General features: G+C 63.3%; 49 protein-coding genes and 1 pseudogene (2 of these 50 only partly in view). 36 read left to right on the forward strand and 14 right to left on the reverse strand.

Translation table 11 applies throughout. The features are described 5' to 3' along the window. Positions 1-685, reverse strand: the 5' portion of a protein-coding gene (prpB, locus tag IT40_RS03765; RefSeq protein ID WP_036750971.1) for a methylisocitrate lyase. 215 nt of this gene lie to the left of the window's left edge; only the first 685 of its 900 coding nucleotides appear in the window; it begins with the start codon at positions 683-685; its stop codon lies beyond the left edge, outside the window. 114 nt (positions 686-799) lie between these two features. Between prpB and IT40_RS03770 the strand changes: the two genes are divergently transcribed. The 9 genes from IT40_RS03770 (at position 800) to IT40_RS03810 (ending at position 10,133) form a co-directional block, all read left to right on the forward strand. Continuing rightward, on the forward strand, positions 800-1,939 hold the full coding sequence (locus IT40_RS03770; protein ID WP_036750814.1) for a CaiB/BaiF CoA transferase family protein: 1,140 nt from the start codon (positions 800-802) through the stop codon (positions 1,937-1,939). Then, positions 1,936-2,835, forward strand: coding sequence for a fumarylacetoacetate hydrolase family protein (locus IT40_RS03775; RefSeq protein ID WP_036750816.1), 900 nt, complete (start codon positions 1,936-1,938; stop codon positions 2,833-2,835). The genes IT40_RS03770 and IT40_RS03775 overlap by 4 nt, the downstream gene beginning before the upstream one ends. A 71-nt stretch (positions 2,836-2,906) precedes the next feature. Next, complete coding sequence (locus IT40_RS03780) at positions 2,907-4,118, forward strand: ABC transporter substrate-binding protein (protein WP_243700181.1); 1,212 nt, start codon at positions 2,907-2,909, stop codon at positions 4,116-4,118. 70 nt (positions 4,119-4,188) lie between these two features. Further along, positions 4,189-5,070, forward strand: a complete 882-nt coding sequence (locus IT40_RS03785; protein ID WP_036750827.1) for a branched-chain amino acid ABC transporter permease — start codon at positions 4,189-4,191, stop codon at positions 5,068-5,070. A gap of 14 nt (positions 5,071-5,084) precedes the next feature. Next, positions 5,085-6,074, forward strand: a complete 990-nt coding sequence (locus IT40_RS03790) for a branched-chain amino acid ABC transporter permease (protein WP_052095726.1) — start codon at positions 5,085-5,087, stop codon at positions 6,072-6,074. Further along, complete coding sequence (locus IT40_RS03795; RefSeq protein ID WP_084196829.1) at positions 6,071-6,880, forward strand: ABC transporter ATP-binding protein; 810 nt, start codon at positions 6,071-6,073, stop codon at positions 6,878-6,880. Before IT40_RS03790 ends, IT40_RS03795 begins: the two co-directional genes overlap by 4 nt. Further along, entirely contained in the window at positions 6,867-7,595 is a 729-nt protein-coding gene (locus IT40_RS03800) for an ABC transporter ATP-binding protein (RefSeq protein ID WP_036750831.1), read from the forward strand. The genes IT40_RS03795 and IT40_RS03800 overlap by 14 nt, the downstream gene beginning before the upstream one ends. A 13-nt stretch (positions 7,596-7,608) precedes the next feature. Then, positions 7,609-9,021, forward strand: coding sequence for an FAD-dependent oxidoreductase (locus IT40_RS03805; protein ID WP_036750833.1), 1,413 nt, complete (start codon positions 7,609-7,611; stop codon positions 9,019-9,021). A 20-nt stretch (positions 9,022-9,041) separates the two neighbouring features. Then, the gene (locus IT40_RS03810; RefSeq protein WP_243700180.1) at positions 9,042-10,133 is read left to right on the forward strand and encodes a zinc-binding dehydrogenase; all 1,092 of its coding nucleotides are present in this window, start codon (positions 9,042-9,044) and stop codon (positions 10,131-10,133) included. Here IT40_RS03810 and IT40_RS03815 read toward each other — a convergent pair. Next, positions 10,120-11,328, reverse strand: coding sequence for a Bcr/CflA family efflux MFS transporter (locus tag IT40_RS03815; RefSeq protein WP_036750840.1), 1,209 nt, complete (start codon positions 11,326-11,328; stop codon positions 10,120-10,122). The genes IT40_RS03810 and IT40_RS03815 overlap by 14 nt on opposite strands. Before the next feature lie 131 nt (positions 11,329-11,459). Here IT40_RS03815 and IT40_RS03820 point away from each other — a divergent pair, with 131 nt between their 5' ends. The 11 genes from IT40_RS03820 to IT40_RS26595 all read left to right on the forward strand — a co-directional run bounded on the left by IT40_RS03820 (position 11,460) and on the right by IT40_RS26595 (position 24,491). Next, on the forward strand, positions 11,460-12,344 hold the full coding sequence (locus tag IT40_RS03820) for an enoyl-CoA hydratase/isomerase family protein (RefSeq protein ID WP_208021319.1): 885 nt from the start codon (positions 11,460-11,462) through the stop codon (positions 12,342-12,344). 15 nt (positions 12,345-12,359) lie between these two features. Continuing rightward, positions 12,360-13,154, forward strand: a complete 795-nt coding sequence (locus IT40_RS03825) for an SDR family NAD(P)-dependent oxidoreductase (protein ID WP_036750842.1) — start codon at positions 12,360-12,362, stop codon at positions 13,152-13,154. A gap of 16 nt (positions 13,155-13,170) precedes the next feature. Next, positions 13,171-14,313 carry an acyl-CoA dehydrogenase family protein gene (locus tag IT40_RS03830; RefSeq protein ID WP_036750844.1) on the forward strand — a complete coding sequence of 381 codons (1,143 nt, stop codon included), beginning with the start codon at positions 13,171-13,173 and terminating at the stop codon, positions 14,311-14,313. 3 nt (positions 14,314-14,316) lie between these two features. Next, the gene (locus tag IT40_RS03835; RefSeq protein WP_036750847.1) at positions 14,317-15,429 is read left to right on the forward strand and encodes a PrpF domain-containing protein; all 1,113 of its coding nucleotides are present in this window, start codon (positions 14,317-14,319) and stop codon (positions 15,427-15,429) included. A gap of 89 nt (positions 15,430-15,518) precedes the next feature. Further along, positions 15,519-16,259 (forward strand): FadR/GntR family transcriptional regulator, encoded by a 741-nt coding sequence (locus tag IT40_RS03840; protein ID WP_036750853.1) that lies wholly within the window; start codon positions 15,519-15,521, stop codon positions 16,257-16,259. Positions 16,260-16,335: 76 nt separating this feature from the next. Beyond that, a complete protein-coding gene (locus IT40_RS03845) occupies positions 16,336-17,190 on the forward strand; it encodes an MBL fold metallo-hydrolase (RefSeq protein WP_084196834.1) in 855 nt (284 codons plus the stop codon). Positions 17,191-17,253: 63 nt separating this feature from the next. After that, positions 17,254-18,918, forward strand: coding sequence for an AMP-binding protein (locus IT40_RS03850; protein WP_243700179.1), 1,665 nt, complete (start codon positions 17,254-17,256; stop codon positions 18,916-18,918). 233 nt (positions 18,919-19,151) lie between these two features. Continuing rightward, complete coding sequence (locus tag IT40_RS03855; RefSeq protein WP_036750863.1) at positions 19,152-20,150, forward strand: ABC transporter substrate-binding protein; 999 nt, start codon at positions 19,152-19,154, stop codon at positions 20,148-20,150. A 91-nt stretch (positions 20,151-20,241) separates the two neighbouring features. Then, a complete protein-coding gene (locus tag IT40_RS03860; RefSeq protein ID WP_036750865.1) occupies positions 20,242-21,339 on the forward strand; it encodes an ABC transporter ATP-binding protein in 1,098 nt (365 codons plus the stop codon). An 18-nt stretch (positions 21,340-21,357) separates the two neighbouring features. After that, positions 21,358-23,151: an ABC transporter permease gene (locus IT40_RS03865; RefSeq protein WP_036750868.1), complete on the forward strand. Its 1,794-nt coding sequence runs from the start codon at positions 21,358-21,360 to the stop codon at positions 23,149-23,151. A 155-nt stretch (positions 23,152-23,306) separates the two neighbouring features. Then, a complete protein-coding gene (locus IT40_RS26595; protein ID WP_052095729.1) occupies positions 23,307-24,491 on the forward strand; it encodes a DcaP family trimeric outer membrane transporter in 1,185 nt (394 codons plus the stop codon). Here IT40_RS26595 and IT40_RS27300 read toward each other — a convergent pair. The 7 genes and pseudogenes from IT40_RS27300 to IT40_RS03905 form a co-directional block, all read right to left on the reverse strand. Continuing rightward, positions 24,413-24,733 (reverse strand): annotated as a pseudogene (locus tag IT40_RS27300) (ATP-binding protein); the annotation flags it as partial. The gene IT40_RS26595 and the pseudogene IT40_RS27300 overlap by 79 nt on opposite strands. 690 nt (positions 24,734-25,423) lie before the next feature. Further along, positions 25,424-28,432, reverse strand: coding sequence for a type I restriction endonuclease subunit R (locus IT40_RS03880; RefSeq protein WP_036750873.1), 3,009 nt, complete (start codon positions 28,430-28,432; stop codon positions 25,424-25,426). Continuing rightward, entirely contained in the window at positions 28,429-29,019 is a 591-nt protein-coding gene (locus tag IT40_RS03885) for a hypothetical protein (RefSeq protein ID WP_036750876.1), read from the reverse strand. Before IT40_RS03885 ends, IT40_RS03880 begins: the two co-directional genes overlap by 4 nt. Beyond that, positions 29,016-30,929, reverse strand: coding sequence for a restriction endonuclease subunit S (locus IT40_RS26600; RefSeq protein ID WP_208021318.1), 1,914 nt, complete (start codon positions 30,927-30,929; stop codon positions 29,016-29,018). Before IT40_RS26600 ends, IT40_RS03885 begins: the two co-directional genes overlap by 4 nt. Then, the gene (locus IT40_RS03895; protein ID WP_084196846.1) at positions 30,926-32,956 is read right to left on the reverse strand and encodes a type I restriction-modification system subunit M; all 2,031 of its coding nucleotides are present in this window, start codon (positions 32,954-32,956) and stop codon (positions 30,926-30,928) included. Before IT40_RS03895 ends, IT40_RS26600 begins: the two co-directional genes overlap by 4 nt. 180 nt (positions 32,957-33,136) lie before the next feature. Beyond that, positions 33,137-33,403, reverse strand: a complete 267-nt coding sequence (locus IT40_RS03900; RefSeq protein WP_036750880.1) for a conjugal transfer protein TraD — start codon at positions 33,401-33,403, stop codon at positions 33,137-33,139. Between the two features lies 1 nt (position 33,404). Then, the gene (locus tag IT40_RS03905; RefSeq protein ID WP_243700178.1) at positions 33,405-33,836 is read right to left on the reverse strand and encodes a conjugal transfer protein TraD; all 432 of its coding nucleotides are present in this window, start codon (positions 33,834-33,836) and stop codon (positions 33,405-33,407) included. Between the two features lie 76 nt (positions 33,837-33,912). Here IT40_RS03905 and traA point away from each other — a divergent pair, with 76 nt between their 5' ends. The 6 genes from traA (at position 33,913) to IT40_RS03935 (ending at position 40,009) form a co-directional block, all read left to right on the forward strand. Continuing rightward, positions 33,913-36,921, forward strand: coding sequence for a Ti-type conjugative transfer relaxase TraA (gene traA / locus IT40_RS03910; protein WP_036750893.1), 3,009 nt, complete (start codon positions 33,913-33,915; stop codon positions 36,919-36,921). Between the two features lie 130 nt (positions 36,922-37,051). Continuing rightward, a complete protein-coding gene (locus tag IT40_RS03915) occupies positions 37,052-37,267 on the forward strand; it encodes a helix-turn-helix transcriptional regulator (protein ID WP_036750895.1) in 216 nt (71 codons plus the stop codon). Continuing rightward, the gene (locus IT40_RS28315; protein WP_157034055.1) at positions 37,254-37,472 is read left to right on the forward strand and encodes a hypothetical protein; all 219 of its coding nucleotides are present in this window, start codon (positions 37,254-37,256) and stop codon (positions 37,470-37,472) included. The genes IT40_RS03915 and IT40_RS28315 overlap by 14 nt, the downstream gene beginning before the upstream one ends. A 110-nt stretch (positions 37,473-37,582) precedes the next feature. Then, positions 37,583-37,825 (forward strand): AbrB/MazE/SpoVT family DNA-binding domain-containing protein, encoded by a 243-nt coding sequence (locus IT40_RS03925; RefSeq protein WP_036750897.1) that lies wholly within the window; start codon positions 37,583-37,585, stop codon positions 37,823-37,825. Continuing rightward, the gene (gene mazF / locus IT40_RS03930) at positions 37,825-38,157 is read left to right on the forward strand and encodes an endoribonuclease MazF (protein ID WP_036750899.1); all 333 of its coding nucleotides are present in this window, start codon (positions 37,825-37,827) and stop codon (positions 38,155-38,157) included. The genes IT40_RS03925 and mazF overlap by 1 nt, the downstream gene beginning before the upstream one ends. A gap of 13 nt (positions 38,158-38,170) precedes the next feature. Next, entirely contained in the window at positions 38,171-40,009 is a 1,839-nt protein-coding gene (locus tag IT40_RS03935) for a recombinase family protein (RefSeq protein ID WP_084196840.1), read from the forward strand. Here the strand turns inward: IT40_RS03935 and IT40_RS28320 are convergent. From IT40_RS28320 to IT40_RS03955, 5 genes are all read right to left on the reverse strand, one after another. Further along, positions 39,939-40,436: a recombinase zinc beta ribbon domain-containing protein gene (locus IT40_RS28320; protein ID WP_147307282.1), complete on the reverse strand. Its 498-nt coding sequence runs from the start codon at positions 40,434-40,436 to the stop codon at positions 39,939-39,941. The two genes, IT40_RS03935 and IT40_RS28320, sit on opposite strands and share 71 nt — an antisense overlap. Positions 40,437-40,609: 173 nt before the next feature. Next, a complete protein-coding gene (locus IT40_RS03940) occupies positions 40,610-41,278 on the reverse strand; it encodes an ANTAR domain-containing response regulator (protein ID WP_166436096.1) in 669 nt (222 codons plus the stop codon). A gap of 74 nt (positions 41,279-41,352) precedes the next feature. Then, a complete protein-coding gene (locus IT40_RS27305; RefSeq protein ID WP_084196842.1) occupies positions 41,353-42,624 on the reverse strand; it encodes a transporter substrate-binding domain-containing protein in 1,272 nt (423 codons plus the stop codon). A 198-nt stretch (positions 42,625-42,822) separates the two neighbouring features. After that, positions 42,823-44,910: a hydantoinase B/oxoprolinase family protein gene (locus tag IT40_RS03950; protein WP_083539110.1), complete on the reverse strand. Its 2,088-nt coding sequence runs from the start codon at positions 44,908-44,910 to the stop codon at positions 42,823-42,825. Between the two features lie 35 nt (positions 44,911-44,945). After that, positions 44,946-47,018: a hydantoinase/oxoprolinase family protein gene (locus tag IT40_RS03955; RefSeq protein ID WP_338117895.1), complete on the reverse strand. Its 2,073-nt coding sequence runs from the start codon at positions 47,016-47,018 to the stop codon at positions 44,946-44,948. An 888-nt stretch (positions 47,019-47,906) separates the two neighbouring features. On the opposite strand from IT40_RS03955, the gene IT40_RS03960 reads away from it, so the two are divergent. From IT40_RS03960 to IT40_RS04005, 10 genes are all read left to right on the forward strand, one after another. Continuing rightward, positions 47,907-49,148, forward strand: coding sequence for an urea ABC transporter substrate-binding protein (locus tag IT40_RS03960; RefSeq protein ID WP_036750911.1), 1,242 nt, complete (start codon positions 47,907-47,909; stop codon positions 49,146-49,148). A gap of 69 nt (positions 49,149-49,217) precedes the next feature. Further along, on the forward strand, positions 49,218-50,084 hold the full coding sequence (locus IT40_RS03965) for an ABC transporter permease subunit (RefSeq protein ID WP_036750913.1): 867 nt from the start codon (positions 49,218-49,220) through the stop codon (positions 50,082-50,084). After that, complete coding sequence (locus tag IT40_RS03970) at positions 50,081-51,139, forward strand: branched-chain amino acid ABC transporter permease (protein WP_052095730.1); 1,059 nt, start codon at positions 50,081-50,083, stop codon at positions 51,137-51,139. The genes IT40_RS03965 and IT40_RS03970 overlap by 4 nt, the downstream gene beginning before the upstream one ends. Further along, positions 51,136-51,855: an ABC transporter ATP-binding protein gene (locus IT40_RS03975; RefSeq protein ID WP_036750919.1), complete on the forward strand. Its 720-nt coding sequence runs from the start codon at positions 51,136-51,138 to the stop codon at positions 51,853-51,855. Before IT40_RS03970 ends, IT40_RS03975 begins: the two co-directional genes overlap by 4 nt. Then, positions 51,855-52,493, forward strand: a complete 639-nt coding sequence (locus IT40_RS03980; protein WP_052095731.1) for an ABC transporter ATP-binding protein — start codon at positions 51,855-51,857, stop codon at positions 52,491-52,493. The genes IT40_RS03975 and IT40_RS03980 overlap by 1 nt, the downstream gene beginning before the upstream one ends. 67 nt (positions 52,494-52,560) lie before the next feature. Next, a complete protein-coding gene (locus tag IT40_RS03985) occupies positions 52,561-53,697 on the forward strand; it encodes an aminomethyl transferase family protein (protein ID WP_036750924.1) in 1,137 nt (378 codons plus the stop codon). A 59-nt stretch (positions 53,698-53,756) separates the two neighbouring features. Next, positions 53,757-54,359, forward strand: a complete 603-nt coding sequence (locus tag IT40_RS03990; RefSeq protein ID WP_036750930.1) for a dimethylamine monooxygenase subunit DmmA family protein — start codon at positions 53,757-53,759, stop codon at positions 54,357-54,359. Further along, positions 54,356-55,303: a PDR/VanB family oxidoreductase gene (locus tag IT40_RS03995; protein ID WP_036750932.1), complete on the forward strand. Its 948-nt coding sequence runs from the start codon at positions 54,356-54,358 to the stop codon at positions 55,301-55,303. Before IT40_RS03990 ends, IT40_RS03995 begins: the two co-directional genes overlap by 4 nt. A gap of 9 nt (positions 55,304-55,312) precedes the next feature. Next, positions 55,313-56,356 (forward strand): heme-dependent oxidative N-demethylase family protein, encoded by a 1,044-nt coding sequence (locus IT40_RS04000; RefSeq protein ID WP_036750935.1) that lies wholly within the window; start codon positions 55,313-55,315, stop codon positions 56,354-56,356. Between the two features lie 308 nt (positions 56,357-56,664). Then, positions 56,665-57,671, forward strand: partial view of an ammonium transporter gene (locus tag IT40_RS04005; protein WP_036751001.1) — the 5' portion only. 385 nt of this gene lie beyond the right edge of the window; only the first 1,007 of its 1,392 coding nucleotides appear in the window; its start codon is at positions 56,665-56,667; its stop codon lies beyond the right edge, outside the window.

A 57,671-nucleotide genomic window follows, 5' to 3' on the forward strand; every position in this document is an offset into this window, starting at 1 on the left:
ACTCCTGCGCCGTCAGAAAGGGCGTGCGGCCGAACTCGGTCATGTTGGCCAGAAGCGGTGCGTCCACCTGCCGGGCGAATTCGCGGAACATCTCGGGCGTGGTCAGCGCCTCGGGGAAGATCGCATCCGCGCCCGCCTCGAGATAGAGCTTCGCGCGGGCCACAGCGCCCTCCATGCCCTCGCTGGCGGCAGCATCGGTGCGGGCGACGATGTAGAGATGCCGGCGCGCCTTGGCCGCCGCGGCGATCTTGGCCGCCATGTCCTGTGGCGCGGCCAGCTTCTTGTCGTTCAGATGCCCGCATTTCTTGGGCAGCAACTGGTCTTCCAGATGCACGGCCGCCGCGCCCGCATCCTCGAAGGCGCGGACCATGTGCATGACGTTCAGTGCCTCGCCATAGCCGGTGTCGCCGTCGACCAGAACCGGCAGCCCCGATGCGCGCGCGGTCTGCCGGATGAAGAAGCAGACATCCTCGACCGAGATGATGCCAAGATCCGGCAGGCCCATGGACGCGCTCATCGCCGCCCCGGACAGATAGGCGGCCTGGAAGCCCGCGCGCTTGACCTGGATCGCGGCCAGGCCGTTATGCGCGCCCGGCAATTGCAGGATGTCCTGCGATTCGACGAGCGCGCGAAAGCGTTCGCCGGCGGGTGCTGTCTCAAGACTTCCGGCAAGCAGATATGTCATGGTGTTCTCCTTTCTGGCCAGGAACGGCCGAAGCAAATCATGCGAATGAGACTTTACAGCATGAATGGGATAAAGTATCAATGGTTCATCCAATGAAGTAAATCGGAATCGAAGATGACGATCGAAAGCCCTACCATCGCCGACCGCCCCCTGAGCGGGATCACAGTGATCGAAACATCGAGTTTTCTGACCGGCCCGTTCGCGTCGATGATGCTGTCGGACCTGGGGGCGGACGTCATCAAGGTCGAGCCGCCCGGGGGCGACGGCTTTCGCCGGTTCGGCCATAATCGCGACGGGTTTGGCGCCTCGTGGACCAATGCCAACCGCGGCAAGCGCAGCATCGTCATCGACCTGAAGACGGCCGAGGGCATGGCGCGGCTGAAGCATCTGCTGACGACCGCCGATGTGTTGATCGAGAACTGGCGCCCGCGTGTTTCCGAATCGCTGGGCCTGGGCGAGGATGTGGTGCGCGAGCTTAATTCGCGGCTGATCCGGCTGTCGATCAACGGCTTCGGCAAAAGCGGCGCGCTTGCCAATGCCCCGGCCTTCGACTCGCTGATCCAGGGCCGCACCGGCATCGTCGCCTCCGAGGGCCGCAACGGCATGCCTGCCGTGACGCCCTTCAACATGGTCGACAAGGTGACCGGCACGTTCGGCGCCCAGGCGGTTCTGGCCGCGCTTTACGAGCGCGAGCGCACCGGCAAGGGCGCGGTGATCCAGCTGCCGATGCTGGACGTGATGGGCTATTTCAATTTTCCCGACATGTTCCAGCACCGCACCTTCCAGAACGACCGCAGCGATTGGAAGCCGCCGGCGTCGCAGGTACTCGCGACCTCGGATGGCTATGTCGTGATCTCGCCCGCGAACGGGCAGCAGATGTCCAAGACCCTCAACGCCATCGAGCGCCCGGAGTGGAAGGAGGACTTCAAGCGGATGCCCGATCCCGTCGCGATGGCGAATGAATTCTTCCGCCGCGTGGGCGAGGTGGTCGTGCAGAAGGACACGAAGCACTGGCTGCGCGTCTTCGCCGAGCAGGACGTGCCGGCCGCGCCGGTATTCAGCCTGGACGAGTTCCTTCAGGATGGGCAGGTGGCCCATAACCGGATCTTCAGCAAAGTCGACTCGCATATCGGCCCGATCCGCACGGCGCGGCATCCCGCGATCTTTGACGACCGACTGATGACGGCGCGCTCGGGTCCGCCGGCCATTGGCGAACACGATGCCGAGATCGCCCCGGCCGGAGGTGAGTCATGAAGCTGGTCGGTTTTGACGGTGGCCGCATCGGAGTCGCGCTGGAAGACGGCATCGTCGATATTACCGCGCTGTCCGGCGTCCCGGCCGGAAGCTGGCCGCCGGTGGGCATGGTCCGGCTGATCGCGGATTTCGACGGCTTGCGCCAGGCCATTGCAGAGGCGGTGGCCGGCGGACCGCGCCTCGACCCGGCGCAGCTGCGGCTCGAGGCACCGGTGCAATGGCCCAACAAGCTGATCGCCTATCCGGCGAATTACCAGGCCCATATCGAGGAGCAGATCACCTCGAAGGTCGGGCTGATCTCGACCTTCAAGGCCAGCGGCCAGGGCTTCTTCCTGAAGGCTAATTCCAGCCTCAGCGGGCCGTCCGATCCCATCGTCCTGCCCGCTTTGCCGGATCGCGACATCCATCACGAATGCGAACTGGCCGTCGTCATCGGCAAGGGCGGGAGGGGTATTCCCCGCGAGCGGGCGATGGAGCATGTCTTCGGCTTTTCCTGCCTGCTCGACATGGTGGTGCGCGGCCGCGAAGAGCGGGTGATGCGCAAGTCCTTCGACAGCTTCTGCCCGCTGGGTCCGCATATCGTCACCGCCGACGAGATCGCCGATCCCGCCGCAATCAGCCTTGAGCTGCGCGTGAACGGCGAACTGCGCCAGCAGGCCAGCACCCGCGATCTGATCGTCGACATCCCCGAGATGATCGCCATGGCCTCTTCGGTCATGACGCTGTGCCCGGGCGACATCATCGCCAGCGGCACGCCCGCGGGCGTGGGGCCGGTGGTCGGTGGCGACGTGGTGACCATCTCCATCAGCGGGGTAGGAGAGATGAGCCTGCCCGTGGTTCAGGGCGCCGCCGGCGCCCATTCGGTCTGGGACAAGCAGGAGGCCTTGTCGGCCTAGCGAAACCGTCGGAGCCCGGCGGCATGAACACGGGCCCGGTACAACGGAACATGTCATCGAGGGAGGAGCGAATGACAAGAACAGGAAAAGGGTTGCTGAGGACCGGCGGCCTGGCGTTGGCAATGACCGCGCTCATGGCGGGCACGGCGCTGTCCAAGGATGCGATCCGCATCTGCTCGATCGATGATCGCAGCGGCGCGGCTGCCGATACCGGCAATGAAAGCTATCGCGGCCTGAAGATGGCGGTGGAGGCCGCGAATGCCGCGGGCGGCATCAACGGCCACATGATCGAGATGATCGAATATGATGGCAAGACCGACCCCCAGCTTTCCGCAAGCTTCGCTGCCCGCTGCGCCGAGGACGACAATGCGCTGTTGATCATCGGCGGCAATCCCGCCGGTCCCGCGGCGGCGGTCATGCCCATTGCCGGTGAATACGACATTCCGTTCTTCATGCTGTCGGCGGGCACCGACAACCTGACCGACAATCCGGCGCCCTGGCTTTTCCGCTTCGGCCCGCGCAACGCCCAGGACGCGATCGCCTATGCGCAGCTGCTGGATCAGCAGGGCTTCAAGAAGGTCGCGCTGATCTACAACACGCTGCCCTTCGGTCTGGACAGCGCCACCGTCGCCCGCAAGTATCTTGCCGAACACGGCATCTCGGTCGTGGCCGAGGAAGGATACGATATCGCGGCGACCGATCTTTCGCCGCAGGTGCTGAACCTGAAGGCCTCGGATGCCGAGGCGGTGCTGGTCTTTCCTTATCCCGCCGACGGGGCGCGGGTGCTGAAGACGCTGGATCAGCTGCAGGTGGGCAAGCCCGTGGTCGTCAGCCGCAGCGCGCTGCTGAAGACACTGCGCGAGATTGCCGGCCCGGCCAGCGACGGCATCCTGATCCCCAACACCGTGGACACCGGGCGGGCGGATGTGCAGGCGTTCTTCCAGGCCTATGAACAGGCCTATGGCGAGGAGACCCAGCCGACCCTCTATCCGGTGATCGGCTACGACGCCGGCATGGTCGCCCTTCAAGTCATGGCGCGGCCCGATGTCATGGCCGCCATCGAAGGCGGGGACATCCAGGCGGCACGCACCGCTCTGCGCGATGGCGTGCTGGCCCAAGGCACGTTCAAGGGGCTGCAAGGCAAGGAAACCGCCAGCTACAGCTTCGCCGACGACAAGCGGCACGGTTCGCCCGACCAGGATTGGTTCATCTTCACCACGGTTGCCAATGGCGGGGCCGATCTGGTTCCCCCGGATCTGAGCAAGTTCGTCCCGGCGCACTGACTGGCTCCGCGGCCTTCGCGATCTCGGTCGCGGAGGCCGCCCGAAACCAACCAAGAAGGGAGGCCGTTACATGGACAAGTTCAGTGTCCTGCTTTTCTCGGGTCTTACGAATGGCAGCGTCTACGGCCTCGTCGGACTTTCGCTTTCGCTGATCTATGGCGCCAACCGCGTGATCAATTTCGCTCAGGGCGAATTCGTCATGATCGGCACCATGTCCGCGATCCTGTTCATGGCAACCTACAATTTGTCGCTTCCGGTGGCGCTGGTCCTGACGCTGGGGGTTGTGCTGGCCATGGCGCTTGCGCTTGAATTCGCGGTCTATCTGCCGCTGCGCAGGCGCGGTGCCCCACCCCTGACCATCATGATCGGCACCATGGCCTTTGCCATCACCACCATGGGATTGGCGCTTCTGGTCTGGGGCCCCAACCAGCTTTCCGTGCCCAACATCCTGCCGATGGAGCCCATGACCGTGGGCCCGCTGATCACCAACTGGCAGCAGCTTGCGATCATCGGCGCCTTCGTGGCCTTTCTGGGGCTGACCTGGTTCATCCTCTATCGCACCTCGTTCGGCCTGGCGATCCGCGCCACCGGCGTCGACCCCAAGGTGGCGCTGCTGATGGGCATCCGTTCGGACCGGATCGTGCGTTTCGCCTTCCTGTTCAGCGCCACCGTCAGCGGCCTTGCCGGCGTGCTGATCGGGCCGCTGCTGGGCGGGCAGATTTCCATCGGTGTGGCCCTGACGGTCAAGGGCTTCATGGCGGCCATCCTAGGGGGTCTTGGCAGTCCCTTCGCTGCCGCGGCCGGCGGCCTGGCCATCGGCGTCGCCGAAGCGATGATCGCCGGCTACGGCAACAGCCTCTATGCCGAGCCGATCATCTTCCTCATCATTCTCATGATCCTGTTCGTGCGGCCCTATGGCCTGCTCGGGGACTTCGAAGCCGCCCGGAGGTAAGCGAGATGCGGAGTATGTTCCGGAATGGAAACCTTGCCATCGTGCTGATTGTCGTCGCCGCGCTGATCCTGCCGGCGCTGCTGTCCAGCGGCTATCAGCTTCGCATGGTCTCGATCATCTGGGTCTTTGCGCTGCTGGCCATGGGGTTCAACCTTCTCTATGGCATCACTGGCCAGATCTCGATGGCACAACAGGCGTTTTTTGCGATCGGCGCCTATGGCTTCGCCATGCTTCAGGCCAGGCTGGGCTGGTCGCCCTTCGCCGCCCTGCCGGCGGCGGTGCTGATCGTGGCCGGCGTGGCCGCGGTGATCGGCCTGCCGCTGCTGCGGCTGCGCACCCATTACCTCGCCATGGCGACGCTGGCCTTTTCGCTGATGATGGTCGGGCTCACGAACAGGTGGGTCGAGTTCACCGGCGGATCGGCTGGCATCCAGATCCCGACCATCACGATGGGCGACTGGAGCATGAGCCGCGCCGGGCTTTACTATACGCTGGTTATCGTCGCGGCCATCGGCCTTGTCATCCACAACTTCATCATCTCGGGCCATCTGGGCCGCGCGATGCAGGCGGTGCGGGACGACGAGACGGGGGCCGAGTCGCTGGGCGTGAACGTCACCGCGGTCAAGCTGCGGGTATTCGTCCTGGCTGCGGTCTATGCTGCGGTCGGGGGCATCGGCTTCGGCCTTGTCAGCCGCCAGGTCAACCCCAGTTTCGGCGAGTTCCCGGTCATCGTCTCGCTGCTGACCATCGCGGTCGTCGGCGGCCTCGGCACCCGGTTCGGGCCGGTCATCGGCGCCATCGTCGTGGTGCTTGCGCCCCAGGCGCTCGCCCGGTTCGGCGAGCTTGAGACGCTGATCTATGGCCTGTGCCTGGGCGTGTTCCTGATCTTCCTGCCGAACGGGCTTTCCGGCGTCATGGAGCGCTGGGGCACAAGGCTGTTTCGGTCGCGTCCGCCGGCCCGCCAGCCCGTCGCCAAGAACGTTGTCGAGGGAGGTGCAAGATGAACGCGATGACCCCGAACATCGGCCAGGATGCGCCGCTGCTCGAACTGCGCAACGGCACCAAGCGCTTCGGCGGGCTGGTCGCGGTGAACGATGTCTCGTTCTCGGTGCGCAGCGGCGAGGTGGTCGGCCTGATCGGGCCGAACGGCGCCGGCAAGTCGACGCTGTTCAACCTGGTCACCGGCGTGGCGCAACTGTCGGTGGGCGAGATCCTGTTCGAGGGGCGGTCGATCACCGCCCTGCCGCTGCACAAGCGGCCCTCGATCGGCATGTCGCGCACCTTCCAGATCGTCCGCCTGTTCCCCGGCATGACCGTTTTGCAGAACGTGCTGATGGGCTTTCACCCGCAGCTTCCCGACGGGTTGCTGCGCACGCTTCTGGGCCTGCGGCACAGCTTGCGAGAGGAGCGCCGTGTCACCGAGAAGGCCATGGAACTGCTGCAATTCGTCGGTTTGGAGGATCTGGCCGACGAGAAGATCGGCGAATTGCCCTATGGCAAGCAGCGCCTGGTCGAGATCGCCCGCGCCATGGCCATCGAGCCGCGCATCCTGCTGCTGGACGAACCGGCGGCCGGTCTGAACGGCACCGAGACGGCCAATCTTGGCGCCATGCTGCGCGTCCTGAACGAACGGGGCGTCACCGTCCTGATCGTCGAGCACGACATCGACTTCATGATGGGGCTTTGCGACCGGATCGTGGTGCTGGACCACGGTATCAAGATCGCCGAGGGCGTGCCCTCGGAAGTGCAATCCGATGAAAAGGTCATCGAGGCCTATCTGGGGCGGAGGGGTAGCCGTGCTGCAGCTTGACAACATCCGGGCCGGATATAAGGGCACCGAGGCGCTGCACGGCGTTTCCATGTGGGTGGATGCGGGCACCATCGTCTCGGTCGTGGGCTCGAACGGCGCCGGCAAATCGACGACGGTGAACACGATCTCGCGGCTGGTGACCACCTATGGCGGCCGCATTACCTTCGAGGGACGCGACATCACCGGGCTGGGCCCGGCCGAGGTCGTGGACATGGGCATCATCCAGGTCCCCGAGGGCCGCCAGCTTTTCGGCCCCCTGACCGTGGCCGAGAACCTGCGGCTGGGCTTTCACCGCCAGCGGCGGGTCAAGAACCGCGAAGCCGCTTTCCGCGACAAGCTGGATTACATCTACGATCTGTTCCCGCGCCTGAAGGAACGCGCCGGACAGCGCGCAATCACCCTCAGCGGCGGCGAGCAGCAGATGGTCGCCATCGGCCGGGCCCTGATGGCCGAGCCGCGGCTGCTGCTGCTGGACGAGCCGTCGCTGGGTCTTGCGCCGCTGATCGTTGAAAAGATCTTCGACGTGCTGTCCGGGCTGCGCGCGCAGGGGCTGACCATGCTGCTGGTCGAACAGCATGCCGACGAGGCGCTTGCGCTGGCCGATTACGGTTTCGTGCTTTCGGTCGGCAAGGTGACGGTTCATGGTCCCGGCGTCGAGCTGCGTAGCAATGCGGCCGTCACCAGTTCCTATCTTGGCCATGCAGGCGCGGCGTGAAGGGCAGATACAGATGGAAATGAATGCGGATGTGGTCGTCATGGGCGCGGGCCTGGCCGGCCTGGTCGCTGCCCGGCGCGCGGCCGAGCTGGGTGCCAGGGTGGTGCTGCTCGAGGCGGGCGAGGGGCGCTACCCTGCCAACTCGCGCTATACCGGCGGCGTGTTCCATGTCGCGTTCGAGGACGTGACTGCGGGGCCGGCCGTGCTGCGCGACGCGATAAGCCGGGCTGGCGGGGATTGCCCCGATCCGGGCCTTGCCGATGCCTATGCCGCGAATGCCGGCAGGGCGATCGCATGGCTGGCCGTGAATGGCGCCGATTTCGGGCAGGGCGGCGACTTTCCCTGGATGAGCCGGATGCTGGTGCCCTTCAGCCTGCGCGAGCCGGGCTTTCCCAATCACTGGCCCGACAAGGGGGCAGAGCGCCTGCTGGAACGGCTGGGACGGGATTTCACCGAGGCCGGGGGCGCGTTCCTGCGCGGCTGGCGCGGGCGCAGCCTTCTGACCATGGACGGGCGCTGCTCGGGGCTCGAGGCCGTGCGGGCCGATGGGGACATGTTGCGGATTGTCGCCAAATCCGTGGTGATCGCCGACGGCGGCTTTCAGGGCGATTCCGAACTGGTGCGCGAGCATATCTCGCCGCGCCCGGAAAGCCTGTGCCGGCGCGGGGCCGGAACCGGGCGCGGGGACGGGCTGAAGATGGCGGCGGCGGTCGGCGCGAAGCTCGTGGGTCTCGACCGCTTCTATGGCCATGTCCAGGCGGCCGAGGCGATCCGCGACGACCGGCTCTGGCCCTATCCGATCCTGGACATCCTGGGGTCCTCGGCCATCGTGGTCGGTCCCGACGGGCGGCGCTTCACCGACGAGGGCAAGGGCGGCGTGCCGCTGGCCAATGCCATCGCGGCCTTGCCCGATCCCCTGTCGTCCTTTGTCGTCTTCGACCGCGCCATCTGGGAAGGGCCGGGTCGGGCTTTCCTGCTGCCTCCCAATCCCACCTTCGAAGAGCGCGGCGTCGCCATATTGCGCGCCGATACGCTGGAGCAGCTGGCCGATGCCGCCGGCCTGCCCGCCGAAAATCTGGCGCGGACGGTGGCGGACTACAATGCGGCGGTCGCCACCGGCAGCACCGCGCAGCTTCACCCGCCAAGAAGCTCGCGCACTGATACGCTTTCCGGTGCGGCTTGGCCGATCAAGGGGCCGGAATTCATGGCGATCCGCCTGTGCGCCGGGATCACCTATACGATGGGCGGCATCGCCATCGATCCCTCGGCGCGGGTCGTCTCGTGCGACGGCGGTGTCATTCCGGGGCTGTTCGCGGCGGGCTCGGCCACGGGCGGCCTCGATGGCGGGCCGGATTCGGTCTATCTGGGCGGACTGGCGCGCGCTGCGACCTTCGGCCTGCTGGCCGGCGAGGCCGCGGCTTCCTGATTATCGTTGGAGAGATTTCCATGGCAATGAAAGTGCGCGCCGCGGTGGCGCATCGGCAAAAGGTGCCGCTGACGATCGAGACGCTGGATCTGGACGGGCCGCGCGCGGGCGAGGTTCTGGTGGAACTCAAGGCGTCGGGACTGTGCCATTCCGATCTCAGCCTGTTCGATGGGTCGCGCGACTGGACCGACTATCCGCTGCTGCCGGGCCATGAAGGGGCAGGCGTGGTTCTGGAATGCGGGGCCGGCGTCACCTCGGTCAAACCGGGCGATCACGTGATCCCGGTGGCGATTCCGGAATGCGGCGAATGTCCGGCCTGCCGCAGCACGGTCACCAATCTGTGCGACCATTATTTCCAGCCCTGGCCGCGGCGGCCCTTCAGCCTGGACGGCCGGCCGGTGCGCGCCTTTTGCGAGCTTGGCACGTTTGCCAGCCACATCGTGGTGCGCGAGACCCAGGTCTGCCGCATTCGCAAGGACGTGCCGCTGGAAACGGTGTGCTGCCTGGCCTGCGCCGGCGCCACCGGCATCGGCGCCGCTGCCTATACGGCCCGCGTCGCGCCCGGCACGACCGTGGTGGTGTTCGGCCTGGGCGGGATCGGCACCAACGTTGTCGACGGGGCACGGATCTGCGGCGCCGCGCGGATCATCGGCGTCGATACCAACACGGCGCGCGAGGCCTCGTCGCGGCTGGCGGGCGTCACCGATTTCATCAATCCGCGCCAGGTGGACGACGTGGTCGGCCATATCCGCGAGATCACCGGCGGCGGCGCGGATTACAGCTTCGAATGCGTGGGCTCGGCCGAACTGTGGCGTCAGGCGGTGGAATGCACGCGGATCGGCTGGGGCATGGCCGTGATGGTCGGCGTGCCGCCCAGCGTCGAGACGGTCGCCTTCCGGCCGCGGTCGATCCTCGAGGGCCGGCGGATCATGGGATCCTATCTGGGCAACGTGAAGACCCGCACCGAACTGCCGCAGCTTGTGGAGTGGTTCGTCGAGGGCAAGCTGTCGCTGGACCAGCTGGTCACGCATCGCATCAGCCTCGACCAGATCAATTCCGGCTTCGATCTGCTGAAACAGGGCAGCGCCCTGCGCAGCGTCATCGTCTACTGAACCACCGCAGAGAGATGGGACAGAATGCGGCGGCCGCGACGGCGCTGGCCGCTAGCAGCACCAGCGCCATTGCCAGTTCAAGCGGCACCGGCAGCATTCCGGTGGCCGCGATGATCGCGGCTCCGGTCCCCATCTGGGTGCAGCCGTAAAGGCCCGAGGCAGCGCCGATCGCCGCAGCCTCGGCGCTGATCGCACCGCTCATGGCAAAGGGGCTGCAAAGCCCGATGGCGAAGGAGATGGCCATGATCGGCAGGTGCAGGCTCAGAAGGCTCAGCCGGCCCGCAAGGACAAGACCCAGCAGGAACAGACTGGCCGCCAGCATCGTCAAGCTGGCCGTCTTGACCACGGTCTGCACCGGCAGGCGGCCGGCAAGCCGGCTGGCCAGCAGGCTGCCCAAGGTCAGGCTGCCGACCACGACCAGGAAGGCCAACCCCACCTGATCCGGCGTCAGGCCGAACTGGGTTTTCAGGATGAAGGGCGCTGCACCGACAAAGGCATAGAAGCTGGTGGTGGCAAAGGCGCCGCCGATGCAGAAGCGCATGAAGACCGCGTTCTGGCGCAGCGCCAGGATACGCCCGAAATAGGCGCGGATGTTGATGTCGCCGCGATTCGCATGGGTCTCGGGCAAGGTGGCCAGGGTGATCGCCAGCAGCACGGCGTTCATGCCCGCAAGCAGCACGAAGACGGCGCGCCAGCCGAAATGCAGGGCAACCTGCCCGCCGATGATCGGGGCGAAGGCCGGGCCGATGCTGATCGCGGCGCCAAGGATCGCCAGCCGGGCGGTTGCGCGATCCGGTCCCGCCGTGTCGCGGGTGATGGCCCGGCCAAGGACCAGGCCCGCGCATCCGCCGATCGCCTGGAAGACCCGCGCGATCAGCACTGCCCCCAGGCTGGGCGCGACGACAAGCGCCGCGCTGGACAGGACATAAAGCAGAAGCCCCGCAAGCAGCACCGGGCGGCGGCCGAAACGGTCTGACAGCAGGCCCAGCAGCAACTGCCCCAGCGACAGCCCGATCAGATAGGCGGTAATCGACAGCTGCATTGCGCCCGCCGAGACGCCCAGATCCCGCGCTGCGTCCGGCAGCGCCGGAACGAAGATGTGGATCGGGAAGGTGCCCGCGATGGTGATCCAGACCAGGAACATCAGGGATGGCGCGCGCGAGAGGCGTTGGGGCGGGGAACGCAGGAAATCCATGGCCGATCCATAAGCAAGGGGTGTTTTCGCCGCCAATTTCTTCTTTGACATTCTTCGCGGCGGGTCAGAGAGGCTTGACACATGTCGGCATTTGGGTCAACGGTTGAACCAATGAAAATTGGAGGACCCCTATGTCAGAGGATCTGAGCGATCGCGTGCTTTACGAAGCCCGCGACGGCCGCGCCTACATCACCCTGAACCGGCCGGAAAAGCGCAACGCGGTCACCTATGAGATGTTCGACCGGTTCATGGAGCATATCCGCACTGCCGAGGACGACGACGACGTGCGCGTCATCATCATCCGCGGCGAAGGGCCGGATTTCTGCACCGGCCACGACCTGGCGCAGGTCGGCTCGGAATACGGCTTTTCGGCCGACAAGGATGCGCGGCGTCCCAGCCAGCGCCGGCGCATCCACTTCGACAAGCGCCATGTCGAGCAGTTCCGCGAGCTGTTCTATTGCGTCAAGCCGACGATCTCGCTGGTCCAGGGCAATTGCGTGGGTGCGGGCACCTATATCGTCGAGGCCTCTGACCTGGTCATCGCCGCGACCAATGCCAAGATCGGCCACCCCGAGCAGAAGATGATGCTGGCCGGCGCGGCCTACATGACCACCTTCAACATCCTTGCCATGGGTCCGCGCAAGGCGCGCGAGATGCTGCTGCTGGGCACCACCGTGAACGGCACCGAGGCCGTCGAGCAGGGGCTGGCCAACAGGGCGGTGCCGCCCGAGGAACTGGCCGCCGCCGGCGAGGAATGGGCCGAGCGGATCGTGCGCCTGCCGCGCGATGCCATCGCCATCGGCAAGGCCGCGACCCATATGGCGATGGATTCGCTGGGGATGACCTCGCAATTCATCTATGGCTATGTCGGCCACGCCCTGGGCACCAACATCCGTTACGAGCCGGATGAGCAGAACTTCATGAAGCTGCGCCGCGACAAGGGCGTCACCGGGGCCTCGAAGGAACGCGAGGGCCGCTTTGAAAGCAGCGGTTCCGACGCCGGTTCCAAGCCTTGAGCGGGGGGCAGCATCATGCAGACTGACCTGGAAGGCCGCAGTGCCGTCGTGCTGGGCGGCACCAAGGGAATCGGCCGCGCCGCGGTCATCAAGCTGGCGCAATCTGGCGCCAGCGTGGTGATCCAGGGCCGTGATGCCCGCGCGGCGCAGGAACTCATTGCCGAGTTGAAGGACTATCGCGGCATGCGGCTGTTCGTGGAAAGCGATCTGCTGAGCTATGAGGGCATCGACACGGCCGTGCGCACCGCGAAAGAGGCTTTCGAGCGGGTCGATATCGTCGTCGCCAGCGGCGGCCCGAAAGAGCCGCGTCCGAAGCTGTTCGTCGACACCAGCCCCGAGGAAAGCATCGCCACCATCGAAAGCCGGCTGATGCCGCGGCTGCACGCGCTGCATGCGGCGGTTCGCTACATGGGCGATCAGGGCTATGGCAAGGTCATCCTGCTGACCACCGACGCCGCGCGCATCCCGACGCCGGCCGAATCGATGATCGGCGCGGCGGGGGCGGTGGTCATGTCGCTGACCCGGTCCCTGGCGCAGGAACTGGCGGGCCTCGGCATCCGCGTCAACGCCATCGCCACCACGCTGACGACCGGGACGCCGGGGCATGACACCTTCCTCAAGGCGCAGGCCTCGGGTTCGCAGGAGGTCATCGTGCGCGCCTTCAACAAGGTCGCGGAGCGGGTAAAGTTCCGCATGAACTCGGCCGAGGACCTGGCCGAATACGTCCTGTTCCTCGCTTCGCCTGAAAGCGATCAGATTTCCGGCTCCACCATCAGCATCAACGGCGGCCTGTCGTTCCCCAGCTATTAGGCCGCAAGGATCCGTCATGCTTTACAACGAAGAACACGAGGCCTTCCGCGATGCCATCCGCAAGATGGTGCAAAAGCACGTCGCGCCCATCGTCGCCGATCTCGAGGCGACCGACCGCTTTCCCGCCGAGCTTGTCCCGGTCTTCGGCGACATGGGCCTGCTGCAGCTTTGGCTGCCCGAGGAATATGGCGGCCCCGGCGGCAACCTGACGCTGGTCTGCATCGCCAAGGAAGAGATCGCCAAGGTCTCCCTGGCGGCCTCGACGCTTTGCGCGAACAATTCGATCTCTTTCATCCTGCCGATCCTGAACCACGGCACCGAGGAACAGAAACGGAAATACCTGCCGCTGGCGGCGGAGGGTCGGCTGATCTCGGCCATCGCGATCACCGAGCCGCAGACCGGATCGGACGTGTCGTCGCTGCGCACCCGCGCGGTCCGGGACGGCGACGACTGGGTGATCAACGGACAGAAAAGCTGGATCACCTGGGGGGCGGATGCGCATTACGCGATGGTCTTTGCCCGGACTTCGGACGAGCCGGGTTCGAAGGGAATCAGCGCCTTCATCGTCGATACCACCACGCCGGGCTTCCGGGTCGGAAGCAAGGAGCACAAGATGGGCCGGCACGGCTCGCCCAGCCACGAGCTTCTGTTCGAGGACATGCGCGTGCCCGCCGACTGCCTGCTGGGCGAGGAGGGGCAGGGCTTCATCGCCTGCATGAAGACGCTGGACCTGAACCGCCCGACTATCGCGGCCGGTTCGCTGGGGCTGGCGCAGGGCGCGCTGGACGCGGCCGTGGCCTACAGCAAGGAACGCCAGCAGTTCGGAAAGCCCGTCGCCCATTTCCAGGGCCTGCAATTCAAGCTGGCCGACATGGCGATCAAGGTCGAGGTGGCGCGCAACATGCTCTACAACTGCGCGGCCGAGATCGACTCGGGCGATCATTCCCGGCTCAACATGCTGTCCTCGATCACCAAATGCTTCGTCACCGACATGGCGATGGAGGTCACGACCGAGGCGGTCCAGGTTCTGGGCGCCTATGGCTACTCGACCGAATTCCCGGTCGAACGCATGATGCGGGATGCGAAGGTCAACCAGATCATCGAGGGGACCAACGAGATCCATCGCATGATCATCGCCCGCCGTCTGCTGGCGGCCTGAGCCATGGCGCTGCGATCCCTTCCCGCGACCTATATGCGCGGTGGAACCAGCCGGGCGCTGTTCTTCGACCGCGCCGACCTGCCCTTGCTGCAGGGTGACGATACCGCGCCTTGGGACCGGATCTTTTGCGCGGCGATGGGCAGTCCCGATCCCTGGCAGCGCCAGTTGGACGGGATGGGGGGTGGCATTACCTCGCTCTCCAAGGTGGCGGTGATCGGTCCGCCGACCCATCCTGAAGCCGATGTCGATTATACCTTCGCGCAGGTCGATGTGACGGCGCCGGTCGTCGGCTATCGTGGCAATTGCGGGAACATCTCCGCCGCCGTGGGGCCTTATGCGCTGCATCGGGGTCTGGTGAGGGTCGAGGGCGACCGGGCCAGTGTCACGATCCACAACACCAACACGCGCAAGTTGATCCGGGCGCGTTTTCCGGTCGAGGCCGGCCGGCTTGCGACAGAGGGCGATCTGGCCCTGGATGGGGTCGCGGGAAGTGCGGCGCCGATCGAGCTGTCCTTTCCCGATCCCGGCGGAGCCGCGACGGGCCAGGTCTTTCCGACCGGCCTGCGTCAGCAGGAGCTGCAGATCCCCGGGCATGGCTCGGTTCGGGCAACCATGATCGACGTCTGCAATCCGCTGCTGATCCTTGAAGCGCCGGATTTCGGGTTGGCCGGGGATGAAAGCGCGGCTGGGCTTGCTTCGGATGCCGGCTTGCTTGTCAGGCTTTCCGAGGCGCGATGCCTTGCCGCGACGATGATGGGCTTGGTCGAAGCTGCCGAGGTCGCGCGCAGGGAACTGCGAAACTTGCCGCTGGTCGCCGTGATCTCGCGGACCGAGGAGGCCAATCTTCGCGTCCGCATGTTTTCGTCGGATCAGCCGCATAAAGCGTCGCCGCTAACAGGGGCGATGGGCCTCGCCGCAGCGGCGGCTATTCCGGGGACCCTGGCGCATGAGACTGCCCAGGTCGCCACAGGGGCGGGAAGCTTCCGCATCGCGCATGTCTCGGGCGTGCTCGAGGTTGCGGCCAGGGGCGAGTTTGACATCCCCGAGCCACTGGTCACGGAAACCACCGTGCTGCGAACCGCGCGGGTGCTGATGCAGGGCAGGGTCTTCTATTGAGCCTACCCGCCCTTGCGCTACCTGCATTAATGGTTCATCTTTTGAAAAACCTGCTTATATGCAGGATGAGATGAGACAGGGATTGCTGCATGTCTGACGCGAGCGACAAACCGTTGGCCACCTATGCGCCGGTTCATACGAAACGCGCCTTCGAGGAGGTCACCGATCAGATCCGGGGCCTGATTGCGCGCGGCGCCCTGCGTCCGGGGGACCGCTTGCCTTCCGAGCGCGAGCTGGCCGAGCAGTTCAGCCTGTCCCGTAATACGGTGCGCGAAGGATTGCGCGCGCTCGAGATCGCCGGGATGCTGGAGTTGCGCAAGGGGGCGACCGGCGGCGCCTTCGTGCGCGAGGGGCAGGGCGATGCCGTCATTTCCAGCTTCGCCGACCTGTTCATCTTGGGGAAGATCCAGCCCGGACATCTGACCGAGGCGCGCCAGATCGTGGCGGTCGCGGTTACGCGGCTGGCCTGTCAACGCGCCAGTGAAGAAGATCTCGACGAGTTGGAGGCGAATTTCGAAGCGAGCCGCCAAGCCGTCAGCCGGGGCGATTTTTCCGAGCGGACCCGCATCAATCTAGAGTTTCACCGTTTGCTTGCGAAATGCACCCGGAATCCGGTGCTCATTGTCATCTATGATGCGATGATCGAGATTCAGCGGCAGATGCTGGAAGTGCTGCCGGCAGCACCCAATAGCGCCGTGATGCCTTCGCGTGAACGGCTGCTGGGTTATTTGCGCGCCCGGGATGAAGACATGGCAGCGCATGAAATGGAAAGCAATCTGCGTCTGTTGCAGCAGCATTATCTGGCCGAGCAGGCCAAAGGCTCTGCCTGAAGGCGTCGCAACGCGATGCTTTGACTTTCGGCACGAATGCTGCAATGGTTGAACCTTAGAACATTCTGAGGTGACCATGGCTTTCCTTGCCGAGCCCATTCCCCCGCGTCAGATCCCGCTACCTGTCATTCCGGGGGTTTGTCGCATCGTGGCGCCGAATGCCGGTCCGATGACCTATCACGGCACCAACACCTATCTGATCGACATGCCAGATGGGGTGGTAGTGCTGGATCCGGGTCCAGAGGATGCGCCGCACCTGCGTGCCGTGGCAAAGGCCACCAATGGGCGCGCCATGGCCATTCTGCTGTCGCATGGACATGCCGATCATTGTGCCGGGGCGTCGATGCTTGCCGACATGCTCGGTGCTCCCATTCTGGGGCATGAAAGCTTCACCTCTCGCGTCGCCTCGATCACCGGACGGTTGCGGCACGGCGACCGGATCGGAGAACTGACCTGCCTGCACACGCCGGGTCATGCCATGGACCATCTGTGTTTTGCCCTTCCCGGCGGGATCGTCTTCAGCGGCGATCACGTGATGTCATGGTCAAGCAGCGTGGTGCCTTTCCCTTCCGGGGATATGCGCGCCTATCTTGCCAATCTGGAAATGTTGCGGGATCGGCGGGACCATTTGCTTCTGCCTGGGCACGGACCCGCGGTGCCATCCCCTTCGACTTTCATCGATCAACTAATTGATCGCAGGCTGAAGCGTGAGGGGGCGATCATGAAGGCGCTGGGATCGACGAACAGTACGCCGGAAGAGCTTGTCCACCGTCTTTATGAAGGGCGCGCTTCGCCGGTCTGGCGGGCGGCGTTGCATAATGTGCGTTCGCATCTTGAAAAGCTGCAAGCGGACGGGCGCGTGGTCAGCGTGGAGGACGGTCGTTGGCAGGCGGTAGCGAGCTCCGAACAGCGCGAAATTTATTGTCTATAGGTTCAACCATTGATATGCTACTTGCCAAGTGATTGAAGCGGGGACAGGATGGATACTTACCTGATGCAGAAACCTGGCCGCGGCCGCTGGGGTGACAAGTTCCTGCGCGCCGAGCGGAAATGGCAAAGTTGGCACATGCAGGACCATGTCGGGCCAGATCGGCCGTTCCCGCTTGTCCTGGAGGGCAAGGCGCTGCGGCAGGCACATCGGACGGCTCTTCGCTTCGGCGATACGGTGCTCAGCTATGAGCAACTTCACCAGGGCATCAACCGCTTCGCCAATGGCTTCCTTTCCCTGGGCCTGCGTCCGGGAGAGCGAGTTGCGCTGATGCTGCCCAACTGTCCCGAGGCGCTGTTCTCGTGGTGGGGGGTGAACCGGATCGGCGGGGTGGACGTGCCAATCAACATATCGCTGCGCGGCGAGGGCCTTGCCTATCAGATCGCGCAGGCGCATTGCGTTGCCGTGGTGGTCGAGGATACGCTGCTCGAACGGCTGCTGCCGCTTCTGGAGGGGCTTCCGTCGCTGCGGCATGTCATCGTGATGGGGCCTGGGCGGCTTCCATCACTGCCTGTCGGATCCGCCATCTCTTTGCACGATCTTGTCTCGCTGTCCGAGGCAACCCCGACCTTCCGCCCCGATTATCGCGACCTTGCCAGCATCATCTACACCTCAGGCACCACCGGGCGGTCCAAGGGCGTGATGATCGGCCATAATTACTGGTACGAGATCTCTTCGGAAGCCGTGCGCTATGCCCGCTATACCGAGGACGACATTCTCTATGGCGGCCTGCCGCTGTTCCACGTCAGCGCCCGGGGCACCACCGTGGGGCCGGCGCTGCTGGCCGATGCCAGCGCGGTGATCGCCGAACGCTTCTCGGCCAGCCGGATGCTGGACGATTGCCGCCGCTGGGAATGCAGCGTCGCGAAATATATCGGTGGCATCATGCCCATCCTGATGAAGCAGCCCTGCCGCGACGATGACTGGGACAATCCGCTGCGCCTTGTTGTCGGCGCCGCAGCGCCGGTCGATCTGTTCGATGCCTTCGAAGCGCGGTTCAACACCCGGATCCTGGAAGGCTATGGCCAGACCGAGGCGACGCTTTGCCTGGTGAACCCGATCGACGCGCGGCGACCCGGATCCTGCGGCAAGCCGATCACCGGCTGGGACGTGATGATCGCGGATGACGGCGACAACGAATGCCCGCCGGGCGTCGTGGGCGAGATCGTCGCGCGCCCGCAGCGTCCATTCCTCGGCACGATGGGCTATGATGGCATGGCGGAGGCCACGCTTGCCATGATGCGGAACTATTGGCTGCATACCGGCGACCTGGGATACAAGGATGCCGACGGCTATTTCTTCTTCGTGGACCGGAAATCCCAAGCGCTGCGGCGGCGGGGCGAGAACATCTCGTCCTTCGAGGTCGAGGCGGTTCTGGACCAGCATCCGGCGGTGCTTGAATCCTGCGTCGTCGGCGTGCCCTCCGAACTGGGCGAAGAAGAGGTGAAAGCGGTGGTCGTCCTGCGCAAGGGGCAAGAACTCGACCCGGCGCAGCTGATCGACTGGTGCCGCACGCGTCTCGCCTATTTCGCGATCCCACGTTATGTCGCCCTGCGCCACGCCTTGCCCAAGACCCCCAGCATGCGGGTCGAAAAGCACCGGCTGAAAGCCGAAGGGGTCACCGCCGATTGCTGGGACCGTGAAAAGGCCGGCATCGTCCTGGAACGATGATCGGTGCCCCGGCCGTATCGGCACCGGCGAGGGCCGCTGTTTTGTGCAGTAGAACCCGAGTTTCCTTTCTTCCTTGGGCACAAGAACCTTGACTCGACAGGCATAGGTTATATGGTTGAACCAATGATATGCCTGATAGGGAGGAAACAGGCATGAGAACGGAAATCCGTACTCTGGCTTCGATGGCAATTGCGGCATTGCTGTCGGTCGCAACAACCTTGCAAGCGCAGGAGATGCCGGTCCCCGCCGACGAGGCGGCGCTCTACGAGATGGCAAAGTCCGAAGGCAGTCTGGTATGGTATTCGGGCGGGGCGCTCGACACCACCAAGGCCATGGCAACGGCCTTTCAGAAGAAATACCCCGGCATCAAGGTCGAGGTCATGCGCCTGCCCGGCGCCTCGCAATACCAGCGCTTCATGGAAGAGGTTGCCGCAGGTCACGACATCGCGGACATCCTCTGGCTGAGCGATCATCCCAGCATGGTAGCGCTGGTGGATGACGGGATGGTCGCCGAATGGAAGATTCCGACCTATGACCGCTTCGATCCCCGCTATCTGATGGGGCAGTCGGCCTATGCGTTCAATCGCGTGGACTCGGTCATCATCTACAACGAGAACCTGGTGTCCGAGGAAGAGGCTGCGCTGCTGCGGGCGGACTGGCGCAATGTCCTTGATCCGCGCTTCGCCTCGCGCTTTGCTGTGACTTCGGCCAAATGCGGGGCCTGCTACGCGCCGATCAGCCTGTTTCTCGATCCGGCCCAGACCAAGACCTATCCCGAGGATTTCCTGGAACAGGTCGGTGCGCAGAAACCGGCGGTCTATGGCGATTTCATCGCCATGGTCGACCGCGTCGTCGCGGGCGAGAAGGATTTCGCCTATTGGAGCTTCGAGTCCATCGCTGCCACCCGGCGCGCGCAGGGGGCGCCGGTGCGCTGGGTCTATCCGCAGCCGACGCCGGCTTTCCCCAGCACCTGGATGGCGATTTCGGCCACGGCGCCACATCCGGCCGCGGCCCGGCTTTTCCTGAACTGGATGGGCAGCGAGGACGGCGCCCTGTCGCTGCAGCGCGACTATTACAGCAAACCCACCCTGCAAGGCGTCGAGGATAGCCGCAGCTTCGTCAGCGAGGACTGGTATGAGCCGCCGGCCGAGCTTTACGAGGTCGATTTCGAGAATTGGCCCGAGCGCTACGAGACCGACATGGCCCGCTGGGTCAAGGCGATCCAGCAATAAATAGGCCACGCGATCCATCCCGACACCGCGCCTCGCGCCGCCGGGATAGGCCGTTCCCCTTTTAACCTGACCAATCAAACGGGATGCGCTCATGTCTGGCATCAGCTTGCAGTCGGTTCACAAGTATTATGGCGCCTTTCACGCGGTGAAGGGCATCAACCTCGAGATCGAGGACGGCGAATTCGTCGTGCTGCTGGGCCCGAGCGGCTGCGGCAAAACCACCACCCTGCGCTGTGTAGCCGGCCTCGAGGGCGTTTCGCAGGGTCGCATCGACTTGGGAATGAAGACCGTCTCGACCGCCGAACTGTCGATCCCGCCCGAGAAGCGCGACATCGGCATGGTGTTTCAATCCTATGCGATCTGGCCGCACATGACCGTGGCCGAGAACGTGGCCTTCGGCTTGCGGCTGAAGAAACTTCCCGCGCGGGACATCGCCCGGCGCGTGACCACCGCGCTGCGCCGCGTGGGGCTGGAACATCTGGCCGGGCGCGGGGCAAGCCAGCTTTCCGGTGGGCAGCAGCAGCGCGTCGCGCTGGCGCGCGCCATCGTGCTCGAACCCAAGGTGCTGCTGTTCGACGAACCGCTCAGCAATCTGGACGCCAAGCTGCGCGAGCGGATGCGGTTCGAACTGCGCCAGTTGCTGCAGGGGCTGGGCATCACCTCGCTTTACGTCACCCATGACCAGCAAGAGGCGATGGTGGTCGCCGACCGCATCGTGCTGATGAACGAAGGCCGGATCGAGCAGATCGGCTCGCCCCACGACATCTATTACCGGCCCTCGACGCTTTTCGGGGCAGAGTTCGTCGGCCTTGCCAACCGGCTGCGCGGGCGGCTGGTTGCCAGCGGCAGCCATAGCCGCGCCCGCCTGGCGAACGGCGAAGAAATTGCCGCGGGCCCGACCAGCCTGCCGGTCGGAGCCGAGGTCGAGTTGATCGTCCGCCCGGAACTGGTCGAGCTTTCGACGAACAATCCGGGCGGCGAGCATGTGTTCCGCGGCAAGGTCGAGACCAGCTATTTCCTCGGCAATATCGCCGATCTCTATTTCAGCGTGCTGGGCCAGCAGATGCGCGGACAGCTCAGCCCGCCGAACCGCTGGGAAAGCGGACAGGAGATCTGGGTCCGCATCGACCCGGCCCATGTCCTCGTCTTCCCGGTTCCCGCGGCGGCCTCGGCCGTCCGGGCCGCCTGATCCGAAGGAGCAGCAAACATGGCAATCTCCGCGATCCAGGGCAGGGAAAGCGCGGCGGGCGACCTGCGCCTGTCGCAACAGAAGGAGCATCGCCGCGCCGCCAGGATGCAGCGCTGGTTCGGGCCCGAACGCATCCTGTGGATCATCCTGATGATCGTCGTCCTGGCCGTCTCGATCGCGCCGCTGGTCTTCGCGGTGGATGCCTCGTTCTACGAGGAAACCAAGGTCGGCCTGAGCGACAAGCGCAGCCTCGATGCGGTTATCAACGTCTATTTCTCGCACGAATACCTCGGGTATCTGGCGAACGCGCTGGCGCTCTCGGCTGTGGTGACGGGGCTTTCGCTGGTGGTTGGCGTCTTCATGGCACTGCTGGTGGCGCGGACGGACCTGCCGCGCAAGGGGCTGATGGAGCTTCTCGTCATCATGCCGCTGTTCGTGTCGCCGTTCACGGGCCTGATCGCCTGGATCGCGCTCGGCTCGGAGCGGACCGGCTTCATCAATGTCGCCTGGGTCCGGTTCTGGCAGGTCTTCGGCGTCGATGCCGGGCCGCTGGTGAACATCTGGAGCTTTGGCGGCGTCGTCTGGGTGATGTTCCTGTTCTTCTGCCCCTTCGTCTATCTGTTCACCATCGGGGCCATGCGCAACATGGACGCCTCGCTGGAGGAAGCCGCCCGCGCCAGCGGCGCCGGTCCGGTCTATACGCTGACGCGGATCACCATACCCATGTCGACGCCGGCGATCTTCTCGGCGGGGCTGCTGGTCTTCATCCTTGCGGCCGAGCTTTACACCATCCCCGGCATCATCGGCACCAACGCGGGCTTCACGACCCTGCCCTGGAAGATCTACGAGGATTCCACGGCCTTCCCGGTTCACCGTGCCCATGCCGCTGCGGCCGGCACCATGATCCTGTGGATCGCGCTGATCGGGCTTTTGCTGCAACGGCGCATCACCCGGCGCAGCGAACGCTATGTTACCATGGGCGGCAAGGGGTTCAAGGGCCAGCTTCTGCCGCTGGGCGGGTTGAAATGGCCGGCATTCGCGATTCTGGCGCTTTATGTGCTGTCGGCCGACATCCTGCCGCTTTTCTCGATCGTGCTGTCCTCGTTCATGCGCTTCAGCTCGGCGACGATCAGCCTGGATCTGCTGACCCTGGATCACTACCGGACGATCTGGAACCTGCCCGATGTGCGCTCGGCCACCCTCAATACCTTCATCCTTGCGGTGCTCAGCGGCGCGGCCTGCGTGGTGATCGGATTTCTCATCAGCTTTCTCGAGGTCCGCCGCGCTGGCCGGGGCGCACGGCTTCTGGCGATGCTGGCGGTGCTGCCGGCGGCGGTGCCGGGAATGGTCTACGGGATCGGCCTGCTCTGGCTCTATCTGCGCACGCCGCTCTATGGCTCGATCTGGATCCTGCTTCTGGCAATGATCGCGAAGTTCCTGCCCTATGGCGTACTGGTCAGCCGCTCGGGGATCATGCAGGTTCACCCCGAGCTTGAGCAGAGCGCCCGCATGTCCGGTGCCTCGCCCCTGCGCGCGGTCCGCGCCATCCTGATGCCGATGGTCAAGCCGACGATGATCGCGCTGCTGTTCTTCGTCATGCTGCAATCCATCAAGGAGCTTTCGGCCTCGGCGCTGCTCTATGGGCGCAACAGCCAGACGCTTTCGGTGCTGACCTGGCACTACATGGACGGCGGCGAATATCAGTTCGCCTCGGCGGTCGGGGTGGTGCAGACGGTCCTGATGATCGGCCTCGTCCTGCTGACGCGCGCGGCCTTCAAGGTTCGCCTCGAGCGGGTGATGGCCTCGGAATAAGACCACCGGGATGCCCGGCAGGCGCCGGCATCCCGTGCAAATCTCAACGACATGACGAACACGGGGTGCAGGCATCCCGGTAGTCCTTTGCGGCTCCGGGCCAGGGGAGTCGCATGCGCAAGCAAACTGGCATCACACCGAGAGGGAGGATCAAGATGACAACCAAATGGACGACGGGACGAAAGACCGGTCTGCTGGCCGTGGCGCTGCTGGGCTGCGGCGCGGCGGGCGCATCGGCACAGGATCTGGCCGCGCTCGAGGCGCGGATCGCGGCGCTCGAGGCGGAAAAGGCCGCCGCGCCGGCGGTGACGGCGGGGCCAGGGGTGAAGCTGTCCTTCTATGGCTTTACCAAGCTCGACCTGGTCGGCGACAACAACTATGACCTCGGCTATACGACCGGCGGCATGGCCAGCGTAGGGGAAAGCTCGGTCCAGGACGGCGGCAGCGGGGCGACGGCGTTCGAAAGCCGGCTGGGCGTCAAGGGCAGCATCGACACCGAGATCGGCGAGCTGAAGTTCAACATCGAGGGCGATTTCTACGGCGCGGCCAGCGGCAGCGGCAATTTTCGCCTGCGCCATGCCTATGGCGAGGTCGGGCCGCTGCTGGCCGGCCAGACCTGGACGAACTGGATGCCCTTCGAGGGCACGCCCGGCGCGATCCAGGACTTCAACGGCGCGGCGGGCGGCACCAACTACCGGGTGGCGCAGCTGCGTTATACCTTCCGGCCGAATGAGCAATGGCGCCTGTCCTTGGCCGTCGAAGAGGATTACGCCCCCGGCGCGCAGTCGAACCTGGCGCTCACGGCTTTCGGCGGCTATGCCTCGCCGTGGGTGAAGGCGGGCTTGGGCGTGATCGCACGCAATCTTGAAACCAATGCCGGCGAGACCGTGCGGGGTCTCGGCTATGCGCTCGGCGCGGATGTCGAGGCCTGGCAAGGCGGCAAGCTGCAGCTGCAATATGTCGGCGGCAAGGGGATCGCGACGGCGATGAACAATGCCGGCGCGGCGACGATCGACCTCACGACGGGCGGGAAATACGCCTATGATATCGACGCCAATGGCGATGCGATCAAGGTTCACGGGCTGAAGGCCGGCATCACCCAGAAGCTGGGTGAAAAGAGCGACATCTCCGTGGCCTATGGGATGCAGCGCTTCGACGATTATGCCGGAGTGGCGGACAGCGCGACCAAGCAGATCAGCTCAACCTACCTGACCTATCGCTACTTCGCCACCAAGCAGCTGATGCTGGCGGCCGAGGTGAGCTATCTGGAGCGCGAGCAGTTCGACGGCACCAGCTTCGACAACACCCGCCTGCAGGGGGTGGTGAAGTTCACCTTCTGACGCAAAGAGGGGCCGCCCGAAAGGGCGGCCCAGTGGTAATTGTGCGTGGGTGAAGTTTCTATGAGCAACCTGTTCTTGCTGACGAAGAAAGATTGGGCGCGCTCGGCATTGCGGCATCCGTCGCCTGCGATCGTCACGGAGATATGGGTCTTTCCGGACCCGGTGCTGCCGACCAGCACGACATTGCGCTGCTGGCTGAGAAATTCGTCGCTGGCCAAGTCACGCGCCAGCGTCTCGTTGATCTCGACGACCAGCAATTCCGCCACGATCTAGACGGGGTTCATGCTGGCGGTGGATGGCGATCGCCATGAGATCCTGCCCGCCGGTGTGATTTCCAGCGTCCGTGCTCGGGTGCAACACCGGACCCAGCCCTGATTCAACGTATGGGCGCAGATGGCGTCTCCCAGAACTCGTGCCAAATGGGGGCGGCGCGCGCTCCAGTCCAGACAGGACCGGCAGATGGGGCGGGTCCTCCGCGTGTCAGGCATGAGGAGGCCGAGGCTTTGCATCCGTGCGCGTCCGATTCCGGTCAGGGCCGCAGCTTCGCCTGCAATTTCGACCACGCTACAGGCTTGCAGGGCATCGGTGATGCTGACAGCCGCGTCAGCGCCAGCGGGTTGTCATATGTGAAGGCGCAGGGCAGATCGCAAGCCCGATGATTGAGGATATGTAGCCCAACGGGTAGTCGCGCATTAGGACTGGCCTATGCGGCCAGCAGTTCCGGGGCGGGTGATGCGGCTTGATGCAAAGGCAAGTATTTCTGGAATCGCGCCCCCGCAACCACTTCTGTCATAACTCGCTAGAAATCGAAGTGTAACAACCGCTTGCGCCGAGACTGACGGATTGCACAAAGCCCCGGACGCGAAAGCGCCGGGGCTTTCGCCACTCAGCACGGTTTGATTGGCGATATTCAGTTAATGGTTGCTGAACCGCTATAGGCTTTGTGATCCGTGCACTTCACGCAGCGCTCGGCTGAATAGGTGATTAAAAATGCGATCTCTATCCTCTGCATTCGTCATAATGATGTTCTGAAGGCTGCTATCACGCTGGAATTGCTTGATCGTCTCCTCCAACAGGCGCCGAACAAATGTTGGGCGCGATACGTCTGGAGGGTTGTTCCGCAGCACCGCCGCCATTTCGGCATCGAGCGCCTTGCGCTTCACCTGTTCGAGGCGGATGAAATCCTCTTCCGTGAACTGCGTTCCGTGCCGGTCGTTAAAGGAACGGACAATCTCTGAAAGCGCCTTCGCCTCATCTTCGGTATACGGCTTGGCCCCAAATTCACTGATTGTGGTGAGCGGGACGGTCTCGCCCGCTGCAAGTGACGCCGAGCCAGTTTCTTTTTGCTGAACACGGAAGGCGCGAAGGCGCAGCATTTCATCTGTGATCTCGACCTCCGGCGGCTGCTCCCGATTGGGCAACATCCGGTCCAGCCAGTCGGTGTAGGCATAGAGCTTTTCCAAGCTGGTATCTCCCAGCCGGACAATCTGTGCGACGAAGCTGTAGAACCGCTTGTAGCTTCTTAAAAGCTGTCTGAACTCTTCCTGCCTGCCTTCGTCGTCCTCGGCTTCAAACCGCGCAACTGCGTTGCGGACCAGAGATTCCAGCGTCACGCGATCCTGAGTGGACAGCGTTCCCTTGAAGAATGTCGTGGCAAATCGTTCGATCTCACTGCTGTCGAGATAGCCGAATGTGCGGATGCGCGTCTCCAATTGATAGATCTGGTTCTTGTCTGAAACCGCTTCGAGGCTGGACACCTCGTAGAATGGGCGGAACGCTTCCTTGATATCATCCATCGTGTTCTGGAAATCGAGGATGAAGGTTCGTTCCTTGCCCTGGTAAATCCTGTTCAGCCGAGACAAGGTCTGGACGGCCTGCAACCCTGCGAGCTTTTTGTCGATATACATCCCGGACAATTTTGGTTGGTCAAAGCCGGTCTGGTATTTCTCCGCGACGATGAGGATTTGATACTCCGGGGTATCGAAGCGCTTCGGCAACTCGCTTTCGCCGAAGCCGTTCAACTCGACTTCGGTGTAGGTATTGCCATCGACGTGCAACTCGCCGGAGAAGGCGACAAGCGCCTTGAGGTCGCTATATCTCTTGTCCTCGATGTAGGTCTTGAGCGCGAAATAGTAGCGAAGGGCACTTTCCCTGCTTGACGTTACGATCATGGCTTTCGCCTGGCCATCCAGTTCCGGCCTGACATGGCGCTGGAAATGCTCGACCATCACCTCGACCTTCTGGCTCAGGGCGGTCGGGTGCAGGGCCGCGAACCGCGCGACCTTCCGCTGCGCGCGCCGGGTATCCAGTTCCGGGTCGTCGTCGATCGTCTTTTCCAAGGCGTAATACGCCTTGTAGGTCATGTAGTTCTGAAGCACGTCGAGGATGAAACCCTCTTCAATCGCCTGCCGCATGGAATAAAGATGAAACGGATGCGGTAGGCCATCGGCGCCCACCGTGCCGAAACGCTCAAGCGTGACGTTGCGGGGCGTTGCCGTGAAGGCGAAGTAGCTGATGTTCGCCTGCGGGCCGCGCTGGCGCTGGTATTCCGCGATCAGGTCTTCGATCTCGTCGGGCGTCCCGGCCTCTTCGTCGCGGCTGAGGGTATCGCTCAACGCCTGGGCGCTCTTGCCGGACTGAGAGCCGTGCGCTTCGTCGATCAGCACGGCGAACCTCCGCGTTCCCTGCCCGCTGATGACGCGGAGATGGTCGGTTGAAAACTTCTGGATCGTGGTGATGATGATCTTCGCCTGACCCACGATCGCAGCCTTCAACTGCCGTGATGTTCCATCAATCTTTCGGACGATGCCGGGTGTCTGCTCGAACTGGGCAATGGTGTTCTGAAGCTGACGGTCGAGAACGACGCGATCCGTCACCACGATCGCGGTGTCGAAAATCGGCTGATCGGACGGATCGTGCAACGTCACCAACCGATGCGCCGTCCACGCGATCGTGTTGGATTTTCCTGATCCCGCCGAATGCTGGATCAGATAATTGTTGCCGCTACCGTTGACGCGGGCATGGGCTAGCATCTTCAGAACCGCGTCGATCTGATGGAAACGAGGAAAGATCAGCGCTTCCTTGCCGTTCGTGCCGTCGAGGTGGAGGAACCGCCCGATGATGTCGAGAAGGATGTCGCGGGAGAAAATCGCCCGCCCTTCGGGCTGGTCGGCCCAGAGATAGGCGGCACGAAACTCCCCCTCGATATCGGGGTTGCCCGCCCCGCCATCGTGTCCGCGATTGAAGGGCAAGAACCGGGTTTTGCCGTTCTGTAGGCGGGTGGTCATGGACACGTTGTCCTGATCCACCGCGAAATGGACCAAGGCGCCCCGCTTGAATGTCAGCAGGGGCTCATTGGCGGGCGCTCGATCATGGCGATACTGGCGTTCGGCATGACGGAAATTCTGGCCGGTCAGGGTATTCTTCAGTTCTAGCGTTGCCACCGGCAGGCCGTTGACGAACAGCCCCACGTCGATAGCGTTCTCGTTCTTCGCGCTGTAGCGAAGCTGATTGATGACGCTGAGGATATTGCTCTCGAATAGCAGCACCAAGGACGGGTTGATGCCTGACGCGGGTTTGAAGGCCGCGAGGAAGAACTTCAGGTTCGGAACCAGCTTCAGCCCGTTGCGCAGCACATCCAGCGTGCCGCGCTGCTTCAATCCCTGCTCAAGCTGCTTGAAGAACTCGGCTTCGGCAGAAGGACCATAGTGGCCTTCCAGCTTCGCCCATTCGTCGGGTTGCGTCGCCTTGACGAACTCGATCACCAGGGCCTTGTCGAGCGCGGAGGCGCGGTCATAGTCCTCGGGACGACGGGGACGATAACCCTGGCGTTCCACCAGCGCCTTGCACAGATGGACCTCCAGCACCTCCTCCCGGTGAACCGTGTCTTCGGAAAAGCCCTTGGCATAGGGATGCGAGGTCGATGGCTGTTCGTAATTCATGGCCGATTCCCCCGCGCCATCCTGATTTCGCCGACCGCCGAAACCAAGGCCGTGTTTAGCGCCAGCATCGCCCCTTGCAAGTGGGACAGGCTGACATAGGCTTCGAACTCGATTGGCCGGTCGGCCGCGTCGATGGGCGTTCCATAAGCGCCATACCGGAACGCGGTCGAGCCTGGGTCGATCGCGGCCAGTTCCTTCATGCGCCGCACGATCCAAGTGGGAACGTCCTGCCCATATCGCTCCTTCACCATCACCACGAATCTGTCGGTGAGGGCGATCAGGTCGTGAACCCGCTTCGCGTCGGGCATCGCGGCCTTGAGAATGAGTTCGCAGGAGTGGCGATAGAGAAACAGCGCCGCGTTACCTATCCGATAGTCGGCGATGCGCTTGTCCTTGATCGCATCCACCAGCTCGTTGGCGGCGGCGAAATATTCCTCCGCGAGGGATGCGGCATTGGCCTGCGCCATCCCGCCAAGGGCGAACCCGTGCGGCCCAGACCATTCGTCCTCGCGGGCGTGCTCGCCGGTAAGTTCCTCGAAGAGCGGCCGGGTCATGGTCTCTTCGGTGAAGACATCGGTGCGCGTCATGCAAACAAATCCCGCGTCATGGTGTGGGCTGTGCGAGGGCCTTGGCCGCGCGGCGTGAGGCCGTTGCGCTTCATCCAGTCCAGCCAATGGCGAAGGTCGCTGTCCTTGAACTTCTTCCCCTTCTCCTCGTGCCATTCCGTCAGGACGCCGTTGACGATCATGGAGTCGTCGGGCTGCCGACCGCCCATCAGCGCGTCATTCCACACGGCATAGAGCGTGGCGATGGCCTCGACCGCCTCGGTGCCGAAATCGCGCAGGAGGCCAATAAGGCCACCCAGCGCTTCGGCGCGCGGACCCAACAGACTTTTGAGTTCCGCGTTGTGCTGCCCGGCGTTTGACAGCGGGGTATAGGTGACGGTCGTTCCCGTCCCGTCCGCCTGGCTCGCCCTGTAGAAGCCTGCCGCCTCCACCGCGCTCTCTGTCTCCTCGATCAAGGCGCGATCAAGCGGCCCCGCCGCCTGGCGGGAGTAATTCCCCTGGAGTTCGCTGATGCCGAGATGGGCTTCGGCGAGATAGAGTTCTTTTTGCAGCTTCACCCGCCCGAACTTTGGATTGTTCCGGTGCTGGTGGATGATCTCTGCTCCAACGACGAGGCGGAATCTGTCCCGGTCGGATGTGGATATAGCCGCTGGCAGATTTTCGGGGATGTCGCGCTGGCCCCCGACGGCCGCGGTGATGAGGGCGGCGCGGTGTTCCCGTAGGAGTGCAATGGAGCGAACGATCCTGGCCGCTACCTCGTCGGCATGGGTAAGCTCCCGCTCGGCCTCGACCGCAATGCGGCGCTGTTCCTCCAGTGGAGGCACAGGCAACATGATGAGGCGAAATTGCTCCCAATAAAGCCTCAAGCGGAAATCGGTGATCCCTTTCGACCCCTGCCGCATCTGCTCGATGAAGGGCGGGGTGCGAAGCAGAAACTGATAATATGGGCTATGGAGGTTGTGTGTCGGTTTCGCGACCACATATGCGGGGCTCACGGCTCCATCGACAGTCGAGACGCCGACCGCTCCCTGCCATGCCCTCATCATGTTGTAGGCCAGATATCCGGGCCTGACGCATTTGTAGCTCGAACGGTCCTTGATGAGGTTTACCTTGCGGTCGCGTTCCTCGTCGTCGAGTTGCCTGTCCGATATGCCCGTATGGATTGAGACCGAGAGCACCGGAAGATCATCGGTATTGGGTTCCGCCACCTCGCGGAAAAGATGCCCCGCTCGCAGGAGTGACCAATGAGCGGGGATGCGTGGAATATGGTCGAGCCCCGTTTCAACGGTGGCCATGCCCTCCACGGTAGCGCCCGTCACAAGCTCCGCGACAGCCTGCTTGGCTCGGTTATGTAGCAATTCGACCTGTCTCTCCTTCTTCGCGATCAGCTTGTCGATGCGGGCGATTTCGCGGTCGAGGAAGGCAGTAACGGCCTTTTGGGTGGCGAGATCGGGGACAGGGATATTGACCGATCCAATGCCATTCAGCGTCAAACCGTAGCGAGTAACCCCTTGGGCAGCGAGGCCGAAGGCTTCGCGAGTAGGTTTTGCCTTCAAACTCCAAAAGAGAAATGGACCAATTATTTCGGAAGGATTGGGCCTCAATATTGCGAGATGGTATCCGCAAACAACCCCTTCCGCGCTTGAATCAACAAGTGCCGGAACAGCGATATCATCCGGCGTCTCGCTGTCTTTCGTAATGACAACGTCACCAACGTGAAGTCCGAATTTTATAATTTCTTGCGGTTTTGCTGAACCTTCGTTGAACTCGATATCTGCGGTAATCCGATCATTATAATAAACATCAACATAGTTGCAGAGGCGGACGATTTCCTCGCCTTCTTCCATAATCTTGTCGACGTTGCTGGACCGGATCGTCACCAATCGACGCAGGGCCTTCATCGGCCATAGAGCTTGTGGAGAAGGCGTCATCCCGCCACCTCTTTCAGGAGGTTGGCGATATCCGTCTCAAGCGTCTTCAACTCGGCGTCGATCTCGGTCAGCGGGCGCGGCGCGACATAGCGGTAGAAGTAGCGGTTGAAATTGATCTCGTAGCCGACGCGGCCCACGCACTTGTCGGCATTATCCCGATAGGTCTCGTCCACCCATGCGTCCGGCACGAAGGGCGTCACCTCGCGGGCGACATAGCCCTTCCAATCCTCCTTGAGCGGCACAAGCTCATGGTCACGCAGTTCCGGGTCCGGCTCCGGCTTGCCGCTGCTGTCGAGGCAGATCGCGGCGGATTCGTCCCGCTCAGACAGTGCGGAAAGGATGGCTTTCCTGATCGGTGCGCCGATCTTCACGCCCGCGCTCTTGACCGCCTTGGTCAAGGCGGCCTCGAATGCGGGGCGTTCCATGAACAGGGTGTTCGGCAGACGATTGGCGATGACGTTCAACACGTCATCCTGGTCGGCGGGGTCCAGCTTCAGGAAAGGCTTGGCGAGCTTCAGCCGCTCGATGCGTTCGGGACTGGATTGGAAATTCAGCCTGAGCGGGCGCTCCACTCTGATCTCGCGATAGCCGAAATCACTGGCGTCGAAAATCTTCGACACTGCGCTCCACGGCCCGCCGCCGTTCGCCATCTCGTGGAAGATATGCGTGATGGTCTCGCGTCCGTCGTCGCGGATTTCCCGGCGCTTGGAGCCGAGGTTCTTGCGCATGGGCGACCAGAAACGTTCGCCCGAGGCGTCGATGAGTTGGACCTTGCCGCGACGCTCTCGCTCTTTGCGGTTGGTCAGCAGCCAGACATAGGTTTGGATGCCGGTGTTGTAGAAAAGGTCGGTCGGCAGCGCGACGATGGCCTCGATCCAGTCGTTTTCCAAAAGCCAGCGGCGGATTTCGCTCTCGCCCGATCCGGCTCCGCCGGTGAAGAGCGGCGAACCGTTCATGACGATGCCGATGCGCGAACCGACTTCGTCCGTCCGCATCTTGGAAATCATGTGCTGGAGAAACAGAAGCTGGCCGTCCGAGATGCGCGGCAGACCCGCGCCGAAGCGGCCGTCCTTGCCCAAGGTCGCTGCTTCTTCCCGGATCGGCTCCTGATACTTCTTCCAATCCACGCCATAGGGCGGATTGGACAGCATGTAGTGAAAGCGCCGGTCCTTGTGGGCGTCCTGGGTCAGCGTGTTGCCGAAGGCGATGTTTTCAGGGTCGTGGCCCGTCACCAGCATGTCGGACTTGCAGATGCCGAAGGACTCGCCGTTCAGTTCCTGGCCGAAAAGCTCGACGCGGATATCGGGGTTGAACTCTTTCAGCGCTTCCTCGGCGAGCGCGAGCATTCCGCCCGTGCCGCACGCCGGATCGTAAATCTGCCGGATGATGCCTTGGCCACGGAGCTTCTCATCGTCGTTGACGATGATGAGGTCCACGATCAGCCGGATCACCTCGCGCGGTGTGAAGTGTTCGCCAGCGGTTTCGTTGGAGATTTCCGAGAAGCGGCGGATCAGGTCTTCAAACAGATAGCCCATCGTCAGCGTCGAGACGGCTTCCGGCCGCAGGTCGAGCGCGGCAAACTGCTCGAACACCTTCCATAGGATGGTGGCATCCGCGAGCCGCTTCAGTTGGTCCGTGAAGAGGAACTTATCGAGGAAGACATCCCGAACCGAGTCCGAGAAGGCGGTGATGTAGGTGATCAGATTCTTGTGAACGTCGGTCGAGTTTTGCGCCCTGATCTTGGCGAAAGTCAGCGAGCTTGTGTTGTAAACGCGGACGCCACCGCCGACCGCGCCATACAGCATCATGTCGCGGGTTTGTTCGTCGATGCCGGGCGGCAATCCGGCGTGAGCCTTCAAGAAGGCATCTTTGGTGGGTTCAAGGATGCAGTCGAGGCGGCGCAGAACAACGAAGGGCAAGATAACCTTGCCATATTCCGATTGTTTGAAGTCACCGCGAAGGGTTTCGGCAATCTGCCAAACGAAGTTCGATAGAGCTTTTGCCTTCGATGCGACGTCTTGGTCCACGCAAATCACCCGCCTCTTGGCCGATTCGCGCACAAGTGAACATCGGGACGATGATCGTCTCGGCCCGAACCGCCGTCTAGATTCCTACTGAAGTCTGTTACGGCTCATACAGGGTGGAAAGTCAAGCAAAATGGCGGGCGGCGCTGCGATATGTGAGGTCTCCGCGCCGCCCGCCATCGGTCACGCCCGATCCGGCTGCGGCTTCGCTCTGCCGTTCGGGTCTGCCGGACGCTCCATATCGAACCCCATCTTTCCGAGTTTCGTCCATGTATCGCGCGCATGGTCGCCGTCCTCGCTGTTCAGCTTGTTGGCCATCCACAGCAGCGCGCCGTAGATCATGGCGCGATCATCGCCGGTCAGGTCCACGATGCCCGCCTTGACGACGAGGCCGCCGAGTTCGATCAGGTGCCGCGTGCGCCTTCGGCGCTCGACCTGCCAAGTGCGCATATCATGCCGCGCCCGCGCCGCCTGATGCCGGTTGCGCGCCGCCCGATTGCGCCAGAGCGCGGCCAGCGTTGCGATCAGGCGCTGATGCAGTTCGCCGCGACCGCCCCTGAAAGAACGCAGCGCCGCGCTTGGCCCACGCCTCCCTCTTTTCGGCGTCCTTGGTTTCCGCCAGTGCGACGAGCGCACCGGCCAATTCGTCGGCGGTGAGGCCATCGGCCCCGGTGGCGATGACCAGTTCGCCAAGCTGCTGCACCTTTCGCATCTTAAGTTCCCGCGCCTTGTCATCAAGCGCCTTCAGTTCCGCGTCATAGTCTCTCGGTTTCCGCATCGTCGTGTCCTTTCCCGGTCGCAAGTCGTTGATGCGGTCAGGATAGTTGCGCAGACGACAGAACGCAGTATTGTTGCCGGGACTGTGTGGCACGGCCCGGTCCATCCCGAGATTTTTTCGAGGGAGGGCGCGCTTATACGTCGTTCCGACGTGCGCGTGGCCGTGGCAATCCTTGATCGCGATGGCGATCTATCATCTTCACGTCAAGGTCATTGGCCGCAAGGCCGGGTCGAGCGCGGTGGCCTCCGCCGCCTACCGCTCGGCCTCGCGGCTGCGCGACGAGCGCATCGACCGCGTGCAGGACTTTTCCGCCAAGCGCGGTGTCGTCCATTCCGAGGTGATGTTGCCGGAAGGTGCGCCTGAGCATCTTGGCGACCGCGAACGGCTCTGGAACGATGTCGAGGCGTTCGAGGTCAGGAAGGATGCGCAGCTTGCCCGCGAGGTGGAATTTGCCATTCCGCGCGAGATGACGCAGGCGCAAGGCATCGAGCTTGCCCGCGACTTCGCCCAAGTCGAATTTGTCGATCAGGGCATGATCGCCGATCTCAATGTGCATTGGGACATAGGCGAGGATGGGATGCCCAAGCCCCATGCCCATGTCATGCTCACCATGCGCAGCGTGGACGAGAACGGTTTCGGCCAGAAGGTGCGGGACTGGAACCGCACCGAGATAGTGGAGCGCTGGCGCGAACGTTGGGCCGAGCATGTCAACGAGCGGCTGGCCGAACTCGACATAGACGCCCGCATCGACCATCGCAGCCTTGAGGCGCAGGGCATCGGGCTTGAGCCACAAAGCCAGATCGGCGCACCGGCGCAGCGGATCGAGAGCGAAGGGATCGAAGCGGCTGACCGTGCGGACATGCACCGCGAGATCGCGCGGAACAACGGCGCACGGATCATCGCCGATCCTTCCGTTGCGCTGGGCGCGATCACGCAGCAGCAATCGACCTTCACGCGCCGGGATATGGCGATGTTCGCGCACCGGCACAGCGACGGCATCGAGCAGTATAACGCGGTGATGGGCGCGATGCGCAACGCGCCCGACCTGGTCGAACTCGGGCAGGACGGACGCGGCGAGGACCGATTCACCACCCGCGACATGATCGAGGCCGAACAGCGTTTGCATCGTGCGGCGGAATTGATGGCCGAGAAGGAATTGCACGAAGTCAGCAACAGGGACCGCGAAGCCGCTCTGGCGCGGGCCGAACAGCGCGGTCTTGTCCTATCCGGCGAGCAGGCCGATGCGCTGGCGCATGTCACGGACGGACGTGATCTTGGCATTGTCGTCGGCTATGCCGGGACGGGAAAGAGCGCCATGCTTGGCGTGGCGCGCGAGGCATGGGAGGCGTCAGGCTTTGAGGTTCGCGGCGTTGCCCTGTCCGGCATCGCCGCCGAGAATCTGGAAAGCGGATCGGGCATCGCATCGCGCACCATCGCCAGCCTGGAACATGGCTGGAAGAACGGACGCGATATGCTGACTTCCCGCGACGTGCTTGTGATGGACGAAGCGGGCATGGTCGGCACACGTCAGTTGGAGCGCGTGTTGTCCCATGCCGCCGAAGCAGGCGCGAAGGTCGTGCTGGTCGGCGATCCGCAGCAGCTTCAATCCATCGAAGCAGGTGCGGCGTTCCGCTCGATTCATGACCGGTACGGCGGCGTGGAAATCCATGAAGTGCGCCGCCAGCGTGAGGACTGGCAGCGGGACGCCACCCGCGATCTGGCGACGGGCAGGACGGGCCATGCGATCCATGCCTATGACGCGCACGACATGGTGCATGAGGCGCAGACACGCGAGCAGGCGCGGGAAGATCTGATCGACCGCTGGGACCGCGACCGGCAGGCATCGCCCGACAGCAGCCGCATCATCCTTACCCATACCAATGCCGAGGTGCGGGAACTCAACGAGGCCGCCCGCGACAGGATGCGGGAGGCGGGCGATCTTGGCGAGGATGTGCGCGTCACGGTCGAGCGCGGCGCTAGAAACTTCGCCGCCGGTGATCGCGTCATGTTCCTGCAAAACGAGCGCGGGCTTGGCGTCAAGAACGGCACGCTCGGCACCATCGAACAGGTCAGCGAACACTCCATGTCGGTTCGCACCGATGACGGGCGCGGCATCAGTTTCGACCTGAAAGACTACGACCGCATCGACCACGGTTATGCGGCGACCATCCACAAGGCGCAGGGCATGACGGTGGACCGCACCCATGTTCTGGCAACGCCCGGCATGGACGCCCACGGCAGCTATGTCGCCCTGTCCCGTCACCGCAACGGCATGGACCTGCATTATGGCCGCGACGACTTCGCCAGTCAGGACAGGCTTGCCCGCACCCTGTCGCGCGACCGCGCCAAGGACATGGCGACTGACTACGAACAGCAGATCGACCCGGCGCAGGATTACGCCGAGCGGCGCGGCATCGCCTTCCGCGCCCGTGTCGCCCAGATCATGCGCAGGCTGATGCCGGAGGGTGTGCGCGATGCTGTCGATAGGATGCTGGATCGCCGCCTGCACCAGACCGACAAAGGCGCGCCTGGCCGTGAAGTCGGGACCGAGCCGGAAAGGGGTCGTGTGCGAGGGGAGGCGCAGCGTCAGGTGGCGGTGGGGGCCGAAACCGCAGAGCTTGATCCACAGGCGGCGATGCGCCGCGCCCGCACCCAGGCTCTCATCCGGCATGCCCGGGCTGTGGATGCGTTTCTGGAGGAAAAGCGCCAGGGGCTTGTGCCGTCCGACGATCACTGGCGCGATCTTACGGCGGCACGCAAGGCTTTCAACGAACTGCGCCCCCATGGGTGGCAGGACGCCGAAACCGCTTACAACAAGGACAACAGTCTTGCCCGTGAGGCGGCATCAGGTCGCGTTGTCCGCACCATCCACGCCCTGGAACTGGAGACGGAAATCCGCACCGACCCGCAGCACCGCGCGGATCGGTTCGTGGAGCGTTGGCAGAAGCTCGCACGGGACAGCCAGCACAAGTATGCGGTCGGTGACTACTCCGGCCACAAGGCCGCGCGCCGGGAGATGGGCAACATGGCGATGAGCCTTGAGCGCGATGCGCAGATGGAATCCCTGCTGCGCGGCCGCAAGCGCGAACTCGGCATCGACATGGATTTCGACTCGGGCCGCAGCCTCGGTCGGGCACTGGCTTTCTCGCACGGCATCGACTTCGGCAGGGGAAGGGGACTCGGGTTGTAGGGTTTTCCTATTTGCCGCCGTTTCTACGCTACACTACTACAGCGGCTAAATAACTATTGCACAACGATAATTCGTTGCCCTGACTGGTCTCTGCAATCATCAGAAACCACCAGCAGGAGGCAGTGCAGCCATGCGCCAACCAGACCGCATCATCCGCCTGAAGACCGTTCTTTCCCGCACCGGCCTGTCGCGGTCCACCATCTACCGCAAGATGGCAGAAGGCACTTTCCCGGCCCAGATGAAGATCAGCGCCAACGGCACGGGATGGCATGAGTCCGACATCAACCGCTGGGTCGCCGATCCTGCTGGATGGCGGTCAGAGGAAGAGGCCGGTGATGGCCGGTGACGGGAAACATCCCGGACGAGAGAGATCGGCAAATGACAATCGCCCGCCCGGCGGGCAAGCGGTCGGGAATGAAGCCGATGTGTCCGAGCGGCTGGACAGGGTGGTGCTGACCATCGCCCGCCTGATCGGCAGGCAGATGGCGCGGGAGCATTTCGAGGCGTTGCAGGCCGCAAACGACAATAGCGCGCCATCGGAAGAAGAATGATTATCACGCCTCGCGCACCCCACATCAGCGGCAGAAGTTGTCTCTACACTGTTGACACAGGCCGCACGACACACCATTGTATCTACATCATAGATACAGGAGACGTGACCATGCAAGTGAGCATAAAGAAATGGGGCAACAGCGCCTCGGTGCGGATTCCGCATTCGGTGATGACTGCCGCCAACCTGCATGTCGATCAGGCGGTGGAGGTGCGTGAGGAAGATGGCCGGATAGTTATCGAACCTGTCCAGGGCCTTTCCTATGATCTCGACAAGCTGCTGTCCGGGATGACGCCCGACACCTTCCATGACGAGGCGGATTTCGGCGCTCCGGCTGGCAAGGAAGTCTGGTGATGGCGGGATGGGTGCCGGACAGCGGCGACATCGTGTGGCTGAATTTCGATCCGCAGGCCGGGCACGAGCAAGCTGGTCATCGTCCCGCTCTGGTGCTGTCGCCCGCCCGCTACAACGGGCTGCGGGGCATGATGCTTTGCTGCCCGTTGACCACGAAACTCAAGGGCTACCCGTTTGAAGTCGTCATCAGCCAGAACCCGCCAAGCGCGGTTCTGGTCGATCAGGTCAAAAGCCTCGATTGGCGTGCGCGCAAGGCCAGGCACAAGGGCAAGGTGACTGCCGTGGTGCTCGCCGACGTTCGTGCCAAGCTCAGGGCACTGTTGCAAATCTAGGGAGACCACCGCCATGACCCGTGCCGCACTCTACGCCCGCTATTCCGATGACAAGCAGAGCGAGGCGTCCATCGAGGACCAGTTCCGGCTTTGCCGGGAACATGCGCAGCGGGAGCGGTGGCAGATCGTCGGTTCCTACGAGGACGCGGCCATCTCCGGGGCCAGCACGATCCTGCGGTCCGGCATCCAGCGGCTGATGCGCGATGCGCAGCACGGCGAGTTCAACATCCTCTTGGCCGAGGCGCTGGACCGGATCAGCCGCGATCAGGCAGACGTGGCGACCCTCTACAAGCACCTGAAATTCGCGGGCGTCACCATCGTCACGCTGGCCGAGGGCGAAATCTCCGAGCTTCATGTCGGGCTGAAAGGCACGATGAACGCGCTGTTCCTGAAAGACCTCGCCATGAAAACCCACCGGGGCCTGCGGGGCAGGGTGGAGAAGGGCAAGGCGGGCGGTGGGCTTTGCTACGGTTATCGCGTCGTGAAGAAGTTCGACGGTAACGGCGAGCCGATCCGAGGCGACCGCGAGATCATCCCTGAAGAAGCCGATACCGTGCGCCGCATCTTCCGCGAGTTCGCGTCCGGTAAAAGCCCCAAGGCTATCGCCGTCGATCTGAACCGCGACGGCATCCCCGGCCCGCTTGGCCGCGCATGGGGCGACACCAGCATCCGGGGCCATGTCTCGCGCGGCACCGGCATCGTCAACAACGAGCTATATGTCGGCGTCCTTGTGTGGAACCGTCTGCGCTTCGTCAAAGACCCCTCCACCGGCAAACGCGTGTCGCGCATCAACCCACCCGAAAAGTGGATCAGGAGCGAGGTTTCGCATCTGCGCATCGTGGACGATGCGCTCTGGCAGGCAGTCAGAAGCCGCCAGAAGGATATTGCCGTGCGGTTCGAGGCGACCGCCGAGGGCGTCAGAAAGGCCAAGGCCAGAAAGCTGCATGAGAAGAAGCGGCCCGTTTCCCTTCTTTCCGGCCTGCTGACCTGCGGTTGCTGCGGCGGCAAATACGGCCTCATCATGCGTGACCGCTACGGTTGCCTGAACCATCACCGGCGCGGCACCTGCGACAACAACAGGACCATCATCCGCGAGAAGATCGAGGAACGGGTGCTGTCCGGTCTCAAGGACAGGCTGATTTCCTCGCGCGCCGTCGAGGAAACCGTGCGCGCCTTCGCCGAGGAAATGAACCGCCTCAACCGGGAACGCCGCGCGCAGGGTGAGCAGGATCGCAAGGCGCTGGAGAAGATCGAGAAGGCCATCGCCGGGATTATCGCGGCCATCGAGGACGGCATGTATCAGCCATCCATGAAAGCGCGCATGGACGAGTTGGAACGCCAGAAGGCGGAGATCATCGCCCGGCAGTTGCAGGCACCCGCCGACACGCCGGACGTGCATCCCAACATTGGGAACATCTATCGCAAGCGGGTGGAGCGGTTCTCCGATGCCCTTCATAACGATGACGATGGCCGTATCGCCGCCGAGGAACTGCGTTCGCTGATCGAGGAGGTCGTCCTCATGCCGGGCGAGAAACGCGGCGAGGTTCACGCCAAGCTACGCGGCGAGTTGTTCGGTATCCTCGACTTTGTGGAAGCCGAACATCGACAGCGACCGCGAGAAGTTAGGACAAAGGTTGAAGCCAGCCCCCGCAACCATCTTTACTTGCGATCCGCCCGCCCCTTCGCCGGGCTTTTTTGCGCGGAAATCGTAAGGATTCCGGCCAGATCGCCCTGGACGTCGATCTCGATCCGGACCTCCCCCGGCGCCAGCACGATCCGGTCTACCAGCGAGCGGATGATCTCCGCCGCCTCGATGCGTTGCGCCTCGTCGTCGCCCTGCAGCGTCTCGTAGAGCTGTTGCACCCGTGCCCGGTATTGCAGCGCCATCGAGGGATGCAGCAGGGGCGGGGGCTCGTCGGCATTGGCGAGGAAGTCCTGCAGCTCCACCTTGCGGGCGCGCAGCTTGTCGCCGCGCTCCTCACCACCTCGATCGAGAGGGCGTCCCGCATGTAGAGATCCATCAGCTTCTCCTCCTCGCGGGCGATCCGCTTCAGCTCGGTCTCGGCCTTGTCGATGCCGGCGCCACTTTCCATGCGCAGCCGGTTGGTCTCCCTCGTATAGGCGTCGCAGAACTCGGCGAAGAGGTCGGGGTCGACAAGGCGGGTGCACAGGGCGTTCAGCACCCGCGCTTCCAGCTCGTCGCGGCGGATGTTCATCCGGTTGTCGCAGGTGCCCTTGTTGCGCGCCGTCGAGCAGCCCAGAAGATCCTTCGAGATCATCGAATAGCCGCCGCAACGCTTCGCCCTTCACGGCCGACAACCGCATGGTCGGCTGCGACGCCGTTTCGGCAATCAGCAACTGCGCCCGGAATAGCTTGCGGCGAAAGACCATCGTCCCGTCAGCTGCAGCGCCATGCGCCTGAAACACGTCACAACATATCCTTCAAGCGCCCTTATGGATCTTGACCGTAGTCTTCATGCATCAGGGTATCTTCCTCTTCACGCCAGTTCAGGCGGGAGAGGATCTCACCTGACACCATATCGACGGTGGTTCTGCGCTTCATCGCCAACTGGCGAAGCACGCCATAGGCTTCCTTTTCGGAATGATTGTCAGTCAACATGATCGCAAGCTTGGCGCGCTCGATGATACGGGACGACTCGAGCTTTGCCTGCAGGCGGCTTAAGCTCTGGCGCAATCGCCGTTCTCGTCGGTGATTGTTGACCGCCGCCAATAGGTTGGTAAGAATCCCGAAGGGTCGGATCGGCAGCCCGATTACCGCATTCACCCGCATGTTCAACAGACGGTCGATGGACAAAGGATTCTCATAGTCAATCACTGCGATCAAAACCGCCGAAGGATTCTCGGCTTGCCAATGGAACGAGAGCCTGCTTTCGATCAGCCGATCAAGGAGGACGAAAACGATGTCGATATCCTCGGCATAGGAAATGGGTGGCGGCCAGATTTCCTGCACCTGGCAACCAATTCTCACCAGATGAGAGCGAAGATCCTGATCGCCGCCCCGGTCTGGTTGAACAAGAATGATCTTCAGTAATCGAAGATCCTTGATCAGGACTGGTCGATCCCTATCGCCGGTTGCGGGCTCGCTTCGTCCGGCCTGCATCTCGGATTCCTCTGCCCTGAAAGCGTGTGCGCCCATGATTGATCTCGATCTGCATTCACCTGAAGCTCAGGCATTCATGTCCATTCCGGGGTGTGTGATATGGTATCAGCTGCGGTCTTTTCGTCACTGTTTATGGAGTAGGTTGTCATATATGGGTTGGGGCGAATAGCATTCTTCGTTTGGGCAACAATATCAAATTGGCCATCGCTTCGTACAATTCCGATCTTAGGCCAGACGTAGCAGTGAAGATTCGATGGATCTATTGCAACTCTACCCTGAGGTGCCTCGAAGGAAGTGCCCAGAAGCCCTGCGCGGATCGAGCCGACGCTGTCGGCAGAGCCATTCCTCATGGCCTGCGCAACCATATGAGTCTGAGTATAGGCTGCATCCCAGCACATATTCGTATGCGCAGGCTCGCCACGCGCTGTCTTGTAGCGCTCAAGAAGGGAAATGTTGGCTGGATTTGCCTGTGATGCAAAATACGTCGCTGCCGTGATATGTCCAACAGCCGCCTTGGGGTCGATTTCCTGCAGATCGGCTTCGCTGGTCGTCAGGCTTGCAACCATGATCTGGCCGGCGTCGAGCCCATTTCCGGCATAAGCATTGTAGAAATCCAGATTGGACTGACCGACGAAATTGTTGAAGATGATGTCCGGTCTGCATTTCATGATGTCAGCGATGAGGGAATCCATTTCCGGCCTTTTGGCCTGCTGGCCGAGATAGCGCTCGCCCAAGACCTCTCCGCCGCCGGATCTGATGAGGTCGCCCATGATCCGGCCGGATTCGCGGGGCCAGATATAGTCCGATCCTACGATATATATGCGCGGCGAATGGTTTTCGAGAAGATATCTGGCCAGAAGCAGGCTGTTCTGATTTGGAACGGCTCCGAAATACATTGCGCTTTCGGAATACTCGAACCCTTCATATTGGGCCGGGTAGCAGAGAATTCCCGCCTCTTTGTCCAGGGCAGTCAATACCGCCTTGCGCTGGCTTGAGGTGTAGCACCCCAGTATGACCTTTACCTTGCCATCGGCGAGAATATCCGCCGCCATGGCTTTGTAGGCGGCAGGTTCTCCTGCCGGATCGCGATATACGGGGATCAGTTCGCGACCATTGATGCCGCCAGACTGGTTTATCTCATCGATTGCAAACATGGTCGCCGACAACATGCTTTTCTCTGTCACGGCGGTCCAGCCCGTTTGGGAGAACATGACCCCGATATATACTGGATCGTCTCTTCTCATCTTGTGCGGCCCTCCTTTTAAGGAATAGGTGATCGGGAGTTCAAGCTTTCCGATGGTGCGTTGCTCCGGGCGGCATGGCGTGACGCTAGGCGTGCCCAGCATAAGGGTCAAGAAAGCGCCGTCCGCGATTCCGATTTAGCGGATGGCCCATGCAAGATGCCCGGTTTTCAGGCGTGGATAGGCCCGATAAACAAGCAGTGGCAGTGGCAGCGGGCGCCGGACAAAGGGACTGACCCCGAAGCGGCCATGGTGTGGTCTGATCGGGGAGGGGCGGCGGATCGCCTTGCCGCCCCTCCGTCGTTACGCGGCGATCTGTACCCGTTCCTTGGCTTCCAGACTCAGCACCGCAAGCGATTTTCCCCAATAGGGCGCAACCCGCCGCTTCATCATTTCGCGGAACTGCTGCGTGGTATTGGCAAGCAACTGGCCATTGCCCCAGTCGAGGATCACGCCATATTGCCGGACGCAATCCATGACGTTCAGCTCCCCCGAGCGATAGCGCGCAGCGATGGCTTCCGCATTTTCGTCAAGCCAGCCCAGGCGCGCGGCAGCGATGCGCTCGCGTTCCTTCGCGGTTGCCGCTGCGTCGACCTCATATTGCGCCAGATCGGCATCCACCACCCGGATGACGACGCCATAGTCGATGCGTGCGCGCTCGACGCTGACATATTCGTCGGCGACATCCTCGCAGACCAGTTTCGGGTCGCGCATCAGCGGATCGCCGACCCCGCCGCCGCCGGCGGAGGGACGGGTGAAGACGTCGTCCAGTTCGATCGGCAGGTTCGAGAAGATCGAGCCCAGGTAGCGCTCCTTCTCGGTGCCCTTGTTCAGCCAGACGCCATGCGGGATCGAGGGCAGGCCACCCCACATGCCCCAGGTCACCGAACGCTCGCGGTCGCAGCAATAGGAAACCACGATCCGCTCGCCCTCAAAGACCGAGCCGCCCTTCTCGGCGCCAAGCCCGCCGCGTGCCTCGCCGGGGCCGGCGGAATCCTGCACGAAGTCGTGGCATTTGGTCAGCACCGGGGCCAGCCGTTCCTGACCTTCAAGCGGCTGGATGCCATATTGCGCACCGAAGACCGGGGCGGTGGCGTTGAAGCCGTCGCGCCCGTTGCGGCCGCCCCAGCCGCCGGCCATCCAGTCATACCACATGAAATAGGGGCGCCCCTGAAGCCTGGTGTCGCGGCCGCCGACCAGCAGGTATTCCAGGTTGAAGGCGCAGCCCATGGTCCGTTCGGGCATGATATCCGCCCAGAGCCCGAAGACCGAGTTCATCAGCTTCTCGAACGGGCCCGAACAGAAGCCGGCGCAGGGGCTGGGCCATTCCGCGTTGACGACCGTTCCGGGCTCGCCGACATTGACCGTGACCGCACGGTAGAGGCCTGAGTTCAACGGCAGGTCCGGGAACTGGTATTTCGTTCCTGCGACGATCCCGGCGAAAGAGCCGCCATAGGCCGCGTTCAGGAAGGTCGAGATCTGCGGATGCGAGCCCGACAGGTCGTAATGGGCATGGTTGCCGTCGATGGTGAACTTGATCTTGATCGGGATCAGGCCCTCCTCCAGCTTCGGGTCCTGGTCGATATAGTCCTCGGCATACCAGGTTCCGTCGGGAAGCTCGGCCAGGCGGTTGCGCATCAGCACCTCGACCCAGTCCTGCACCTCGCGGAAGGCGGTCTTGATGGTCTCGACGCCGTATTTGTCGCAAAGCCGCGTGATCTCGCGTTCCGCAACCGCCGTCGCCTCGGCCTGGGCCTGCATGTCGCCGATCACGTCGCCCGGATTGCGGGTATTGGCCGCGATCATCTTGGCCACGTCCTCAAGCCAGACGCCCTTGCTCCAGATACGGACCGGGGTGATGCGCAGCCCCTCGCCCATGTGGTCCAGCGCGGTGATATTGAACGAGCCCGGCGTCGCGCCGCCCATGTCGGCCCAATGGCCATTGGCCTGCGACCAGCCGATCAACTCGCCCTTGTAGAACATCGGGCGCAGGATGCGGGTATCGTTGAAGTGGCTACCGCCCCGGAACGGATCGTTGATGATGAAGACATCGCCCGGATTGATGTCGTTGCCGAACTCCTCGATCACCGCCTTGCAGGTATAATGCAGCGTGCCGACATGGGCGGCGATGTCGCCGGTGCCCTGCATCACCAGGTTGCCCTGCGGATCGCTGAGCCCGGACGAGAAGTCGCGGCAGTAGATCACGAAGGAATAGCAGGTCCGAAGCAATTGCTCGGCCATCTGGTCGACGATGTTGACGAAGGCGTTGCGCAACACCTCGAAGGTGATCGGGTCGAGTTCGGACTTGAACTCGGTCAGGCGCTTCTCGGGGGGCGGGGGGAACTGGATGCCCTTGTCGGACAGTTCCAGGGCTTGCTTCTTGCCGGTCATGCCGGTCGTCCTCCTTGCTGGTTGGGGGAAGGCGCTTATGCCGCGCCAAGCTTGATCTGGATGTTGAGCCATTCGTCGATATAGGCGACGTCGCCCGGCGGAATGACGGTGGTCGAGTCGAGCTGGTCGATGACGGCCGGGCCCTTGATGGTGACGCCGGCCGGCAGGGCCTCGCGGTCGTAAAGCTGAGTCGTCATGGCCGCGGGGTGGTCGTGGAACCAGGCCTCGCGGGTGCCCTTGGGAACCGCCTTCGCATTCGGGTCGATGGCGACCTTGGGGAAGGAGGGCTTGGGCGTGACCCCGATCGCGCGCACGGTCAGGCGGTAGATCTCCACCGGGAAATCCTCGCGGCGGAAGTTGTGCGCCTTTTCATATTCGGCATGGAAGATGGCCAGCGCCTCGTCCATCGCGGTGATCTTGCCGGGAACCGACACCGCCAGCGAACGCCACTGACCGCGATAGCGCATATCCACGAAGCGCTGGAAGGTCATGTCGCCGGGTGCGACGCCATCGCGTTGCATCCGGTCGCGGCCTTCCATTTCCAGCTTCTGGAACGCGGCTTCGACATCCGCCGGATCGGCCGTGCTGGCATTGTCGAAATACATCTGCGTCACGTCATGCTGGACATCCACCAGGATGCAGCCCACCGCCGAGGTTACGCCGGGATTGGGCGGGATGATGACCACCGGGATGTTGAGTTCGCGCGCGATATCGACGCCATGCAGCGGACCCGCGCCGCCGAAGGCCACCAACGCGAAATCGCGCGGATCGTGACCTCGGGCGATGGAGATCAGGCGCACCGCATCGGCCATATTGGCATTGGCGACGCGCAGGGTGGCAAGCGATGCCTCGACCAGATCCAGGTTCAGCGGCCCGGCGATCTTCTGCATCGCCTCAAGCGCAGCCTCGCGGTCCAGCGACTTCTTGCCGCCGGCCAGGGTGGTGCCGACACGGCCCAGGATAATGTTCGCATCGGTATTGGTCGGCTCGGTTCCGCCTGCCTTGTAGCAGGCCGGTCCCGGCACCGATCCAGCCGATTGCGGGCCATTGCGCAGCGATCCCGCCTTGTCCAGCCACGAGATCGAGCCGCCGCCGGCGCCGATGGTCAGAACCTCGATCGAGGGGAAACAGATCGGATGGCCCCAGTCCACTTCCCATTTGTCGGTCATGCGCAGATGGCCGTCCGCCGTCAGCGAGATATCCGCCGAGGTGCCGCCCATATCCAGGCCGATGGAGTTCTTGTAGCCGCAGAGCTCGGCGAAATACTTGCTGGCGATGGCGCCCGCAGCGATCCCCGATGCGGCAAGGCGGGCGGCGTATTTCTCGGCCGTCGCCGGGGTCATCACGCCGCCGCCGGAATGGAACAGCAGGACATCAGCCTCATATCCGGCCTCACTGGTGCGGCTGGCGATGTCGCGGGCATAGGGACGGATGATCGGCGCGAGGATGGTGTTCGCCACGGTGGTCGAGAAGCGGTCGTCCTCGAAGATTTCGGGATGGGTTTCGTGCGAGGTTGAGATGGCGACATCCGGCCCCAGCACCTCGGCCAGGATCTCGGCCATCCGCTGTTCGTGGACGCCGTTCACATAGGCGTTGATGAAGCACACGGCGACCGCATGGACCTCGCGCTTCTTCAGGATGCGCGCGATTTCCCGCGCCCGTTCCTCATCCAGCGGCTCGATGATCTCGCCCCGGTAATTGATCCGCTCGCGCACGGCGAAACGGTCGCGCCGGCGCACATAGGGCGGGGTCCCCTCCTTATAGGCGTCCCAGGGATCTTCGCGGGTGCCGCGCCCGATTTCCAGGACGTCGCGGAAACCTTCGGTCGTGACCATGGCGACGGGCTTGAAATTGCGCGTGATCAGCGCATTCGTCGCAACCGTCGTCCCATGGGTGAACAGTTCGATATCATTCCAGTCAAGATCGGCGGCCTCGGCGCCGTTCATGATCGCGTCGATCGGATTGGCCGTGCTGGGCACTTTCGCAACGGTCTGTTTTCCGTTCGAGTCCAGAACGAAAATATCGGTAAACGTCCCGCCAACGTCAATTGCAAGGCGGGCACGTGCAGGTTTCATCGACGGACCTGCGTCCGCCCCATCCATACTCATCGTGAATTTCCTTTTGATCCGCGTTGCGCAAATCAGGCTGCAAAGGACGGAATCCGTCCGATGAGCACCTGCGCATAGATTTCGCTTTGATATCGAGGGGAGGTCGATCACCTGATGCTTTCGGGCGCATGGTGATCTGTTGCATTCGTTGTTGAATGCATTCCTCGACACTACGCGATGAATATCAAGATCGACAAGCGTTTTTTTCAAGTGCAGAAAGTTGCGGAGAATCTTCCTGAAACATAATAAAAATCAATGGATTGCGATCATGGGCAATGCGCCGCGCCGCGGAATATCCTTTTCGCGCTGACGACGGGACTGCGAGATCGGAAAGGGTGCGAATCGCCGCTTTCAGCCTGTCCAGGTAGGAAAAGAATCATCGGATGATGCTTCGACGAAGGCGCAGATCCGGGTCGGGACGGCCAGCCCATGCAAATGGATACCCCGACTGTCAAAGCCGACGCAAGACAAGTCACGATCTGCGCAAAATTTACGCGGCAGCATTGCCTTCTGCCCGCCTGCTGAACGCCGGGCGCGATGCTGGATTGCGGCTGCCGGAAAAATCCGCTCGATCCGGAAAAACCTGTTGACCGATTCGGCTCGGATCGCCGATGCACTCTATAACGAGTTAGCGAAGTTTAGCTCTTGTTCGCCGCGTCGAGTTCGTCACACCGGCATTGTCTTCGACTAAGGCGCATAGGCACAACAAGGTGCCATCTGTCAGCCCAAAGCCATGAGGCACAGCATCGTGCCGCCAAGTGGTGTTGCGCGCCCTCCCATGAAAATGGGCCAGCGTCGCGAAAGGCTCTCCGGAAATTCGGGACTTCGGAGTTTGGCCTGCTGGGAATGCCTCTTCCAAAAAGCACAAATGAAAACAGGGAATCCACTATGAAAGACCTGCAACGCAGACATTTCCTCGGCCTGGGTGCCGCAGGGATTCTTGCAACCCCGTTCCTTGCCCGTCCCGCTTTTGCCGCGACCGATAAAATCCAGGTCGCCGGTATTCATGACGCCTCGGGCGGCATCGACATCTATGGCCGCCCGATGATCAATTGCCTCAACCTTGCCGTGGACAAACTGAACGCGGCCGGCGGCGTGCTGGGGCGCGAGATCGAACTGGTCAACTACGATCCGCAATCGAACATGCAGCTTTACGCGCAATATGCGACCGAGGCCGCGACGCGCCAGAAGGCGGCTGTGGTCTTCGGCGGCATCCTTTCCGCCTCGCGCGAGGCGATGCGGCCGGTGCTCGACCGCTACAGGACGCTTTATTTCTACAGCCTGCTTTATGAAGGCGGGGTCTGCGATCGCAACACCTTCTGCATGGGCTCGACTCCCGGCCAGACGCTGGAGAAATTCACCCCCTATGTGATGCAGAAATTCGGCGGCAAGAAGGTCTATGTGCTGGCCGCTGACTACAATTACGGCCAGATCACCGCGCTGTGGATCGAGAAATTCGTCAAGGAAAACGGCGGCGAGGTGGTGCGGGCGGATTTCTTCCCGCTCGATGTCAACGACTTCGGTTCGACCATCCGCCAGATCCAGGCGGCCCAGCCCGATATCATCATGTCGGTCCTGGTGGGCGGTGCGCATAACGCCTTTTATCGCCAATGGGTCGCCTCGGGGATGAAGGACAAGATCCCGATGGCCTCGACGACCTTCGGCATCGGCAACGAACAGGTGCTGACCACCCCCGATGAACATAACGGAATCATCGTCTCCTATGCCTATTTCGATGGGATCCAGACCCCCGAGAACGAGGCGTTCAAGGCCGAGTATTACGCGAAATTCGGCGACAAGGCAGATGCGATCACCGAGGGCGGCGCCATGACCTATCACGCCGTCAATCTTTGGGCCAAGGCGGTCGAGATGGCCGGCACCATCGAACGCGAGCCGGTGATCGAGGCGCTTGAGAGCGGCCTTTCCTTCGCCGGGCCGGCGGGGCTGACCACGATCAACGCCCAGACGCATCACAACACGCTCGACAGCTATATCGCCGAGGTGCGCGACAACAATTACGTCGTGCTGGAAAGCTTTGCGCAGCAACCGCCCAGCGACACGCTGGCGGTCTGCGACCTGAAGGTCAACCCGACCGATGCGACGCAATATGTGGTCGAAGTGCCGAAGTAACGGGCCCGCACGGGCGCCCGGCCATAGGGCGCCCGCATTTCCCGTTTCCGCCGCACCAGGGAGCTTCTCATGGACTATGTTGCGATCATTCTTCTTCAGACCGCGATCAGCATCGCGAACCTGGTGCTGATCAGCGCAGGCCTCGCCGTCATCTTCGGCATGATGCGCGTCATCAACTTCGCCCATGGCGAGTTCCTGATGCTGGGCGGCTATACGGCGGTCATTGCCACCCAGCATGGCGTGCCGCTGCTGGTCTCGTGCTTCATCCTGGCGCCGGTGCTGGTCGGGCTGGTGGGGCTTGTCGTGGAATATCTGGTGATCCGCCATCTTTACGGGCGGCTTCTGGACACGATGCTGGCAAGCTGGGGGGTGAGCCTGATTCTGATCGGCCTCGTCACCGTGGCCTTCGGCAATTCGGTCTCGGGCATCTCGACGCCCTTCGGCAGCCTTTCCATCGGGCGGTTCAGCATCGGGTTCTATGAACTCTTCCTTGTCGCCGTCACCCTGGTCATGGTCATCGCCGGCTATCTGGTGATGCGCTACAGCCGCGTCGGGCTGATCGCGCGGGCCACGATGCAGGACCGTGACATGGCCGCCTCGCTGGGGGTCAACCAGCGCGCCGTCTACCGCGCCACCTTCGTCACCGGCGCCGCGCTGAGCGGGCTTGCCGGTGCGCTGATCGCGCCGATTGCCGGGGTGGTGCCGACCATCGGCGCCTCTTATCTGGCGAAATGCTTCATCACGGTGATCTCAGGCGGTCCCGCCATCATCGCGGGCACCTTGTCCGCCTCGGGGCTGCTGGGCGGCGTCGGCGGGATCATGACCTTCCTGGCGACCCCCGTCCTGGCCGAAGTGGCGCTGCTTGCGGCGGCGGTGGTGCTGCTGCGGGTGCTGCCCCAGGGGATCACCAGCAAATTCTTCCGGAGATCGCAATGAAAACGCCGCTTGTCACCTCGGGTCGCCTGGGCGCGGTCGCGATGATCCTCGCTGCTGCCTGGGCGCTGTTCATCGTCCCTTCGGGCGGGGACATGACGCTGATCCTCTCGGGCTCGATCTATTGCGCCTTCGGAATCCTCGCGCTTTCGCTGGCGCTGATCTGGGGGTTCGGCGGCATCCTCAGCTTTGGCCAGACCGCGTTCTTCGGGATCGGCGGCTATGCCTATGCGGTTCTCGCCCTCAACATCGGTAATACGACCACGGCGGCGCTGCTGGCGATCCTGGTCGCGGCGGCGATGGCGGCCGCCATCGGCTATTTCATGTTCTGGGGCCGGCTGGGCGATGTCTATCTGGGCGTCATCACCCTGGTCCTGTCGCTGATCCTCTATCGCTTCATCAACCAGACCTCGGGCAGCGAATGGAAGATCGGCAAGGCGCCCCTGGGCGGCTTCAACGGCATCCCCTCGACGCCGATCCTCAACGATCTGGACGGCAACCCGCTCTGGCCTGAAGATATCTATGTGCTTTGCGTGGTGGCGCTGATCCTGTCCTATATCCTCTGCCGCCTGCTTCTTGCGACGTATTTCGGCCGGGTCGTGGTGGCCTTGCGGGAAAACGAGCTGCGCGCGGAACTGCTGGGCTACGATACCCGCCTCTACAAGCTGGGGGTGTTTTCCATCGCCGGCGGTCTTGCGGGCCTTGCGGGGGTGCTGTTTGCCAATTGCGTATTCGTCAGCCCGAACATGTTCAGCCTGACGACCAGTTCGCAATTGCTGGTCTGGGTGATCGTCGGGGGCCTGGGAACGCTTGCCGGCCCGGTCATGGCCTGCTTCCTGCTGCTGGCCTTCTCGGCCTGGCTGGGCACGCTGAACGCCGGGGTCTGGCTCGACCCGAACCTGGTGATGGGGCTGGTGCTGACGCTGTTCGTCCTGGTGCTGCCCAAGGGCATCCTGCCGCTGATGCGGAGCGGCTGCGACCGGGCATTGGCCGCGTTCCGGCGCCCGGCACCGGCGGCGGAACCCGGCGAGGCCATGATCGGGGAGGAAGCACGATGACCGACTACCTGCTGGAAGCCCGCAACCTGACCATGCGTTTCGGCGGCGTCGTCGCGGTGCGCGATGTCAGCCTCTCGCTGCGCGAGGGCGAGTTGCATTGCCTGATCGGGCCGAATGGCGCCGGGAAATCCACTTTCTTCCGCATGCTGTCCGGCCAGTATCGCCCGACCTCCGGCGAGGTGCTGTTTCGCGGCCAGTCGATCAATGGCCAAAGCAGCGCGAAGATCGCGCGGGCCGGCATGGGGATCAAGACCCAGGTGCCTTCGGTCTTCAACGCCATGACGGTGCGCGAGAATGTCATGCTCGCCGCCGTCCGGGCGCTGCCGCCCAACCTTGCGCGGCGGCGCTGCGACGAGGTGATGAAGCGTATCGGCATCAGCCATCTCGCCGCCGAAAAGGTCGGCATCCTGGCGCATGGCCAGCGCCAGTTGGTCGAACTGGCCACCGTGATCGCCCCGCGCCCGGCGCTGATCCTGCTGGACGAGCCCGCCGCCGGCATGACCGGCGAAGAGGTCGAGGGACTGGGCGACCTGCTGGTCGAACTGGCCCGAAGCTGCTCGGTCATCGTGGTCGAGCATGACATGAGCTTCATCCGCCGGATCGCGCGCAGCATCACCGTCTTCAACCAGGGCTCGGTCCTGGTCGAGGGGCCGGCCGATCAGGTCCTGTCGGATCAGCGCGTGCGCGACGTCTATCTGGGAAGGGAGGTGGCCTGATGCTGCAACTCGTCGGAGTGCATTCGGGATATGGGCAGATCCCGATCCTGCGCGACATCAGCCTCAATGTCGCCGAGGGCGAATTCGTCGGCATCCTTGGCCATAACGGCATGGGCAAGAGCACGCTGTTGATGACCATCGGCGGGACGCTGCCCGCGACCGATGGCCGGATCGAGATGGGCGGGCAGGACATCACCCGTCTGCCGGTTCACCGGCGCGCAAGGATGGGCCTTGGCTATGTCAAGCAGGGTCGGCGGATCTTCCCGCGCCTGACGGTGCGCGAGAACATGCAGGCGGCCTGCCTGGCCGGCGGCCAGCCGCTGGCGCGGGCCGAGGAAATGATCGCGCTGTTCCCACGTCTCGCGCCGATTGCCGAGCGTCCGGGCGGGGTGCTTTCGGGGGGCGAGCAGCAGATCCTCGCGCTGGCCCGATGCCTTTGCACCGCGCCGCGCCTGGTGATGCTGGACGAGCCGACCGAGGGGATTCAGCCCTCGATCCGCGAGGAGATCGTCGAGGCGCTTCTGATGCTGCGCGACCGGCTGCGCCTGACCATGCTGCTGGTCGAGCAGAACGAGGCCTTTCTGGGCGCGCTCTGCACCCGAAGCTATTGCCTTGAAAAGGGCCGCCTGGTGGCGTGATGCCCCGGAAAAGGAACGTCCCTGACCGCAATGGGGCAAACAAGAACGTGAAAACAGGGAGTTGACGATGACCGCTTCATGGAGATTCTCGGCATTGGCCGACCGGCATCGCGCGCTTGGATCGAAGCTTGAGGACTGGTCGGGCATGGGAACCGCCTGGTCCTATGACGGTGATCCGGTTGCCGAGTATCTGGCGATCCGCACCAAGGCCGGGCTGATGGATGTCTCGGGGCTGAAGAAGGTGCATGTCACCGGCCCGGCCGCCAGCCATGTGATCGACCGTGCCACCACGCGCAATGTCGAAAAGCTGATGCCGGGCCGGGCGATCTATGCCTGCATGCTGAACGACGCCGGCAAGTTCATCGACGATTGCGTGATCTATCGCACCGGGCCCAACGCCTTTCTGGTCGTGCATGGCTCGGGGCAGGGGTTCGAGCAACTGACCATGGCTGCCTCTGGCCGCGACGTGTCGGTGCGCTTCGATGACAACCTGCACGACCTGTCTCTCCAAGGCCCTCTGGCGGTGGACTACCTGGCGAAACACGTGCCCGGTATCCGCGACCTGGCCTATTTCGGCCATATCCAGACCTCGCTGTTCGGCAAGCCGGCCATGATCTCGCGCACCGGATACACCGGTGAGCGGGGCTACGAGCTGTTCGTGCGTGGGCAGGATGCGCCGATGGTCTGGGACCGTATCCTGGACGAGGGCGCCGGGATGGGGATCATCCCCTGCCGGTTCACCACGCTGGACCTGCTGAGGACGGAAAGCTATCTGCTGTTCTTTCCCTATGACAATTCGGAAATGTATCCCTTCGACGACCAGCCGGGCGGGGATACGCTGTGGGAACTGGGCCTGGATTTCACCGTATCGCCCGGCAAGACCGGCTTTCGCGGGGCCGAAGAACATTACCGCCTGAAGGGCAGGGAGCGCTTCAGGATTTGGGGCCTGAAGCTGGAAGGCGACAAGGCCCCGGACAATGGCGCTCCGGTCTTGCGCGACGGCGTGCAGGTCGGCGTCGTGACCCAGGCGATGCATTCGCCGCTGAACGGCTGGACGGTGGCCATCGCCCGCCTGCCGGTCGATTGCGCGAACGAAGGCAGCAGGCTGACCGTGAACTGCGCCACCCATGGCGAAATCGCTGCCGTGACCGCCTCCATGCCCTTCCTCGATCCGGAAAAGAAGGTCCGCACCGCCAAGGGCTGACTCAAGCGCCCGCCGGGTGGCGCAGGTTGCCCGGCCCTTCCCGTCAACAGGGGGAAACCATGCCAGGAACCGAATTCTCGCCCTCGATCGCCAGCCGCCCGGTCTATGCGGGGCTGGTGGCGCAGGGGGCCATGCCCGCGATCATGCTGGCCGATGCCGAGGGGGCGGGGGCGCTGATCGACCTTGCCGCCCGCGATCCGGCGGTGATGGAGCGGGCGCATGTGATCTTCATCCCGGCAGGCACCCCACATGGCGCGCGGCTGCGGGCGCTTGGCGCGCGGATCTATCACGAAAGCCCCAGCTATGCCGCCTGCCTGGAGCGGTTCCGCAAGGCGCTGGCCGATGCCCATATGGGCACCACGCTTTATCTGGCCGGAACCGAGGGGCTGATCGGGCAGGCCACGGCCGAGGCGCTGGCCGCCGGCCTACCCGCCGGCGCCATCCAGTCCGAGCACCGCGGGTCGATCGCGCGGCGGATGCAATGCGTCCATTGCAAGGGCATCACCGAGGGTGTCACCACCGATCCCTTCACCTGTTCGCATTGCGGGCTGACGCTGTTCGTCCGCGACCATTATTCGCGCCGCCTGGGCGCTTTTCAGGGCGTCTGCGTCGATGCCGAAACCCCCGGCGTCCTCCCACCCGTGCAGGAGATCAGGCCATGACCGCCCGGATGCTACGCGTGGCCGAGGTCACGCCCCTGTCGCCCCTCGTCACCCGCTTCCGCTTCGAATGCCCCGAAGGCGGCACGCTGCCGCTGTTCTCCGGCGGTGCGCATGTGGTCGTGGAGATGCCCGATGGCGCCACCCTGCGCCGCAACGCCTATTCGCTGATCTCGGATCCGCTGGACGGATCGGGCTATGAAATCGCGGTGCGGCGCGAGGATGCCGGCCGGGGAGGCTCGCGCTTCATGCATACCCATGTGGCGGTGGGCGACCTGCTGCGCGTGGGCGCGCCGGTCAACCTTTTCGCGCTGGACCTGCGGGCGAAAAAGCATGTGTTGATCGCGGGCGGCATCGGCATCACGCCCTTCCTGGCCCAGCTTCGGCAATTGACCCGGCTGCAAATGCCGTTCGAACTGCATTACTGCGCCCGCAGCCGGGCCGAGGCCGCCGGCCTGAGCCTGCTGCCCGACCTGCCGCAGGTCCATGCCCATATCTCCGATGAAGGCGATCGGCTGGACATCGGCGCGGTGCTGGCGGGGCAACCTTTGGGAACCCATGTCTATACCTGCGGGCCCGAAGGGCTGATCGAGGCCGTAGCAGGAACCGCCACCCGCCTTAACTGGCCCAAGGCCGCGCTGCATTCCGAAGCCTTCCTGTCCCCGCCACCCGGCGCAGCCTTCAAGGTCACCTTGGCGCGGTCAGGCATAACGATCACCGTCGGCCCCCATCAAAGCCTGCTGGAGGCGATGGAAGAGGCGCAGGTCGATGCTCCTTGGCTTTGCCGGGGCGGCGCCTGCGGGCAATGCGAGACCGCCGTCCTGTCCTGCAAGGGCCGGATCGAGCATCACGACCACTGGCTGAGCGATGCCGAAAAGGCCGCGCAGCAGAAGATCATGCCCTGCGTTTCGCGCTTTCAGGGCGAAGACCTCACCCTTGACCGCTAGGGGGCCAGCATGACCATGCGCTTCAACGACGAAACCTTCCGCGACGATTACACCTTTCACAACTCGCCCGCGGCGATCCGGCGCTTTCCGTTCCCCTTCGACCAGGACAGCTACATGTATTCGGTCAATATCGAGCCGCACCGTCGGGGCGCGGCGGGCTCGGTGTTCCAGCACCGTTTCGACGTGGACGAACATTACGTCGCCGAAATGCGCGACCGAGAGATCACGCTGCGCGACGATCCGCTGCGCTGCCAGTCGCTGCCGCATATGGAACTGGCGGGCTGGGATTTCCTGGAACTGGTGATGGTCTCGAAGGCCGAGGACTATCCCGAACTGTTCGAACTGCACCGCGACGGGGACCGCTGGCACTGGATCAACCGGCCGCTGGGGATCGAACAGCGCTTCATCTTCCTTGACGCGACCAGCCTGCCCTGCGGGCCGATGGAATACATCACCCGCCAGACCCAGGGCGACCATGCCCTGCTGGACCAGCGCGAGGGCAACCTGTGGATGGATGCCGGCATGGTGACCAGCCAGGCGGATTGGAGCCTCGATTTCGACATCGGCATGAACTTCTTCGAATGGCACGCCCCGGTGCCGAAGGCACATGAATTGGGGGTGTTCCAGCGCGCCCTGAAATTCCTGCTGAGCCTGCAGCAGGGGGCACCCGTGCGGCGGCTGAACTGGACGATGACGGTCAATCCCCGGCTGGATACCAGCCCCGAGAACTATCACAAATGGGGGCCGGAAAAGCGCACGCTGACCGCCGGGAATGTCGGCGCGAAGCAATACCTGCGGGTGGAGTTGCAGACGCTTTGGCGCATGCCCCGGTCGAACGCCGTCGCCTTCCCGATCCGCTGCTATCTGCTGGCGCTGGAGGATCTGGTGACGGTGCCCAAATGGGGACGCCGCCTGCACCGGGTGCTGCGCGACCTGCCGGACGAACTGGCCGAATACAAGGGATTCGCCGTGAACCGGCCGCTGATCGTCGACTACCTGTCGCGGTTCGACGACTGCGCGCCGACCTCGGCCGGGATCTTTCCCGATGACTGACGGCGAGGGGCTGCCAACCTGTATGCTGCCAGCATTCGGCGGGACGGAACCGACCTGCGGCAGTGTCGTCGCAATCTCCTCGGATTCGTGTCGCTTCCTGGCCGTTACGGCCTTCCTGCATGGCCCCGATCGAACCCGCCCAATGGCGCGGGATCGGTTCGGTTCCTGGCGCGAAGTCGGGCAGGGTGAACGGAATGGCGGCAGAATCGGAATATTCCTGGAAGGATCTTATTTTTATCTACAGGAAACTTTGTTTTTGGCGCCATCACCCCATCATGAGGATGCCCGCATCGCATGATGGATTCGCCATGACACAGAAGAATGCCCTTGTAGCGGCCTTGCCCGCGATCCTGTTTCCCGCCCTCGCCTGGGGGCAGGATGCCGAACCGGCGTTGAGCGCCGGAGATACCGCCTTCGTCGCGACCTGCGCGCTGTTCGTCATGCTGATGATGCTGCCCGGCCTTGCCCTGTTCTATGCGGGCATGGCGCGCAGCAAGAACGTGCTGTCGGTCCTGACCCAGATCTTCGCCTCGGTCGCGCTGATCTGCGTGCTGTGGATCGCCTTCGGCTATTCGCTGAGCTTCGACACCGAGACGCCGCTGAACGCCGTCATCGGCGGGACCTCCAAGTTCTTCCTGTCGGGGATAACCACCGAAAGCATGGTGGGGACGCTGCCGGAATATCTCTTCGTGCTGTTCATGATGATGTTCGCGGCCATTACCCCGCCGCTGATCGTCGGCGCCTTTGCCGAGCGGATGAAATTCGCCGCGGTGCTGATCTTCATGGGCGTCTGGCTGCTGATCAACTACGCGCCCATGGCACATATGGCATGGGGCGGAGGCTGGGTCTTCGATGTCGGTGTTCTGGACTTTGCCGGCGGCAATGTCGTCCATCTGAACGCCGGCATCGCGGCGCTGGTCTGTGCGTTGGTCCTCGGGCCGCGCAAGGGTTACGGCACCACGATGATGGTGCCCCATAACATGACCATGACCTATACCGGCGGGGCGATGCTCTGGGTCGGCTGGCTGGCCTTCTGCGGCGGCTGCGCGCTGGCGGCCAATGGCTTCAGCGCGCTGGTGATGCTGAACACCATGCTGGGCGGCGCCGGGGGCGCGCTTGGCTGGATGACGGCGGAATGGATTCACCGCAAGCGGCCCAGCACCTTCGGCCTGGCCTCGGGTGCGATTGCCGGCCTGGTCGCGATCACCCCCGCCTGCGGCTTCGTCGGCCCCATGGGCGCGGTGCTGGTGGGCTTCCTCACCGCGCCGGTCTGCGTCTATGCGGTCGAGGTGGTCAAGCGCCGCGTCGGCTATGA

This window comes from Paracoccus versutus (genome assembly GCF_000763885.1).
In the GTDB taxonomy this organism is placed as follows: Bacteria; Pseudomonadota; Alphaproteobacteria; order Rhodobacterales; family Rhodobacteraceae; genus Paracoccus; species Paracoccus versutus.

What these genes read in the sequence shown, in the direction of transcription:
- IT40_RS03770 (WP_036750814.1), top strand. Translation starts at nt 800, where the DNA reads ATGACGATCGAAAGCCCTACCATCGCCGACCGCCCCCTGAGCGGGATC.
- IT40_RS03775 (WP_036750816.1), top strand. Translation starts at nt 1,936, where the DNA reads ATGAAGCTGGTCGGTTTTGACGGTGGCCGCATCGGAGTCGCGCTGGAA.
- IT40_RS03780 (WP_243700181.1), top strand. Translation starts at nt 2,907, where the DNA reads ATGACAAGAACAGGAAAAGGGTTGCTGAGGACCGGCGGCCTGGCGTTG.
- IT40_RS03785 (WP_036750827.1), top strand. Translation starts at nt 4,189, where the DNA reads ATGGACAAGTTCAGTGTCCTGCTTTTCTCGGGTCTTACGAATGGCAGC.
- IT40_RS03790 (WP_052095726.1), top strand. Translation starts at nt 5,085, where the DNA reads ATGTTCCGGAATGGAAACCTTGCCATCGTGCTGATTGTCGTCGCCGCG.
- IT40_RS03795 (WP_084196829.1), top strand. Translation starts at nt 6,071, where the DNA reads ATGAACGCGATGACCCCGAACATCGGCCAGGATGCGCCGCTGCTCGAA.
- IT40_RS03805 (WP_036750833.1), top strand. Translation starts at nt 7,609, where the DNA reads ATGGAAATGAATGCGGATGTGGTCGTCATGGGCGCGGGCCTGGCCGGC.
- IT40_RS03810 (WP_243700180.1), top strand. Translation starts at nt 9,042, where the DNA reads ATGGCAATGAAAGTGCGCGCCGCGGTGGCGCATCGGCAAAAGGTGCCG.
- IT40_RS03815 (WP_036750840.1), bottom strand. Translation starts at nt 11,328, where the DNA reads ATGGATTTCCTGCGTTCCCCGCCCCAACGCCTCTCGCGCGCGCCATCC.
- IT40_RS03820 (WP_208021319.1), top strand. Translation starts at nt 11,460, where the DNA reads ATGTCAGAGGATCTGAGCGATCGCGTGCTTTACGAAGCCCGCGACGGC.
- IT40_RS03825 (WP_036750842.1), top strand. Translation starts at nt 12,360, where the DNA reads ATGCAGACTGACCTGGAAGGCCGCAGTGCCGTCGTGCTGGGCGGCACC.
- IT40_RS03830 (WP_036750844.1), top strand. Translation starts at nt 13,171, where the DNA reads ATGCTTTACAACGAAGAACACGAGGCCTTCCGCGATGCCATCCGCAAG.
- IT40_RS03835 (WP_036750847.1), top strand. Translation starts at nt 14,317, where the DNA reads ATGGCGCTGCGATCCCTTCCCGCGACCTATATGCGCGGTGGAACCAGC.
- IT40_RS03840 (WP_036750853.1), top strand. Translation starts at nt 15,519, where the DNA reads ATGTCTGACGCGAGCGACAAACCGTTGGCCACCTATGCGCCGGTTCAT.
- IT40_RS03845 (WP_084196834.1), top strand. Translation starts at nt 16,336, where the DNA reads ATGGCTTTCCTTGCCGAGCCCATTCCCCCGCGTCAGATCCCGCTACCT.
- IT40_RS03850 (WP_243700179.1), top strand. Translation starts at nt 17,254, where the DNA reads ATGCAGAAACCTGGCCGCGGCCGCTGGGGTGACAAGTTCCTGCGCGCC.
- IT40_RS03855 (WP_036750863.1), top strand. Translation starts at nt 19,152, where the DNA reads ATGCCGGTCCCCGCCGACGAGGCGGCGCTCTACGAGATGGCAAAGTCC.
- IT40_RS03860 (WP_036750865.1), top strand. Translation starts at nt 20,242, where the DNA reads ATGTCTGGCATCAGCTTGCAGTCGGTTCACAAGTATTATGGCGCCTTT.
- IT40_RS03865 (WP_036750868.1), top strand. Translation starts at nt 21,358, where the DNA reads ATGGCAATCTCCGCGATCCAGGGCAGGGAAAGCGCGGCGGGCGACCTG.
- IT40_RS26595 (WP_052095729.1), top strand. Translation starts at nt 23,307, where the DNA reads ATGACAACCAAATGGACGACGGGACGAAAGACCGGTCTGCTGGCCGTG.
- IT40_RS03880 (WP_036750873.1), bottom strand. Translation starts at nt 28,432, where the DNA reads ATGAATTACGAACAGCCATCGACCTCGCATCCCTATGCCAAGGGCTTT.
- IT40_RS03885 (WP_036750876.1), bottom strand. Translation starts at nt 29,019, where the DNA reads ATGACGCGCACCGATGTCTTCACCGAAGAGACCATGACCCGGCCGCTC.
- IT40_RS26600 (WP_208021318.1), bottom strand. Translation starts at nt 30,929, where the DNA reads ATGACGCCTTCTCCACAAGCTCTATGGCCGATGAAGGCCCTGCGTCGA.
- IT40_RS03900 (WP_036750880.1), bottom strand. Translation starts at nt 33,403, where the DNA reads ATGCGCACTTGGCAGGTCGAGCGCCGAAGGCGCACGCGGCACCTGATC.
- IT40_RS03905 (WP_243700178.1), bottom strand. Translation starts at nt 33,836, where the DNA reads ATGGACCGGGCCGTGCCACACAGTCCCGGCAACAATACTGCGTTCTGT.
- traA (WP_036750893.1), top strand. Translation starts at nt 33,913, where the DNA reads ATGGCGATCTATCATCTTCACGTCAAGGTCATTGGCCGCAAGGCCGGG.
- IT40_RS03915 (WP_036750895.1), top strand. Translation starts at nt 37,052, where the DNA reads ATGCGCCAACCAGACCGCATCATCCGCCTGAAGACCGTTCTTTCCCGC.
- IT40_RS03925 (WP_036750897.1), top strand. Translation starts at nt 37,583, where the DNA reads ATGCAAGTGAGCATAAAGAAATGGGGCAACAGCGCCTCGGTGCGGATT.
- mazF (WP_036750899.1), top strand. Translation starts at nt 37,825, where the DNA reads ATGGCGGGATGGGTGCCGGACAGCGGCGACATCGTGTGGCTGAATTTC.
- IT40_RS03935 (WP_084196840.1), top strand. Translation starts at nt 38,171, where the DNA reads ATGACCCGTGCCGCACTCTACGCCCGCTATTCCGATGACAAGCAGAGC.
- IT40_RS28320 (WP_147307282.1), bottom strand. Translation starts at nt 40,436, where the DNA reads ATGATCTCGAAGGATCTTCTGGGCTGCTCGACGGCGCGCAACAAGGGC.
- IT40_RS03940 (WP_166436096.1), bottom strand. Translation starts at nt 41,278, where the DNA reads ATGCAGGCCGGACGAAGCGAGCCCGCAACCGGCGATAGGGATCGACCA.
- IT40_RS27305 (WP_084196842.1), bottom strand. Translation starts at nt 42,624, where the DNA reads ATGCTGGGCACGCCTAGCGTCACGCCATGCCGCCCGGAGCAACGCACC.
- IT40_RS03950 (WP_083539110.1), bottom strand. Translation starts at nt 44,910, where the DNA reads ATGACCGGCAAGAAGCAAGCCCTGGAACTGTCCGACAAGGGCATCCAG.
- IT40_RS03955 (WP_338117895.1), bottom strand. Translation starts at nt 47,018, where the DNA reads ATGAGTATGGATGGGGCGGACGCAGGTCCGTCGATGAAACCTGCACGT.
- IT40_RS03960 (WP_036750911.1), top strand. Translation starts at nt 47,907, where the DNA reads ATGAAAGACCTGCAACGCAGACATTTCCTCGGCCTGGGTGCCGCAGGG.
- IT40_RS03965 (WP_036750913.1), top strand. Translation starts at nt 49,218, where the DNA reads ATGGACTATGTTGCGATCATTCTTCTTCAGACCGCGATCAGCATCGCG.
- IT40_RS03970 (WP_052095730.1), top strand. Translation starts at nt 50,081, where the DNA reads ATGAAAACGCCGCTTGTCACCTCGGGTCGCCTGGGCGCGGTCGCGATG.
- IT40_RS03975 (WP_036750919.1), top strand. Translation starts at nt 51,136, where the DNA reads ATGACCGACTACCTGCTGGAAGCCCGCAACCTGACCATGCGTTTCGGC.
- IT40_RS03980 (WP_052095731.1), top strand. Translation starts at nt 51,855, where the DNA reads ATGCTGCAACTCGTCGGAGTGCATTCGGGATATGGGCAGATCCCGATC.
- IT40_RS03985 (WP_036750924.1), top strand. Translation starts at nt 52,561, where the DNA reads ATGACCGCTTCATGGAGATTCTCGGCATTGGCCGACCGGCATCGCGCG.
- IT40_RS03990 (WP_036750930.1), top strand. Translation starts at nt 53,757, where the DNA reads ATGCCAGGAACCGAATTCTCGCCCTCGATCGCCAGCCGCCCGGTCTAT.
- IT40_RS03995 (WP_036750932.1), top strand. Translation starts at nt 54,356, where the DNA reads ATGACCGCCCGGATGCTACGCGTGGCCGAGGTCACGCCCCTGTCGCCC.
- IT40_RS04000 (WP_036750935.1), top strand. Translation starts at nt 55,313, where the DNA reads ATGACCATGCGCTTCAACGACGAAACCTTCCGCGACGATTACACCTTT.